The organism is Pseudozobellia sp. WGM2, from assembly GCF_017810075.1.
Taxonomy (GTDB): Bacteria; Bacteroidota; Bacteroidia; order Flavobacteriales; family Flavobacteriaceae; genus JADNYK01.
In genome coordinates this window covers 1-57,671 of record NZ_JADNYK010000002.1, presented here as the reverse complement: position 1 = coordinate 57,671, position 57,671 = coordinate 1, and the positions used below count along the sequence as shown (strand labels likewise).

General features: G+C 39.2%; 46 protein-coding genes and 1 tRNA gene (1 of these 47 running past the window's edge). 21 read left to right on the top strand and 26 right to left on the bottom strand.

Features of this window, described 5'->3' with window-relative positions; translation table 11 throughout:
- Positions 1-348, top strand: the 3' portion of a protein-coding gene (nadD, locus tag IV512_RS03860) for a nicotinate (nicotinamide) nucleotide adenylyltransferase (protein WP_209400812.1). Its footprint begins 237 nt before the window's first position; only the last 348 of its 585 coding nucleotides appear in the window; its start codon lies off the left edge, out of view; its stop codon occupies positions 346-348.
- A gap of 13 nt (positions 349-361) precedes the next feature.
- Here the strand turns inward: nadD and IV512_RS03855 are convergent, their stop codons facing one another.
- Positions 362-1,309 carry a CAP domain-containing protein gene (locus IV512_RS03855; protein ID WP_209400810.1) on the bottom strand — a complete coding sequence of 316 codons (948 nt, stop codon included), beginning with the start codon at positions 1,307-1,309 and terminating at the stop codon, positions 362-364.
- Between the two features lie 112 nt (positions 1,310-1,421).
- Complete coding sequence (locus IV512_RS03850; RefSeq protein ID WP_209400808.1) at positions 1,422-3,671, bottom strand: inorganic phosphate transporter; 2,250 nt, start codon at positions 3,669-3,671, stop codon at positions 1,422-1,424.
- A 362-nt stretch (positions 3,672-4,033) separates the two neighbouring features.
- On the opposite strand from IV512_RS03850, the gene IV512_RS03845 reads away from it, so the two are divergent.
- Complete coding sequence (locus IV512_RS03845; protein ID WP_209400806.1) at positions 4,034-4,393, top strand: toxin-antitoxin system YwqK family antitoxin; 360 nt, start codon at positions 4,034-4,036, stop codon at positions 4,391-4,393.
- A 76-nt stretch (positions 4,394-4,469) separates the two neighbouring features.
- On the opposite strand, the gene IV512_RS03840 is transcribed toward IV512_RS03845, so the two are convergent.
- Positions 4,470-4,865, bottom strand: coding sequence for a carboxypeptidase-like regulatory domain-containing protein (locus IV512_RS03840; protein WP_209400804.1), 396 nt, complete (start codon positions 4,863-4,865; stop codon positions 4,470-4,472).
- Positions 4,866-5,025: 160 nt separating this feature from the next.
- On the opposite strand from IV512_RS03840, the gene dgt reads away from it, so the two are divergent.
- The gene (gene dgt / locus IV512_RS03835) at positions 5,026-6,369 is read left to right on the top strand and encodes a dGTP triphosphohydrolase (protein WP_209400802.1); all 1,344 of its coding nucleotides are present in this window, start codon (positions 5,026-5,028) and stop codon (positions 6,367-6,369) included.
- An 18-nt stretch (positions 6,370-6,387) separates the two neighbouring features.
- On the opposite strand, the gene IV512_RS03830 is transcribed toward dgt, so the two are convergent.
- Both IV512_RS03830 and IV512_RS03825 read right to left on the bottom strand, forming a co-directional pair.
- Positions 6,388-7,521 carry a DUF3078 domain-containing protein gene (locus IV512_RS03830; RefSeq protein ID WP_209400800.1) on the bottom strand — a complete coding sequence of 378 codons (1,134 nt, stop codon included), beginning with the start codon at positions 7,519-7,521 and terminating at the stop codon, positions 6,388-6,390.
- Entirely contained in the window at positions 7,499-9,283 is a 1,785-nt protein-coding gene (locus IV512_RS03825) for a 1-deoxy-D-xylulose-5-phosphate synthase (protein ID WP_209400798.1), read from the bottom strand. Before IV512_RS03825 ends, IV512_RS03830 begins: the two co-directional genes overlap by 23 nt.
- Before the next feature lie 144 nt (positions 9,284-9,427).
- Here IV512_RS03825 and IV512_RS03820 point away from each other — a divergent pair, with 144 nt between their 5' ends.
- The 3 genes from IV512_RS03820 (at position 9,428) to IV512_RS03810 (ending at position 11,923) form a co-directional block, all read left to right on the top strand.
- Entirely contained in the window at positions 9,428-10,237 is an 810-nt protein-coding gene (locus IV512_RS03820; protein WP_209400796.1) for an alpha/beta fold hydrolase, read from the top strand.
- Entirely contained in the window at positions 10,218-10,967 is a 750-nt protein-coding gene (locus IV512_RS03815) for a LuxR C-terminal-related transcriptional regulator (protein WP_209400793.1), read from the top strand. The genes IV512_RS03820 and IV512_RS03815 overlap by 20 nt, the downstream gene beginning before the upstream one ends.
- A gap of 191 nt (positions 10,968-11,158) precedes the next feature.
- Complete coding sequence (locus tag IV512_RS03810) at positions 11,159-11,923, top strand: LuxR C-terminal-related transcriptional regulator (protein ID WP_209400791.1); 765 nt, start codon at positions 11,159-11,161, stop codon at positions 11,921-11,923.
- Positions 11,924-12,056: 133 nt separating this feature from the next.
- Here the strand turns inward: IV512_RS03810 and IV512_RS03805 are convergent, their stop codons facing one another.
- On the bottom strand, positions 12,057-12,200 hold the full coding sequence (locus IV512_RS03805; protein WP_209400788.1) for a hypothetical protein: 144 nt from the start codon (positions 12,198-12,200) through the stop codon (positions 12,057-12,059).
- Between the two features lie 31 nt (positions 12,201-12,231).
- Between IV512_RS03805 and IV512_RS03800 the strand changes: the two genes are divergently transcribed.
- The 4 genes from IV512_RS03800 to IV512_RS03785 all read left to right on the top strand — a co-directional run bounded on the left by IV512_RS03800 (position 12,232) and on the right by IV512_RS03785 (position 16,641).
- The gene (locus tag IV512_RS03800) at positions 12,232-13,608 is read left to right on the top strand and encodes a DUF5723 family protein (RefSeq protein ID WP_209400786.1); all 1,377 of its coding nucleotides are present in this window, start codon (positions 12,232-12,234) and stop codon (positions 13,606-13,608) included.
- Positions 13,609-13,638: 30 nt separating this feature from the next.
- Complete coding sequence (locus IV512_RS03795) at positions 13,639-14,850, top strand: hypothetical protein (RefSeq protein WP_209400784.1); 1,212 nt, start codon at positions 13,639-13,641, stop codon at positions 14,848-14,850.
- A 78-nt stretch (positions 14,851-14,928) separates the two neighbouring features.
- Complete coding sequence (locus IV512_RS03790) at positions 14,929-16,053, top strand: hypothetical protein (RefSeq protein ID WP_209400782.1); 1,125 nt, start codon at positions 14,929-14,931, stop codon at positions 16,051-16,053.
- A 138-nt stretch (positions 16,054-16,191) separates the two neighbouring features.
- The gene (locus IV512_RS03785; protein WP_209400780.1) at positions 16,192-16,641 is read left to right on the top strand and encodes a nucleoside deaminase; all 450 of its coding nucleotides are present in this window, start codon (positions 16,192-16,194) and stop codon (positions 16,639-16,641) included.
- Positions 16,642-16,709: 68 nt separating this feature from the next.
- On the opposite strand, the gene IV512_RS03780 is transcribed toward IV512_RS03785, so the two are convergent.
- The 4 genes from IV512_RS03780 to aspS all read right to left on the bottom strand — a co-directional run bounded on the left by IV512_RS03780 (position 16,710) and on the right by aspS (position 20,912).
- Complete coding sequence (locus IV512_RS03780; protein ID WP_209400778.1) at positions 16,710-16,904, bottom strand: cold-shock protein; 195 nt, start codon at positions 16,902-16,904, stop codon at positions 16,710-16,712.
- A 91-nt stretch (positions 16,905-16,995) separates the two neighbouring features.
- Positions 16,996-17,253 (bottom strand): hypothetical protein, encoded by a 258-nt coding sequence (locus tag IV512_RS03775; RefSeq protein WP_209400776.1) that lies wholly within the window; start codon positions 17,251-17,253, stop codon positions 16,996-16,998.
- Positions 17,254-17,312: 59 nt separating this feature from the next.
- On the bottom strand, positions 17,313-19,097 hold the full coding sequence (locus IV512_RS03770; protein WP_209400774.1) for a chloride channel protein: 1,785 nt from the start codon (positions 19,095-19,097) through the stop codon (positions 17,313-17,315).
- Between the two features lie 60 nt (positions 19,098-19,157).
- On the bottom strand, positions 19,158-20,912 hold the full coding sequence (gene aspS / locus IV512_RS03765; protein ID WP_209400771.1) for an aspartate--tRNA ligase: 1,755 nt from the start codon (positions 20,910-20,912) through the stop codon (positions 19,158-19,160).
- Between the two features lie 189 nt (positions 20,913-21,101).
- On the opposite strand from aspS, the gene IV512_RS03760 reads away from it, so the two are divergent.
- The 3 genes from IV512_RS03760 (at position 21,102) to IV512_RS03750 (ending at position 26,358) form a co-directional block, all read left to right on the top strand.
- Positions 21,102-24,083 carry a SusC/RagA family TonB-linked outer membrane protein gene (locus tag IV512_RS03760; RefSeq protein WP_209400769.1) on the top strand — a complete coding sequence of 994 codons (2,982 nt, stop codon included), beginning with the start codon at positions 21,102-21,104 and terminating at the stop codon, positions 24,081-24,083.
- 10 nt (positions 24,084-24,093) lie between these two features.
- The gene (locus IV512_RS03755; protein WP_245224670.1) at positions 24,094-25,407 is read left to right on the top strand and encodes a RagB/SusD family nutrient uptake outer membrane protein; all 1,314 of its coding nucleotides are present in this window, start codon (positions 24,094-24,096) and stop codon (positions 25,405-25,407) included.
- 192 nt (positions 25,408-25,599) lie between these two features.
- Positions 25,600-26,358, top strand: coding sequence for a DUF4184 family protein (locus IV512_RS03750; protein ID WP_209400764.1), 759 nt, complete (start codon positions 25,600-25,602; stop codon positions 26,356-26,358).
- Positions 26,359-26,438: 80 nt separating this feature from the next.
- On the opposite strand, the gene IV512_RS03745 is transcribed toward IV512_RS03750, so the two are convergent.
- The 6 genes from IV512_RS03745 to IV512_RS03720 form a co-directional block, all read right to left on the bottom strand.
- Positions 26,439-29,933 (bottom strand): efflux RND transporter permease subunit, encoded by a 3,495-nt coding sequence (locus IV512_RS03745; RefSeq protein WP_209400761.1) that lies wholly within the window; start codon positions 29,931-29,933, stop codon positions 26,439-26,441.
- Between the two features lie 6 nt (positions 29,934-29,939).
- Positions 29,940-31,106, bottom strand: a complete 1,167-nt coding sequence (locus IV512_RS03740) for an efflux RND transporter periplasmic adaptor subunit (RefSeq protein WP_209400759.1) — start codon at positions 31,104-31,106, stop codon at positions 29,940-29,942.
- A gap of 23 nt (positions 31,107-31,129) precedes the next feature.
- Positions 31,130-32,488 carry a TolC family protein gene (locus tag IV512_RS03735; protein WP_209400757.1) on the bottom strand — a complete coding sequence of 453 codons (1,359 nt, stop codon included), beginning with the start codon at positions 32,486-32,488 and terminating at the stop codon, positions 31,130-31,132.
- A 1-nt stretch (position 32,489) separates the two neighbouring features.
- Complete coding sequence (locus tag IV512_RS03730) at positions 32,490-33,095, bottom strand: TetR/AcrR family transcriptional regulator (protein ID WP_209400755.1); 606 nt, start codon at positions 33,093-33,095, stop codon at positions 32,490-32,492.
- Positions 33,096-33,179: 84 nt separating this feature from the next.
- Positions 33,180-33,590: a hypothetical protein gene (locus IV512_RS03725; RefSeq protein WP_209400753.1), complete on the bottom strand. Its 411-nt coding sequence runs from the start codon at positions 33,588-33,590 to the stop codon at positions 33,180-33,182.
- A 14-nt stretch (positions 33,591-33,604) separates the two neighbouring features.
- Positions 33,605-34,147 (bottom strand): RNA polymerase sigma factor, encoded by a 543-nt coding sequence (locus IV512_RS03720; protein WP_209400751.1) that lies wholly within the window; start codon positions 34,145-34,147, stop codon positions 33,605-33,607.
- A 141-nt stretch (positions 34,148-34,288) separates the two neighbouring features.
- Here IV512_RS03720 and IV512_RS03715 point away from each other — a divergent pair, with 141 nt between their 5' ends.
- Positions 34,289-35,263, top strand: coding sequence for a polyprenyl synthetase family protein (locus IV512_RS03715; RefSeq protein ID WP_209400748.1), 975 nt, complete (start codon positions 34,289-34,291; stop codon positions 35,261-35,263).
- Positions 35,264-35,265: 2 nt separating this feature from the next.
- Here IV512_RS03715 and IV512_RS03710 read toward each other — a convergent pair whose 3' ends face one another.
- Together IV512_RS03710 and IV512_RS03705 are read right to left on the bottom strand one after the other, a co-directional pair.
- Entirely contained in the window at positions 35,266-36,420 is a 1,155-nt protein-coding gene (locus IV512_RS03710) for a lycopene cyclase family protein (RefSeq protein ID WP_245224669.1), read from the bottom strand.
- Between the two features lie 51 nt (positions 36,421-36,471).
- The gene (locus tag IV512_RS03705) at positions 36,472-38,685 is read right to left on the bottom strand and encodes a TonB-dependent receptor (RefSeq protein ID WP_209400746.1); all 2,214 of its coding nucleotides are present in this window, start codon (positions 38,683-38,685) and stop codon (positions 36,472-36,474) included.
- Between the two features lie 152 nt (positions 38,686-38,837).
- Here IV512_RS03705 and IV512_RS03700 point away from each other — a divergent pair, with 152 nt between their 5' ends.
- Positions 38,838-39,494 (top strand): metal-dependent transcriptional regulator, encoded by a 657-nt coding sequence (locus tag IV512_RS03700; RefSeq protein WP_209400744.1) that lies wholly within the window; start codon positions 38,838-38,840, stop codon positions 39,492-39,494.
- 2 nt (positions 39,495-39,496) lie between these two features.
- Positions 39,497-40,318, top strand: coding sequence for a ZIP family metal transporter (locus tag IV512_RS03695; RefSeq protein WP_209400742.1), 822 nt, complete (start codon positions 39,497-39,499; stop codon positions 40,316-40,318).
- A 9-nt stretch (positions 40,319-40,327) separates the two neighbouring features.
- Here IV512_RS03695 and IV512_RS03690 read toward each other — a convergent pair whose 3' ends face one another.
- From IV512_RS03690 to IV512_RS03675, 4 genes are all read right to left on the bottom strand, one after another.
- Positions 40,328-41,485 (bottom strand): efflux RND transporter periplasmic adaptor subunit, encoded by a 1,158-nt coding sequence (locus IV512_RS03690; protein WP_209400740.1) that lies wholly within the window; start codon positions 41,483-41,485, stop codon positions 40,328-40,330.
- A 39-nt stretch (positions 41,486-41,524) separates the two neighbouring features.
- Entirely contained in the window at positions 41,525-45,862 is a 4,338-nt protein-coding gene (locus IV512_RS03685) for a CusA/CzcA family heavy metal efflux RND transporter (RefSeq protein ID WP_209400738.1), read from the bottom strand.
- 74 nt (positions 45,863-45,936) lie between these two features.
- On the bottom strand, positions 45,937-46,335 hold the full coding sequence (locus tag IV512_RS03680; protein ID WP_100870525.1) for a hypothetical protein: 399 nt from the start codon (positions 46,333-46,335) through the stop codon (positions 45,937-45,939).
- A gap of 107 nt (positions 46,336-46,442) precedes the next feature.
- A complete protein-coding gene (locus IV512_RS03675; RefSeq protein ID WP_209400736.1) occupies positions 46,443-49,076 on the bottom strand; it encodes a glucosidase in 2,634 nt (877 codons plus the stop codon).
- Between the two features lie 197 nt (positions 49,077-49,273).
- On the opposite strand from IV512_RS03675, the gene IV512_RS03670 reads away from it, so the two are divergent.
- From IV512_RS03670 to IV512_RS03660, 3 genes are all read left to right on the top strand, one after another.
- A complete protein-coding gene (locus IV512_RS03670) occupies positions 49,274-49,705 on the top strand; it encodes a hypothetical protein (RefSeq protein ID WP_209400734.1) in 432 nt (143 codons plus the stop codon).
- A gap of 122 nt (positions 49,706-49,827) precedes the next feature.
- Positions 49,828-50,193 (top strand): nuclear transport factor 2 family protein, encoded by a 366-nt coding sequence (locus tag IV512_RS03665; RefSeq protein ID WP_100870527.1) that lies wholly within the window; start codon positions 49,828-49,830, stop codon positions 50,191-50,193.
- Between the two features lie 80 nt (positions 50,194-50,273).
- Positions 50,274-50,660: a DUF423 domain-containing protein gene (locus IV512_RS03660; RefSeq protein WP_209400732.1), complete on the top strand. Its 387-nt coding sequence runs from the start codon at positions 50,274-50,276 to the stop codon at positions 50,658-50,660.
- On the opposite strand, the gene IV512_RS03655 is transcribed toward IV512_RS03660, so the two are convergent.
- From IV512_RS03655 to IV512_RS03640, 4 genes are all read right to left on the bottom strand, one after another.
- Positions 50,657-52,183 (bottom strand): carboxypeptidase-like regulatory domain-containing protein, encoded by a 1,527-nt coding sequence (locus IV512_RS03655; protein WP_209400730.1) that lies wholly within the window; start codon positions 52,181-52,183, stop codon positions 50,657-50,659. The genes IV512_RS03660 and IV512_RS03655 overlap by 4 nt on opposite strands.
- 318 nt (positions 52,184-52,501) lie before the next feature.
- Positions 52,502-54,733: a ferrous iron transport protein B gene (gene feoB, locus IV512_RS03650; protein WP_209400727.1), complete on the bottom strand. Its 2,232-nt coding sequence runs from the start codon at positions 54,731-54,733 to the stop codon at positions 52,502-52,504.
- Positions 54,730-54,975 carry a FeoA family protein gene (locus IV512_RS03645; protein ID WP_100870531.1) on the bottom strand — a complete coding sequence of 82 codons (246 nt, stop codon included), beginning with the start codon at positions 54,973-54,975 and terminating at the stop codon, positions 54,730-54,732. Before IV512_RS03645 ends, feoB begins: the two co-directional genes overlap by 4 nt.
- A gap of 146 nt (positions 54,976-55,121) precedes the next feature.
- Entirely contained in the window at positions 55,122-55,796 is a 675-nt protein-coding gene (locus IV512_RS03640; RefSeq protein WP_209400725.1) for an SCO family protein, read from the bottom strand.
- Positions 55,797-55,955: 159 nt separating this feature from the next.
- Between IV512_RS03640 and rseP the strand changes: the two genes are divergently transcribed.
- Positions 55,956-57,314, top strand: coding sequence for an RIP metalloprotease RseP (gene rseP / locus IV512_RS03635; RefSeq protein ID WP_209400722.1), 1,359 nt, complete (start codon positions 55,956-55,958; stop codon positions 57,312-57,314).
- Positions 57,315-57,391: 77 nt separating this feature from the next.
- Positions 57,392-57,465 (top strand) — tRNA-Asn (locus tag IV512_RS03630).
- Positions 57,466-57,671 lie beyond the last annotated feature (206 nt).

The window sequence follows — 57,671 nt, the reverse complement described above, 5'->3', positions numbered from 1 at the left end:
CCACAACCCAATTATACGGTAAATACATTGGCTCATCTCGGTGAGAAGTATGGCAATCGATACCATTTTAGTTTGATAATGGGAGAGGATAACCTCAAATCACTTCACAGGTGGAAAAACTATGAAGTGATTTTAGAAAACCATGATATTTTTGTCTACCCTAGAATTTCTGAGGGAAGGGTAGAAAATATTTTTAGTGAACACCCTAGAATAAAACCGGTGATGGCGCCGATCATGGAAATCTCATCGACATTTATTCGTAAAAACCATCACGAAGGTAAAAATGTTAGACCCTTGCTACCCGAAGCCGTCTGGGTCTATATGGATGAAATGAACTTTTATCGATAAAATCATTTATTTTCTAATTATCGTCGGAACCATCGAATACAACAACTTCGTATTCAAAGTCGGTTTCTTCACCGTTGATTACTACCGATTTTAATGTGACCACAAAGGTAGTATCTGATTTAATGGTGTTCAAGTTGAGGTCGGGTTGCCAAACAATGGTGTTGTCGGCAAAAGCTTCACTTAAGTCTTCAGTTTGTAAACTGACTGTACCACCATTTTTGTATTTCATTCTGACTGTAGTAGTACTAAAATCCGCATTAGCTATTGAAAATGACCAACGTGGATACACTACTTGCTTTGGTATAAAACCTTCAGGAGGCCAAGCAATAAAATCGGGAGCATCTGCAGGTGCTGTTCCGGCGTTGCCAATCACCCAAAGTGCATTATATCGATTAGTGTTGCCTATACCCATTTCTTGTAGTCTCGGCCAGAGAAGCCACCTTCTGTGACCGACAGGTCCGTTTTCTGCACCCTGGTCACGAATATAAGAGTCGATGGCAGCTGCCCCGCTAATCGATGTCAATAAAGAATTTGCAGCGGCTTCTTTTCCTGCATCGGAGAAACATTTCCAACTATTTGGTGGAAAATGGTTCAGGCTTCCGTTAGTATGCATCATTAAAGCGGCATCTTGAGACTTGGTGCTTTTTAAACTGTTCTCGGTTAAGGTATTATTGAGTCCAACAGCCTTTCTGTAATAATCAAGGCGAAGAAAAATTTTGTCTTTAATCGTTTGAGGTGTTGTGCCGGGGTTGCAAGAAGCTTCATCGCCTGTCCATAATTCCGTTGATGTCGATGTTGATGAAGCCAGATAAAAATCTTGATACAGATTTAGGGCTTCTACTCTTGCGCTATTGTTTAGGTCGATAGATAACTCTTCATTTTCAAGAGTGGGCTCATCTTTACTGCAGCTGAGAAATAGAAAACTACCCACAGCAAAGCTTATGAAAATTGAAGAACGCATAATACTAAATGTTTGAAGTTTAGCACATAACGGTTTTCATGGTCGAAAAGGTATATTTTTTCGACAAACGGTATTTTGAGATGATTTAAAAAAAGTTACAATTGAACGCTGCCTAAACCTTTACATTGGCATGCCCGTCATAAGTTTCTAATAGATTCATGGTGGCCACCAGTAAATCTTTAGTTTCTAATAATAGACTAAAATATAGCGCAGTGTTCTTAGGGCTCGATTCATCGGTACGGGTACGTTCTACCTGCTTTTGAATTTTGAGATCAAGTTTTTGAAAAAGCTCTTGTTTGTTGACTATCAATTCCGTCAATTTCAAGAAATCTTGTGTTTCGAAAATTAACTTTATTTCACTGAACAAGTCATCAATATACCCATCGGTTTCTTTAAGGTCTTTTATTTGATTGAATCTTAATTTTTTGTGGTTGTTATGTACATGCTTATAACCGGCTTTAGCTATATACTCCAATGATTGGGTCATGTCTTGAAGATAGCTTAGTATCGTGAGGTAGAAATTACTTGTGCCAACACTCGATTCATCAAGATTTTTGATAAAATAGAAAATGTTATCTCTGAGGCCTTCCACTTCTTTATTTAATTTGGAGATGCCTTTTTTACTTTTTCTAAGCGTGTCTATATCATGTTTGGCCAGCCCATCGATACTTTGAGTGTAAATTTTATTGGCTCTATTAATCGCGAGCGATATATTCGCCGAGCTCTCTTCAATAACACCAATAATTGAGTTGCTTTCGGCTTTCTCAAGCTTTTCTTCTAGCTTGGTCTCTTTGACTTTTTTCGAATGTGACAAATAGTTCTTTCCGATAAGCAAGAATGCGATGATAAGCAACGTTGCTATCGCCCAAATACCACCTAAATGGATGATATAAGCAATAATCGCTGCGGCCGTAAAAGCGCTTAAGGCGGTAAAGAACCAACCCCCGATTACATTTAAAACACCTGCCACACGATATACCGCGCTTTCAGGCCCCCAAGCACGATCGGCCAGAGACGAACCCATGGCCACCATAAAGGTTACGTAGGTGGTAGAGAGCGGTAGTTTCATTGATGTAGCCAAAGAAATAAGAACACTCGCGACCATCAGGTTTACCGCCGCTCTTACAAAGTCAAAAGCGGGTAAGTCTTGTATACGGCTCTTAGGAATATAAACATAGGGCTTTTCAAACTGTGTGTCGATTCTTTTTGACCAAGCACCAGGTAAAATACCTCCAAGATTTTCGGAAGCGCTTATGCTGAATTTGACGATTTGCCTAGATAAAAAATTTGGCTGAAACCGTTCATCACCTTCATCTTGTCTAGACAAGTCTACACTTGTTTTTACAACGTTCTTTGCTTTAGATGAGAACCAAAGGGTGATTACCATAATTATACCTGAAAGTAGCAGCAAGTGGGTAGGTGTTTGTACAGCGGTAGAAAGCCCCTCCATGGTATACTGATCGGCAGCAATGGTAGATTGACTCCATGCTTCATAGGAAGCTAAGGCCGCAAGGGGAACGCCAATAAAATTGACCAAGTCATTTCCGGCGAAGGCCATGGCCAAGGCAAAGGTTCCTAATATGATTACTATTACGTAAATATTCCATTTAAAAAGAGTGGATGCTAAAAGTGAAAGAATAGTCCAAGTAACAAAATTCAGTAAAAGAAATATTTCAGGATTACTACCAATAAATTCCATTACAGACGGACTGAAAAGCGCGGCGCTCTTTAAACCTTTTACAATAATGAAGTAAATAATCGATGTAATAGCGAACCCGCCAAATATTGCCCCGACCCACTTTGGCTTCTGATCGAACTTAAATGAAATTAAGAGACGCGATATAAATTGAACAATGGCGCCCACCGAAAAGGCCACAACTACCGAGAGTAATATGCCGATGATAATTTCAGTAGCTTTCTCAGTATTTATATAAGACCCAAGAGCCGATAATGAATCGTTATTGTTGAAAATTTTGACAATTGATACGGCAACTGCGGCTCCCAAGAGTTCAAAAACAATAGAGACCGTAGTGGAAGTCGGCATACCCAACGTATTGAAAAAATCCAACAGAAGTATATCGGTAATCATTACCGCCATGAAGATGATCATGATTTCGGAAAAGACGAATTCTGAAGGATTGAAAATACCTTTTCGGGCTACCTCCATCATGCCGTTAGACGACATGGCCCCAAGTGCTATGCCTACGCTGGCAACTATCATTATGGTTCGGAAAGAAATTGCCTTCGAGCCAATGGCCGAATTCAAGAAATTCACCGCATCATTACTTACTCCAACGACTAAGTCCGTTATGGCTAGCACAGCTAGTGCTATAATCATAAATAGATAAAGATTCTCGCCCATCAAATTTCAAATAAGCACAAAAATGCTACTATAATTTATGAAGTAGGTTAAAAAAAGGTTATGAAGTAATTATTTACTCCTGAGATGTACTCGTATTTAGCAGGTTGAAATTTAACTTTGGTCTTAACTGAATATATCTGACAAGTCTAATCCAAATAATGATATTCATAAAGCAAATTTCTTAAAATGTTATATAACAAGGGGATGAACATCGGCCATAGTTATAAATTTAATATTTCAAATATGATGAAATCAATACAATAAAAAGGATTATACGACGTTTTCAATGTAAATTTAATGTTAAGCCATAGTGTTTTTAACGTAAATTTTTTGTAAATTTGTTTCAACAAAATATAGATTTTATGAAAAACATAGCCATATTAGCCGTAATGATGATGACTTTATCGGTAGGGTTCGGTCAAAAAGAAAAAGAAGTAAAATTAAATGAAGAAACTAATCTTATAGAAGCTACATATTTTCACGACAATGGTGAGATAAGTCAAAAGGGAACTTTTGATTTAGATGGAAAACTTCATGGGGATTGGAGCAAGTTCAATGAAGAGGGTGATAAGATATCTGAAGGAACCTATACTAAAGGAATACGCACAGGAAAGTGGATGTTCGTTAGCAATGGAGTAGTGAAGGAGGTTGAATTTGACAATAATATTATCGCTAGTGTAGTTGACAAAAAGAATAAATCTTCTGTGGTTTCTAAAGATTAGAACCTAGTAAGTATCAAAAACAAAAAGGCAGCACTGTTTAAGTACTGCCTTTTTGTTTTTGACGAAAATACATGACTTATTGCCCGGCATAAGCAGCAGATTTGATAAAATCATTGCTTGTATTTTTTTCTAAGGCAGAAACTTCTTCCATAGAAATAGATTTTGCACTAAGCCCTTGTTGCATTTGAATTGAATCATTGGCCAAGACTTCAATGGCCACTAATTGTGTTTCGTACCCTAGAGAACTAATTTCTAAATTATAAGAACCAGGTTTTAGCCCCGTAAATTCAAAATTTCCGTTGAAATTGGTTTCCGTATAAAGGTCAGTACCTTCAACTGAGACACTCGCAAACATTAATGGTTCTCCAGCCATTTCAAGGTCTATAATGTTGCCCTTGATAGATCCTTCGCTTTGTGCGACTATAGCACCACTACATATTGTAAGGATAACAAATACTAACAGCGTTTTCATATTTTTTCTTTGCTGCAAAGAAAAAAACTAAATGTAAAGTTGTGGTTAAGTTGATATTAAAACAAGATGTTTTTAAGGTTAAATAACGGGGTCGGTTTGAGAAAGGTTTGAAGTTTTTGCAGGCTAAAAGATGTATCTTTCGACTTTTTAAAATACTAATATGAATTGGGAAAGCCTACTTTCTTTAAAACGACATGGTGACACGCTAAAAAGACTAAGAAAAGAACAAGATGAGACTCGTTTGGGTTTCGAGGTCGATTATGATCGAATAATCTTTTCAAGTGCATTTAGAAGCTTACAAGATAAAACTCAAGTTATACCCTTATCAAATACCGATTTTGTACATACAAGGTTGACCCATAGTTTAGAAGTGTCGGTCGTTGGTAGAAGTTTGGGCAGGATAGCGGGTAGAAAAATTCTTGAAAAGCACCCTTATTTGAAAGAAGTACACGGGTATCGATTCAATGATTTTGGAGCTATCGTAGCTGCCGCCGCTCTCGCCCACGATATTGGTAATCCACCTTTTGGTCATAGTGGTGAGAAAGCTATTGGTGAGTACTTTACAAACGGAATGGGAAGTAAGTACCAATCGGTTTTATCTTCAAAGGAGTTTCAAGATTTAATTGATTTTGAAGGAAACGCAAACGGATTTCGACTCTTATCCAAATCAAGGGCCGGTGTAGACGGAGGGCTAAGATTAAGTTATGCAACGCTGGGAGCTTTTATGAAATACCCTAAGGAATCTTTACCTAAGAAGCCGACGAAACATATCGCAGATAAAAAGTTCGGTTTTTTTCAATCTGATTTGCCGGGTTTTGCTGAAATAGCACAAGAACTTGGCCTAAAACAAACCAGAAGTGGTGCAGATGTCTCTTATTCGAGACATCCATTAACATTTTTGGTAGAGGCTGCCGATGATATTTGTTATACGATTATCGATTTCGAAGATGGTATCAACCTTGGTCTTATATCTGAAGATTTTGCTCTTGAATATTTAATAAAATTGGTCAAGGATAATATTAATACCAAAAAGTATAATTCTTTGGCTTTCAAAGAAGACCGGCTTAGTTATTTAAGGGCATTAGCCATAAATACACTGATTACCGACGCAGTGAACGTTTTTATAGAGAACGAAGATTCGATATTAAATGGTGATTTTCAAGTATCATTACTTGATAAAAGTAAATATGAAGCACAGATAAGTGATATTATATCCTTAAGTGTTAAGAAGGTATATCGCTCTCAAGAGGTAGTCGAAAAAGAGATTGCAGGTTATAAGATTATCTCCGACATCTTAGATGTATATACTACTGCCTTAATTCGACAAAGTGAAGGTAAAGCCTCTAACTACGATAGGTTAATGATACAAACATTACCAGAACTGTATCAACCTACCGATTGTTCTACCTATGATATTTTGCTGAGTACTTGTTGCTATGTTGCCAGTCTCTCCGATAGTGCGGCAGTACATATTCATAATAAAATTATGGGGAAACAACTCTAATTTTCTATAGCATAAGCACTAGAAAACATACGATACGCCAACACCCAATAGTTGTTTGAACTGAATACGAGGTTCGCCCTCGTCAATTACAATTCCTTCGGCGTTCTTTTGTTCGTTGAAAAGTATATCATCATCGTAGATAATATGGGTGCCGATAGAGGTTAAAATATATTTGTTTACACGTAGGTCTATATTTAGTTCCCAGTCCACATCTACATTTCCGAATTTTCGTAGATAATCGGTATACAAACTGAGCCGATGCTTCAAAATTGTGTTTTTCATGACTTCCGTCTCGTATTGATTGGTCACCAAAAAACCAAATTCTAAAAAGAAATTTTTTCCATCTTCAATAACATTTCCTTCAGCGTCTAAAACAGCCTTTTGTACCCCAAAAGCTCCCCTGTCCGCCAAATCTTGATCGAGTACAAAAGTCACTTTTTGTGTTATAGGAGATATATATAAATTGAATTTTTGGTCTTTGGTAATGTACGAGGTTCCCGCACCTAAAAACGAATAACCCGGGGCCATAAAGCGAGAAATAGGGGTTTCTCTATCTGGATATTTATAACCATTTGAAAACTGCGTATTAAAATTCGCCCTTGCCGAATAGTACCAGTTACTTATAGTGTCTCTTTGAAAACCGAAAGTCGAACTTACGCGAAAAGCATCATCGGTTTTACGAAGTTTTTGATTTTCTTGAACGTTCAAACCATAGTTCATTTCCATGTAATTGTCCCACTGAATATATCTGAACTTGTAATTACGTTCAAAACGTGCTTTGCCCAATGCAGCTATCGAATTATTACCACCTGCATTCCAATTCACAAAAGCAACCTCGCTGAAATTAACACCTAGTTTGTTTACGTTGGTCCAGAAAGAGGGTACCTTGAACCTGTTCGGTTTTTCACCCAGTGCGTTGGTACGTTTGAAAGAAACAACAGGGTTCATCAAGTCTACACTACGCGGAATGTTCTTAATTTTCTCTTGGATCTTTCTAATAACTACTGTATCAACAACGGTGGTGTCGATAACTATCGAATCAATTGGCTGTTCAGGAGGAATGGAGTCTGTTACCTGCCCAGACAAGTCGATTATGGATATACAAAATACTAACGCGGCTAGAATAAATTTAATACGGCGATTGCTGCACATGAAGAAGTTTTTTTATTTGGTTTTTAATGGCTGTTACATCAATTTCTGCTTGGTGCTGAAGATTTTTTAAGGGCCCGTGTTCGATAATACGATCTTCTATACCCATTATACTAATGCCTACTTTGCTTTCTATTTCATTGGCAAATTCTAAAATAGCGGACCCAAAACCGCCAGCGCTACAACCATCTTCAATGGTTATGACGCTCGTATAGGTCTTAAATATGCTCCGTAGCATATCTTTATCTAGAGGTTTTATAAACCGCATGTTAAAATGGCCAATTTTAGAATTATCATCAATTTGTGAGAGGGCCTCTGTGACCAAATTACCTATATGACCGATAGAAAGAACCGCAATTTCCGTACCTTTTTTAAGTTCTTGTGCTGTACCGATTTCAATAGTTTCGAACGGTTTTCTCCAATTGATTTGAACACCCCTTCCCCTAGGATATCTAATTACTATTGGGTGCTCGAGACCTAGCTGTGCCGTGTACAAGATGTTTCGTAGCTCGGTTTCATTCAGTGGCGAAAAAATGACGAGATTGGGTATACATCTAAGGTATGCCAAATCGTAGATGCCATGGTGGGTTGCGCCATCTTCGCCAACAAGCCCTGCACGATCTAAGCAAAAAATAACAGGTAAGTTTTGTAAAGCGACATCATGAATAACCTGGTCATAGGCCCTTTGCAAAAAAGTGGAATAAATATTACAGAAAACCAACAGCCCTTCTGCGGCCATACCTGCCGCCATCGTTACGGCATGCTGCTCGGCAATACCTACGTCAAAAGCTCGATCAGGAATTTGCTCCATCATAAATTTTAAAGAGCTGCCGGTAGGCATCGCCGGGGTAATACCTACAATTTTTGGGTTCTTTTGGGCCAATTCTACTAGGGTATGCCCGAAAACATCTTGGTATTTAGCCGGTAGGCCATCATTTGATTTTTTCTCTCGCTCTCCTGTCAACCTGTCAAACTTTCCCGGGGCGTGATAGGTGACCTGGTCTTCCTCAGCTTTTTTGAGCCCCTTACCCTTGGTGGTAATAACATGCAATAATTTCGGCCCGTCTACCGATTTTAATCGCTCAAGTTCATTAACCAATTTTTGCACATTATGACCGTCGATAGGCCCAGAGTAATTAAAGTTCAAACATTCAAATATGTTTTCATCTTTGGCGATACCCTTTTTAACGTTTGTCAAATATTTTTTAAGCGCCCCTACACTTGGGTCTATGCCTATGGCATTATCGTTGAGAATTATCAAAACATTGGCATTGGTAACACCCATATGGTTCAGGCCTTCAAAGGCCATTCCGCTGGCAATCGAAGCATCACCGATTACAGCAATATGGTTTCTGTGGTGTTCACCTCGCAATTTAGCGGCCAAGGCCATACCTAAAATTGCAGATATAGATGTTGAGCTATGGCCGGTTCCAAAGGCGTCGTACTCACTTTCTTTTCGTTTGGGAAAACCGCTGATGCCCCCAAATTGACGATTGGTTTCGAAAATATTTTTTCTACCGGTAAGTATCTTATGCCCGTATGCCTGATGGCCCACGTCCCATATCAATCTATCTTGGGGAGTGTTAAAAACATAGTGTAGCGCAATCGTAAGTTCAACAACTCCTAAACTGGCACCTAAATGCCCCTCTTTGGTAGATACAATATCTATAATGAACTCTCGCAGTTCTAGGGCAAGAGCCGACAGGTCGCCTAACTTTAATTTGCGAAGGTCTTCAGGATACTCGATTTGCTGCAACATCGTCATTAAGGTTACAAATGTAATTGCTATTTAGAATTAATGACAGTTGCCAAAGCTAAATCATCACAGTATGGTGCGTTAAATAAAGTCTAAATTTTGTTTTTAACTAAAAATTAACGATTTTGTAATTGCACTAACCCCGAGTATTAAATGAATATCGTTCTTCACAAGGTTTTTAACACCTTGGCTGAAAATAAAACGGACGACGAGACCGTAGTTGTTTTTCTGCATGGCAATTCTGCCAATAGTCTAATCTGGCGGAATCAATTCAAATGTGAATTACTGCAAAATTTTCGTATGATGGCCTTGGATCTTCCCGGCCACGGGGCTTCGCCCAAACTGGAGGAATATTCACTTACTCGGTTGGTCGACATACTCGTAGATAGCTGTCAAAATTTTCCCAAGATGGTACTGGTGGGTCATTCTTTAGGAGGTCATTTGGCCATTGAAGCATTGCCAAAACTACCTAACTGTATTGGTCTACTGATTTTTGGTACGCCTCCTGTTAAGAGTCCTCTTAATCTTCATGAAGCCTTTCTAGCTGATGAGCGTATTTCTCTTCTGTTCAAAGGCCAATTGAATGCTACGGAGAGGGTTTCTTTTGTTTCGGGTATCTGCAGCGATACATCACCCGAACGCAGTAAATTGATTGAAAGTTTATTAAGCACCGACGCGAAATTTAGAGAAGGCATGGGGGTTTCCGCGGCTAATGATGAATTTTCAGATGAGGCTGAAATTTTACGAACTGCGAGGCTACCGATTGCAGTTATGCACGGTTCAAACGATGCTTTGGTAAATGCCGATTATATTGAAAAACTGAAAATTCCGTATTTATGGAAACAGAAGGTACATTATGTCGAGTCTAGTACCCATAGCCCGCATATCGAAAACCCATCTTATTTCAATCAGCTACTATTTCAATTCTTAGAAGATATTCAAAATGAAGAAGTTGAATCATAAGGCTGACATGCACAAATTTCGATTAGAAGTTCAAAAGAAAATTGGAGAATATCAGTTTAGACCAAAAACATACAGTTCGTTTCAGAACTTTCCATTGAACAATAAGCAATGTTTGTACGTGGCCCACTGGAATAAAGAAGGAATTATTTTCGAAAGAGGATTAGAGGCCCTAACAGGTTATACTTTAGAAGAGTTCAATACAGAAGATCTTGTGCATTACATACATCCTGAAGAACGAGAGCTTGTCAACAAGCTTACGCAAGAAGTAGTGAAATATGTAATTGATGTTGACCTTAGAAAAGGCCCTGCCCACTTGTTTCTCTCTTTTCGTTTTCGGAAGAAAGATGGCACTTATATAAAGATTCTTAGGCAATCGTCTTCATTTGAACTTGATGAGAAGGGAAGAATGGTAAGCAACTTTAGTTTATTGACCGATATTTCATTCTTGGATACCGGTAATCGCGTTGAATGGGATTTCAAAGCAAACGGATTGGATGTTTCGGGGTTTAAGAGGATTATTTATAAGGTGTATCAAAACTATTTTACCTCACGTGAAAAAGAGATAATCGAACTTATTGATAAAGGGCAAACCAACTTATTAATTTCTGAAAATCTATTTATCAGTAAGCATACCGTTGCAACCCATAGAAAAAATATTCTTAAAAAAGCTGGTGTCAGCAATACCGTTGATTTGATTGAATTTTGTAAGAAAAACGGAATTATTGATTAAAATCAACTCTACATATATCACAAAATACCTTCTGGAGGGTATTTTTTAATTGTGAATGAAATGTTAATATTGTTCTTCGAACTATTAAATATCAGCAATTTATAGTTTCAATCGTATGGCCTTGTTGTTTTGAGACTTGTTGCATGGTGATTTAAATTTAGGTAATCCGTTGACAATATACTTTATATAAAATGAATTTAGAATCGTACGAGAGAACATTCAGTACAAATGATAAAATTGATCATTTAGCCGTAAAAAAACATATTAGAAAACTAGAAGAATTAGACCAATACCTGCCTAAGTTACAATCATTTATTCTAGTTCAAAACACGGTAACCCAAAAATACGACTACGTCTGTGACAATTATGAGACCTTATTAGGGTATGAAAAAAAAGAGGTTCGAGAACAAGGTATGCCTTATCATTTTTCAAAAATTCATCCTCAAGATGTACCTAACTGGCTAAAAATTTTAGACGACCTAATGGTCTATACAATGAATAATGTACCTCAAAAGGAACGAGTTAAGTGTGTGTATTATTGGAATTACAGACTAAAGAATAAACAAGGAATTTATGTTAATATTCAAGTTCATCAAACCCCTTTATATTTTGATTCTAAGGGTAAGCCAATTCTAGGTTTTTCTCAAAATACCATAATGGGTAATACCAAGAGGCAGCCTATGGTCGGGGTGTGCAAAAAGTTAAATGCAAATAATGAGTATGAGACCCTGTTTTACAAGAATTATTCAAAGAGCTTGATCATCGATAATTTAAGCAATCGTGAATTAGACATCGTAAGACTTTTGTCAAAAGGTCATACCACTAAAGAGATATCTAACAAATTGAATATTAGCACTCATACCACGGCCACACACCGAAAGAATATTTTATCGAAATTGAATTTTAAGAATTCCCTTGAAATCGTAAATTACTGTAATGAAAACCATTTATTTTAACGATATGTATAAAAGAATGGTAGAAATAGAGTAAAAATACCCACTATTGGGTATTTCTTATCCTTTGCTATTGAACTATTTTAGCCATGGTTATATTATTGACCGCGCCCCATCTTCACCTATATTATCTGCTTTAATGTTTGGCAACCAAGTGTTTCTTGGTTAGGTTTTTATTTTCAATACTTCCCCCTAAGAAAATATTGACCTGATTGAAATTAGCATCATTTTCTACTCTCTGAAATTTGCCCGAGAGCATATATGATGGTGAATTTTCCATGAATATTGATTAAGTAAATCAACTGACCAATATGAAATTTACCAAAAGTTTATTGCATAAGACAGCGTGTTATTACCTTTTTCTACTCTCGTGTTTATTTCCTATAAATGCCATTGGTCAAAGTTACATAGGTCATGCAATTGATAATTATGCAGGTGTACACGGCGTAATATATAACCCCGCAAATGTAGTGGGCTCACCAATGAGTGCCGATATCAATTTATTTTCTGTAAGTGCTTTTGGGGGGAGTGATTATTTCGGAATTTCACTGAAAGACCTTTTAAATAGTGATGAAGGGTTTGATTTTGAAGATAATGCCCAGCGATTTCCAACAAATGAAAATCATTTCTTTGCCAATGCAGATGTACTCGGGCCGTCTTTTATGTTCAATATGGGTCAAAGGCATAGTATTGCAATTACCACAAGAGCACGAGGTTACTTAAACCTAGATAATATTAGCGGCAATCTTTATGAGAGTATTTCCGATGGTTTTGATGTCAACAACGATTTTGAATTTGATATGAAAGACCTAAGCGGTACCGTGCATGTTTTTGGTGAAATCGGTCTGAGCTATGGTCGCATTTTAATGGATAAAAAGACCAGCTTTCTAAAAGCTGGGTTTACGGCAAAATATCTTTTTGGTGCCGGGGGCTTATTTGCCAATTCTCCCCAACTGACAGGCAATTATACCGGATTCAATAATTCTCTAGCCACAACGGGGAGCCTTCAATATGGGTTTTCACAAGATTTTGACAGCGATGATATAAATTTTGATAGCCTTGAGGGCGGCTTTGGCTTCGATTTAGGAATGGTATATGAATATAGGCCACGAATTCTAGATGGTGACATATCGGGCAGAAGGCAGCAGCAGTATAAATTAAAGGTTGGCCTTGCGTTGACCGATTTAGGGGCGATAAATTATAGTCAGGCCGAGACCACCTCATACAATCTTGACGGAGACGTTATGGCTTCAGAATTCGATACAAAAGATATTGAACAAGTACTTGATGACAACTATACGGGATCTGTTGATTTGGGCCCCTCGAAATTGAATTTGCCCACTACCTTACACCTTTCGGCCGATTATTACTTGAAAAGCATTTTTTATGTAGGCCTTCATGGCACGGTCTCGGCAATTAAATCAGGAAAGGCGAACGCCTACGGAACCCTAAATACGCTTACATTGGCACCAAGAATCGAAACAAAAATTTTCAGTCTGTACACCCCGCTAAGTATTCGACAATACGGAGAATTTGCTTGGGGTTTCGGTTTTAGGTTGGGTCCGTTGACGATAGGGTCAGGGTCATTGCTGACCAACCTCTTGTCTAACAGCAGTAAGACTTCTGATGTTTACTTAGGATTAAAAATTCCATTATATAAAAAAATAGACTTCCAAAATCGTTCATAATAAATTACTAAACCAATACAGCCTGTTGTCATGAAAAATTTATCAAAGTCTCTATTATTGTTTGTCGTATTCGTTTTAATGCTTGTAATTGCTTCGTGTAGCAAAGACGATGGTCCTGAAACGAAACAGGAAGCCGTAGTTGAACAGCCCGAGCCCGAACCGGAAGAAGAACCAGAGGAAGTTGAAGAGCCTGTAGAAGAGGTTACTGCAGAAGAATCAAACCTATTTCTTGATAATGTCACCATTAAAGGCGGTACTAAGGTTGAAGGGGCATTACCTGTTTCTACTGCTGCCATTTCCTTCGATATTGAGACCTATGGCGGAAGCGCGTTCGTAGATGAAGGTTTTAATGCCGAATTAACATCTAGTGAAGATTTTATTGGGGCTTACATTCAATTTAAAGTAAATGATGCCTTAGTTTCCGATAATTATTATGATGTTGATTTAGCATCGAATAGTCCGTTTGCAAAGACAGATAAACTTAAGAGTTTTGGTTATTCACGAAACTTCGGTGCCAAGTCTCGGATTGGTTCGGTCAAGTATTCATATTATAACCTTAATGTTGTTTTTACCCCAGACATAGTTGCTGGAGGTGAATTTTGCTATCTCATTGCTGTGTACGATGCAAATGGAAATATAAGTGAACCACAAGAAGTTTGTTTAGAAGTCAAAGGATGGGGCGGTTATGATGATTTGATAGGGGAGTGGCATTACAGTAAAAATGAAGTTTATTTCCCCAACGGTGATATTACAACCCAATTAGTGGGTGAAGAAGGATGCTTTATGTATTCGTTTGTTTGTGAAAATGGAAATTCTTTCGATTATGAAACATGCACCACAAAAGAAGAAGAGATTTTCGATTTTAAAGCAGACGGCACTTATACCCATACGTACAAATCAGTAAGAACTCGATTTGATTTTGAAGCTTCTGAAGCCTCCTGTGAGGCAGTAATAATAGACGACTTTTTAAATTATACAATTACTGGTAATTGGTCTTTTAATGAAACGGATAGAGATATTATTCTGGTAGAATACAATCAACTCTTCGAAGACCAAGAGGGTACCTATGAATACATTAATCCTGTCGGTGAGGGTGATATCTTCCCTTTTGGCCCCGCCACTATTCATTCAGATAATTTTACGGTTGGCTTCGGAACCGAAAATTTAGGAGAAGATCTTAATGCCGACGGACAAGTGGATAACAATGATACTGGCTATCTCAGTTTTTATGTCAAACAGTAAGGCTTTAACAGTCAACAAGTAAAAATAGGTAATCGCCATACTCGACCTAAATATGCGATATAATTTAAATACTATCTTATGAAAAATCACAAAAAAATTTCCCTTTCCCTGATGCTCTTAATAGTTTTTCTTCAATTTACCTCATGCGGTAAAGATGACGGACCCGAAACAAAACAAGAAGTAATAGAAGAGCCGGTTGTAGAACAGGAGGAGGAAGAGGAAGAAGAAATTGTGGAGGAGCAAGAAGAAGAGCTTTCTTCCGAAGAATCGAATACCATTTCTGATAATATCGTAATTGTAGGGGGTACAAAAATAGAGGGTGCACCACCAGTTCCCAATGAGGCCATTGACCTAACTCTTCCTAATGTGTCGAATACAGGTGTTTTAGACGAGGGATTTTCAATTCCTATCTCTTCGGATGCCGATATTACAGGGGCATATATTCAATTTAAGGCAGTTGATGGCGAGGTTTCAGATAGTTATTACGATGTAGATATTATTGCAAATCAAGAAGGACCTGAAGTTAGCGGTAAATTACGTAAGGACCGCAGATCAAGATTCGGAAAAAATTTAGTTCAAACCGCTAAAATGACCGAAACAGAACTTGATATAGATTTGAGTTCGAATATACAACCAGGAGAGTTTTGTTATATCATATGTGTTTATGATGATGCCGGCAATATAAGTGCTCCGCAAGAAGTCTGCGTAACTATCCAAGCCTGGGGTGGTAATGCAGATTTGGTAGGCACTTGGGGTTTAACCAGATGGGAAGAAACGTACCAAGGCATGACCGAAACTGAGATTGTTGGTGAAGAAAACTGCTATGAATATGGCTGTGATACCACTGAGTTTGAAAAGTTGGTCTTTAATGCCGATGGCACATTTGAATATTCGGGTAGATACATATTTCGTGATCTCGATGGTCAATACGGTGAAGAATTCTTAGATTTTATTGAGACCGGCAAATGGTCTTATCCTGAAGGCTCTGAAAATTTGATTATCGTCTACTATTCTATTTCTGAGACCGATGAAGATGGAACTTACGAAGAAGTTTATGAAGCAGGTGGTAGTGACGATATAATCACAACACCTAGTGGGTTCTTAGAAATAACCGATAGCGCTATGGTTATTACCGAAAGCTATGATGATGATGGCGACGGTAATTTTGAAGAAGTTTATAAAGCTTTTTACGAAAAGGACTAAAAGTAAAAACACTTGTTGTTTGGCCTTGGCATTCATTCGGGGGAAGATGTCAAGGCTTTTTTATTTTAATTTAAGATATAGAGTCGACTCTTTTATACCAGAGCTTAAATTAGTATTATTGTCTGCTAAACCAGATTCATGCTTCAACCCTTCGACGATAATTACTTTATGAAAAAGGCGCTTCAAGAGGCTGAAACTGCATATGATATGGGCGAGGTACCTGTTGGTGCGATAGTCGTGGTTCAGAACAGAATTATTGCCCGCGCGCACAATCTTACAGAACAGTTGAAAGATGTCACAGCTCATGCTGAAATGCAAGCTATTACCGCAGCCGCTAATTTTATAGGGGGTAAATATTTAAAAGGTTGTACACTTTATGTCACATTAGAGCCATGTCAAATGTGCGCTGGTGCACTATACTGGAGCCAAATCTCAAAAGTGGTCTATGGGGCAGCGGATTCTCAAAGGGGTTTTATGGCCATGGGTACTCAAATGCATCCTAAAACCGAAATTTTGGCAGGAATAATGGAAAATGAAGCTAGCGATCTGTTAAAACGCTTTTTTGTTCAAAAAAGAAACCTGAATTGAATTCCATTAAAAAAACCCTTACGTTTTAGTAAGGGCTCTCAGTTCTCAAAAAGGGTAACGCTAAATAGTTATCCTATCACCTGTACTTGTGCGGCAACTATGCCCTTTCTACCTTCTTCTTCAACATACTCCACTTTATCGCCCTCGTTTAGTTCAATACCTTTGAGAGCGGTAGCATGTACAAAGATGTCTTTTCCCGTATCGTCGTTAGTAATAAATCCGTAACCTTTAGACCCATTAAAAAACTTTACTGTACCAGTCATGCCAATAAAAAATTAGTTGATAAATTGTTCGTTTCTCTAAAATTAGCGATTTTTTGAATAGGTTATTTTACAAAAGTGATAATAATTCAATCTAACTTGATTGATTTTCAGGCTTTTCAGATGATTTTTGTCGCATTTTTTTGATGTTTTCCTCAGTCAGCATATAGTCTTTCATTTTCTTGCCCTTACTATGTTTAATAAGAAACAAAGGCATGGCAACCAAAAAAATACCGACCGTGCCAAAACCAATTAGTTTATTAGATGCCACTGGTGCTTCTGATTGAATCGTAAATCCGTAGACAATGGATGTGAATGATGCTATGATGATGAGTGTAATTAGATATTTCATAATGAAAAAAAATTAAAATATTCTATGGTAATGATTCCGAGAGTATCTATATCATGAACCTAGCGGGTAAAGTTAATCAACTCTCTGCGGTAAGCAGTAAGTAGTTTCGACTTCGAGATAAAACCGATGTATTTACCATTCTTTATAACCGGAAGGTTCCACGCACCGCTATCTTGAAATTTTTTCATCACTTTTTTCATACTATCTTTTTCATAGAAGATATGCTCAGGTGCATTATGCATGAAGGTCTCTACTTTAGTACTCTCATATAAAGAAGTATCGAACATAAATTCGCGAATATCATCCAATAGAACAATACCGACCAATGCTTTTTCTTCATTGACTACCGGAAATATATTTCTTGCAGATTTAGCTACCGAACGATGTAACATATCGCCAAGACTCATTGATGGATGCACGGTTTTAAAATTTGTTTCTAACACATCATCTAGTTGCATCAGCGTCAATACCGATTGGTCTTTATTATGGGTTAGAAGCGCACCGCTTTTGGCGAGCTCTCGAGTATAGATGGTGTAGTCGATCGCATTTCGAGTTATTAAATAAGATATTGAAGCTGTGATCATTAACGGTACAAATAGTTCGTACCCCCCAGTAATCTCTGCAATCAAGAAGATGGCCGTTAGTGGTGCGTGAAGTACACCCGCGATAAGACCTGCCATACCGATAAGTGTAAAATTGCTTTCTGATACTCCAAAACCAAGACCGGAATTATTGATGACCTTGGCCATAACATTACCCAAAGCACTGCCCATAACCATCGTGGGAATAAAAATTCCCCCGGCCCCACCAGCAGCTAAGGTGGTGGTCATTGCTACAGCTTTAAAAATAGTAATTCCGAATAGCAATGCTATAACAACCCAAATGTTCGATGTGTAATTATCGAAAGGAGTTTTGCCTAATGCCTTAATATGGTCGCCATCCAAAAGGTCGTTAATGAATCCGAACCCTTCACCATAGAGCGGAGGTATGAAATAAAGCATAATACCAATTGCCGCACCGCCTACCAAGAGTTTGTATTTCGGACTTTTTAACGGTTCAAAAAGTTTAAGAATGCCAAAATACATACGTGTAAAGTATATCGAGGCGAACGCAGTTCCTACACCTAGTATGATATAGAACAGGGTGTCTTTGACTTCAAAATTTTGGGTAATGGTAAACTTGAACAGCACCTCGTTCCCTAGAAAAAAATAAGAAGTTAGAACTCCAGATATTGAAGCCAATAATAGAGGCAGCATAGAAAGCATTGTAAAATCTAAACTAAAGACCTCTACGGCAAAAATAATGGCAGCAATCGGTGATTGAAAAATAGAGGCGATTGCACCTGCCGAAGCACAGGCAATCAACAATGATCTTGTTTTTGAATTGATGTGAAAAAATCGTCCCAGATTAGAACTAATTGCCGCACCGGTCGAAACTGCCGGGCCTAAAAGTCCTGTAGAACCACCGAAACCAATCGTCAATGGTGCCGTTATCAATTGTGTATAAATATGCTTGGGAGGAATGACGCCTTTTTTCTTTGATAAGGAAAAAAGTATCGATGAAACCGCATGGCCCAATTTTTCTTTATGAATGAATTTTACATAGAGGAAAACCAAGGTGAGACCAATAATCGGCAAGATGAAATAGATGCTATTATTGGAAATAAGGATGCCCTTCTCTAAAGAAGCTTCTATAAAATAAACGATATTCTTGAGCGTCACTGACGCAAGACCCGCCAATAGCCCTACCAAAACGCTCATTAAGTGCGTAAAAGTTTTGCTGGAGATATTTTTATATCGCCACTTAAGAAATTGGGTAGATAAATGTTTTAGTCGGTTGGGCATCTAATATAGAACCTATTTAAAGGTATTAAAAAACTTGAAACCCTTTATCTCATAATTAATCTAAGAAGGTAGGTTTAGTTTTAAGCTCAACTCTTTCAATTGCTCGTCGTCAATCGCTGCCGGCGCATCGATCATTACGTCTCGACCGCTATTGTTTTTCGGGAATGCAATGAAATCGCGTATAGTTTCTTGACCACCAAGTATGGCTACTAATCGGTCTAAGCCGAAAGCAATACCCCCATGCGGTGGCGCCCCATATTGAAAGGCATCCATAAGAAACCCAAACTGCGCTTTGGCCTCTTCTGGTGTAAAGCCCAAGTGTTTGAACATGGTACTTTGAACCTCTTTATCATGAATTCGAATGGATCCACCACCTATTTCATTACCGTTAAGCACTAAATCATAAGCATTTGCCCTAACAGCGCCCGGGTCACTTTCTAAAAGCTCTAGTTGACCCGGCTTAGGTGATGTGAACGGGTGGTGCATCGCGTGATAGTTACCGGTTTCTTCATCTAGCTCCAATAACGGAAAATCAATAACCCAAAGTGGGGCAAATTCATCCGCTTTTCTCAAGCCTAACCGAGTTGCCATTTCCATGCGTAAAGCACTCAATTGAGTCCGGGTTTTGTTCTTATCGCCAGAAAGTACACATATAAGGTCGCCCGGTTCGGCTTCGGTAGCTTCTGCCCATTTGGCCAAATCTTCTTGGTCATAAAATTTATCTACAGAAGACTTAAAAGAACCATCTTCGTTGCATTTGACATATACCATGCCCTTCGCCCCGATTTGAGGTCTCTTTACCCAATCAACAAGACCGTCGATTTCTTTTCTGGTGTAACTGGCAGCCTTAGGCACTGCTATGGCCACTACTAGTTCTGCAGAGTTAAATACATTAAAATCTTTATGTTGTGCAATGTCGTTCAATTCGGCAAACTCCATACCGAACCTAATATCAGGTTTATCGTTCCCGTAAATGCGCATGGCATCGTCATAGGTAATTCTCGGGAATGCCGATATTTCTACTCCGTTTATTTCTTTCAGCAAGTATTTGGTCAATCCTTCAAAAACATCAAGAATATCTTCTTGTTCGACGAAAGCCATTTCGCAGTCGATTTGTGTAAATTCAGGTTGTCTATCTGCTCGTAAATCTTCATCTCGAAAGCATTTTACTATCTGAAAATACTTATCCATACCGCCGACCATCAAGAGTTGCTTAAAGGTCTGGGGAGATTGTGGCAGGGCATAAAATTGACCTTCGTTCATACGGCTAGGTACTACAAAATCACGAGCACCCTCTGGGGTCGATTTGATAAGATAAGGTGTTTCTACTTCGATAAAACCTTTATCGGCCAAATATTTGCGAACCTCCATGGTTACCTTACTTCTAAAAATAAGGTTGTTTTTTACTGGGCTTCTGCGAATGTCTAAGTACCTATATTTCATTCGCAGGTCTTCGCCGCCATCGGTTTCATTTTCTATGGTAAAGGGTGGTGTTTTCGATTCATTGAGAACTGTCAACTCCTCAACTAAAACCTCTATGTTTCCCGTAGATAAATTTGGGTTTTTTGAGCTTCTTTCGATGACTTCACCTTCTACTTGAACCACAAATTCACGACCGAGGTTTCTTGCTTGTTCGAGAAGTTTAGAAGAGGTTCTGTCTTCGTCGAACACCAATTGGGTTATGCCATAACGATCACGTAAATCTACCCAAACTACAAATCCTTTATCTCTTGTTTTTTGTACCCAACCAGAGAGGGTTACTTTTGTTTCAATGTGTGATTCACGGAGCTCTCCGCAGGTATGACTTCTGTACATCTGATTTGTAATTTTAAAGGGCAAATGTAAGAAGATAACCCCGTAACGTCTAACTATTTGGGTAAATCTGTAATTGTGAATTTTACCTTAATATGATTAGCTACTAAATGAAAATTTAACAATAAATTTAGGTTTGTGATATTTATTGTATAAATTGCCTCACAAATAGCTAATTCAATACTTATGAAAATGAAACACTCTTTACTTAGAGGGGCATATCTTCTTGTGTTCCTTTTGGTCCCGATTGTCACCATGTCACAAGAAACGGTTCAAGGTAACATATCGGACAACAACAGTCTGCCCGTTCCGGGCGCTAATGTTGTTGTAAAAGGAACAACAAACGGGGCAACCTCCGATTTTGATGGTAATTATGAGATTACTATCAACGAACTTCCTGCGACATTGGTATTTTCCTCCTTGGGGTACAGCACTAAAGAAATACAGGTAACAAGCGGAGCAACTTTAGACGTAGTCTTAGAAGAATCTGTAACAGGGCTTGATGAGGTAGTGGTAACTGGTCTGGGCACAAGCATAAAAAGAAGTAACCTTGCAAATGCCGTGGCTACGGTATCATCAGAAGAATTGGTGGGCACAACAGGGCAAAGTACGGTTGATGGTGCGCTTTATGGTAAGGTTACCGGGGTAAATATAACCTCATCCTCAGGTGCTCCGGGTGGTGGTTTTGCACTTCGTCTACGTGGGGTTTCTTCTATTAACGGTAACAATCAGCCTTTGATTATCGTAGATGGGGTTTATGTTAACAATGTCGAAATACCATCAGGTCTTCGTTTTGCTTCGGGAGCAAACCAAGGTAACGAAGAAAATGCTGGTAACCGATTGGCCGATTTAGACCCGAACGATATTGAAAATATTGAAATCTTAAAAGGTTCCTCTGCCGCGGCCATCTATGGTCAGCGAGGTAATGCAGGGGTAGTAATTATCACGACTAAAAGAGGTAAGGGCGGTAAGACTAGAATAAGTTTTAAACAAGATCTTGGCTTTAATGAAATTGCCAACCCCTTGGGTGTAAGACCATGGACAGCAGACAGCGTATTTGATGCATTCTATACGCCCAGTGATGAACCTGAAGTTGATGCTGCTCGTAGAGCATCTGCGCAAGCTGAGGTCGATAAGTTTAATAGGACTATTGCATCAAATGGTTCTTTATACGATTATGAAGATGCCGTATATGGAGAGACAGGACTAATTACCGAAACCAGTCTAAGCGCTACAGGAGGTGGCGACAAAACAAAATTTTATGTAGGGGGCTCATTTAGAGATGAAGAAGGTATCGTGAGAAATACCGGTTTTGATCGGTTCTCTTTACGAGCCAATATTGATCATAGAATTTCTGATATTTTTGATTTTACCTCTACCACCAATTATGTAAGAAGTAATTCAAGTAGAAGTTTTACAGGTAATGAGAATGAAGGAGGTCTGAGTTATGGGTATACCTTAGCATTTACGAGACCATGGAATGGACTATACCCTGATCAGAACGGTAACTACCCAAACAACCCGAACTTCTCGGGTAATCCAATTTTTGTTAGGGATAAGGCAGTAAACGAAGATAGCAATGATCGTATCATTCAAGGTTTGACCTTGAACACCAAGCTTTTGACCAATGATGTTAATCGACTAAGATTCACAAATAGCGTGGGCGTCGATTATTTGGCAAATCAAACCTTTGTTTACGTGCCTGAAACACATCAAGCACAACAGGGCTTAGGTGCTGCTGCGGGGTTCGTGGCTCAAGGTAAAAACAACTTTACACAATTTAATACGCTTTCTAGTTTGGTATGGAACCATGATGCTATGGATGGTGATTTAGGCCTGACAACACAGGCAGGTGTGGCATATTTGTTTCAAGACGCGAACTTGATCAACGCCCGAGGTACTGGTTTGGCTGCGGGGCAGACAAGTGTAGATCAATCGGCCAACCAGGTTACCGATCAAACAAGAAGGGAGGAAAAAGAACTGGGCTATTTTGCACAGGTCGAAGCCAATTATAAAGATTTGGTCATAGGTACCCTCGGCTATCGTATCGATAAATCGACCAGAAACGGAGATCCAAATAAGTTTTATGGTTTTCCTAAAGCTTCATTGGCAGTAAATATGGCCAATTTTGATTTTTGGGGCTTAGAGGCGGTCAACCAATTCAAATTCCGTATAGCTTATGGTGAAACGGGTAACCCCGCAAGCTTTGGCTCTACCTTTACTAGTTTGGCAGCAAACAATATTGGGGGCGTGATTGGCCAATCAGTTGATGGTGTCAAAGGTGATGCAGATGTTGAGCCTGAAACAGCTAGTGAGTTTGAAGTTGGTTTCGACATGGGCTTTTTAGATAGCAGGGTTTCTTTAGAAGCTACTTATTATAATAAAAATGTAAAAGATTTAATCTTGACCAGACAGTTGCCCCCAGCATCTGGTTTTACACAAGAGACTACGAATTTGGCCGATATGAAGAATGAAGGGGTTGAGCTTGCCGTAAGGGGAGATGTAGTTAGAGGCGATGATTTTACGTGGAATACCGGGATTCAATTTTACCTGAATCGTTCTGAGATTACTCGATTAGATGTTCCTGCTTTTGCTCAGCCCGGCGCTGGTTTTGGTACTGGATTAGGAACTATATTCATTGAGGAAGGAAAACCGGTTACGCAATTAGTGGGTAATATTGATGGCACATTGACACAGGTGGGTAATACAGAGCCTGATTTTCAAATGGCATTCAACAATAACTTAACCTTGTTCAAAAATATAGATATATCGTTCTTGTTGCAATTAAAGGCAGGAGGCGAAAACTTGAATCTGTCAGAATATTTGAACGATTTAGGACAAACTAGTGTGGATTTAGAGACAGTTGCAGGTCAGGCCCGTTTGGGGATGCCTGCAAATGCTATTCGATTTGTTGAACCAGCGGGGTATCTTAGGCTTCGTGAAGCGGCAGTTTACTATAGATTTTCTCCCGAATTCGTAGAAAGTATATTTGGTGAAATTGTTGATGGCGTTAAGTTAGGTGCCTCTGGTAGAAATTTGTTTACAATAACCGATTATAGTAGTTATGACCCTGAGGTTTCAGTGAATGGTGGCGCCGGTTTGTCAACAGGTATTGAGGTAACACCTTTTCCGAGTTCAAGGCAAGTGTACTTTCACTTAAATGTTAACTTCTAAAAAAATTACAATGAAAAATACATTAACAACGTTTTTAAAACTTTCGGCATTTGCTCTGTTTGTCATGACTGCTTCATGTTCTTTTGAAGAAGTTGTAGATCCAAATGGACCAAGTGTAGACGGGGTCTTATCGGGATCTTCTAAAGGGCAATTGAATGAATTGGTCGTAGGTATCGAATCAACATTAAGAAATGGAATTGCCACAGAGACCACCGCGAGCGGTACCATGGCAAGAGAATTATACCTCTTTGATGCCGACCCTAGAAATACGATAGACCTTTTAGGTAAAAATGGTATTAGTTTAGACAATAACTCCTTTTATAGCACTGCTCAATGGAGCGGTAGTTATCGTTGTATTAAGAATACTAATCTTTTGATTGAAGGAGCATCGAATACCGAAGCTGTAAATGCACAGGAGCTAGCGGGTTATTTAGGCTTTGCAAAGACGGTTATGGCTTATGAGTTGATTCAAATGGTCAAATCATATGGCAGGGCACGAATAGACATAGGCGACCCTGAAAATTTAGGCCCAATCGAAGATGGTGCTACCGTATTAACCTTCGCTAGAAATATGTTAGACGAGGCCAATGGAGATTTAGCAGGGGCTGGAGGTTCGTTTGCTTTTAATTTGAGCTCGGGTTTTTCGGGTTTTGATACCCCCTCAACATTTGCCCAATTCAATAGGGCCGTAGCCGGTATGGCCGCGGTTTATGATGGTGACGGAGGCGCAGCATTGACCGCTTTAAACAACTCATACCTTGATTTAGAAGGAGATTTAATGGTAGGTCCGCAACATATTTTTGGCCTTGGTGGAGGGGATCAATCCAATGGACTGTTTAAAGTCAATGGTGAGAACGGTGACCAAATTATCGTTCATGATAGTTGGTTAAACGACGCAGAGGTTGGTGATACCCGTGTTACTACTAAAACAAATGTACGGCCGAATCCTCAGGCTCAGGATAATCTTAATGGATTGAACGAAATAAACTTATACGCTACAAATACTGCGCCTATTGATATTATGAGAAATGAGGAATTAGTTCTCTTGTATGCAGAGGCGAGCATATTATCCAGTAGTTTTCAAGATGCGGTTGATGCCATTAATGTTGTCAGAAATGCGGCCGGATTATCGGATTATGCCGGGGCAATGACTGCAGATGCCTTAACGACAGAGATGTTAAATCAACGTAGGTATTCCCTTTGGGCCGAGAATCATAGGTTGTATGATTTACGACGCTATGGTTTGTCCAATTCTTTACCAATCGATAGGGCAGGCGATCAAATATTCAATGTTTTGCCGGTGCCGCTCGCGGAGAACGAGTAATATCGATTATTGAATTTAAGGGCCCGATGTTTATCGGGCTTTTTTTGTTTTGATATTTTTTATATGATTCGGGCCTGGGCGAAATAATTACCCGAAAAACTTAAATGTTATATAACAATTTTGGTACATCATGCGTTTTCATAAATAGTACTTTCGATTACACATTGATTTTGAAAGTTTTAAAAGCATATTATGCCATTTACCGGATCACATCCAGCCTTAGTCATTCCAATTTTGAAAAGCCGTTATTTTTCGGCTTCAGGACTAATTATGGGTAGTATGATACCTGATTTTGAATTCATTTTGTTGATGAAAACAAATGTGGTCTACGGTCATAGTCTTTCACCTATGTTTTGGTTGAACTTGCCACTGTCTTTAATTCTTTTGTTTGTATATCACAATGTGGTAAGAAAGAGCATGATTCAAAACTTGCCCGATTATTTCGAAAAAAGGCTACGTCCATTTCTATATTTTGATTGGAACCGTTTTTTTAAAGACAACTTTCTTAAAGTTATTATCTCTATACTCTTGGGTAATCTTGGACATTTGTTTTGGGATGCCTTTACGCATTCGCATGGTGTTTTCGTTGAGTGGATGTCGTTTTTGAAAAGCCCAGTCAATGGAGTGCCACTTTACCATGTTTTGCAATACGGTTTCAGTCTTTTGGGTGCAGTAGCATTATTACTGTTTTTTCATAGACAACCTTATAAAAGTTTAAGCTTCTACAATAAGAAAAAATTGACGTATTGGATAGTAGTATCCGTTGTTATGGCCATAGTGCTGTTACTTCGATTAGGCAATGCGGTAAAATTCTATTTTGAAGAGTGGATAATCTGTATACTGTGTGCTTTTATGATAGGTTTGGTAGTTGCCTCTATATTCGACGGTATGAATTACACCAATAAAAAGCGGTCAGATCAGGTGAGTACATTAAAGGTAGAAACTGATTGATATTCAACATATACTCATTAAAAAGTAAAGTCCTGAACAGCATCATGTTCAGGACTTTTTTTTGGATTTGGAAATTATGTTTAGGCAGCTACCTTTTCAGAAGTCTCTTCCTGTTTTTTAGTGCTTCCTCTTAATGCAATCTTGATACGATACACTATTTTGAATAGTACAGGTACGATAATAAGGGTCAAGAAAGTTGCCACTAAAAGTCCGAAAATAACCGTCCAAGCAAGTGGTCCCCAGAAAACAACGTTATCTCCACCAACATATATTTTAGGGTTGAATTCAGAGAATAATGAGAAAAAATCGATGTTTAAGCCAATAGCCAACGGGATCAGACCCAATACCGTTGTAATTGCCGTTAAAATTACCGGACGTAATCTCGCTTTGCCGCCTAAAACTATAGAGTCGGTGGCATCTTCAAGTGTCAGTAAATCGCTATCATCCATATCTAGCCTAACCTTTTTCCGGTCTATGAGAATTTGGGTGTAATCTAAAAGTACCACACCGTTATTCACTACGATACCAGCAAGAGAGATAATGCCCATCATGGTCATCATGATTACAAAAGACCAACCGGTAAGCATTAATCCTCCGAACACTCCAATAAAGCTCAAGAAAATGGCAATCATAATGATCAGAGGTTTAGAGATGCCCCCAAATTGAAAAATTAAAATGAGCATAATCAACCCCAAACCAGAGAAAAAGGCACCGACCAAAAAGGCTTGCTGTTTGTTCTGCTCTTCCAATTGACCGGTATAATCGATCTTAATGGAATCGGGCACACCATCATAGCTTTGCATTTCTTTCTGTATCTCGGCGACGATAGCGCCCGCATCGGTAAAGCCTGGTTTAAGGCCCGAATATACCGTAACCACTCTTTTACCATCCCTATGCTTGATTGCACTGAAAGCTGAAGTGTTTTTTTCTTTAGCTACTGCAGAAATAGGCACCTCTTTAATTTGACCCGTGGCGGCATCTCGAAAAATGATATTCTGATTAAAGAGAGCACTCTTGTTGTACCTCAAATCTTCATTGAACCTTATATTGATATCATAATCTTCACCATCTTCTTTATAAACACCTGCTTTTTCACCGAACAAAGAACGCCTTAACTGGCTACCCACTTGGCCAACGGCCACCCCGAGCTCACCTGCTTTTTCTCTATCGACCTCAACAAGCATTGAAGGTTTGCCTTTGTTCACATCAATTTTTAGTTCTTCGATACCAGCTATATTCTTGGTGTTGACATAGTTCTTAATATCTTCTGCAGTATTGATCAGTTCATCATAATCTTTACCTTCTAATTCAATATTTATCGGATACCCCGCCGGTGGACCATTGGCATCTTTTTCTACGGAAATGGCGACCCCAGGATAAATACCTTCTAAAGACGATTGAACCTTTGCCCTTATATCTTCGGTGTTGAGACCATTTCTATATTTGTACTCACTGAAATTAACGGTCAGTTTTCCTTTATGGGGCATTTCTGCAGATGAACCGCCATCCGTCAAAGGATTTCCGGCACCTTCACCAACCACAGAAACAGCTGATGCAACCATAAAATTTTCACCATTCTCTTTGTAAGTAGGGTCGTCTAATACATCATAAACCCTATTTTCAATCTCTTTGGTAATTTCGTTGGTCTTTTCAATCGAGGTACCTTCAGGGTATTCTATATAGACATAGATTTCGTTGGGCTTATTATCTGGAAAAAACTCGACCTTTGTACGACCGCTGCCAAGAGATGCGCCGAATAACATGAAGACACCTATAAGCATTAAAAAGGTTAGGCCAAAATACCAATACACATTCTTGCCCCTAAGCGCATGCTTGAGCCGTTTCTCATACCAATTCTCAAAACGAGTCATGGTATTCTTCTGAAAATTTTGTGCAGCTCCTTTGATTAGGTATTTGTAGACCCAGAACATTATTCCAGTAACGATTAAGACCGTTCCTAAGCCGCGCAAGGCACCTCCGAAGACCAATATCAAAATTCCTAGAACACCTAATATTATACTCATACGAATGAGCTGTTTTAAGGTAAGTTCTTTTTCGTCAGTGCTCATAAATTGAGAAACGAGCATAGAGTTCATGAAAATCGCAACGAATAGTGAAGACCCAAGAACAACAGATAATGTTATCGGAAAATAAATCATAAACTGACCAAAAATACCGGGCCAAAGGCCAAGAGGTACAAATGCTGCTACTGTAGTTGCCGTAGATATAATAATAGGAAATGCAATTTCACCGATACCTTTTTTGGCCGCTTCTGTACGTGACATGCCCTCGTCCATCAAACGATAAACATTTTCAACCACAACGATACCATTATCAACCAACATGCCCAGCCCCATAATCATTCCGAACAAAATCATGGTATTCAAGGTATAGCCCAGCCACGAAAGAATAACAAAAGACATGAACATTGACATGGGTATAGCAAAACCGACGAACAGTGCATTTCTAAACCCTAGAAAGAACATGAGAACGGTAACAACTAGAATAATCCCAAAAATGATATTGTTGACCAAGTCATCAACTTGGTTCAGGGTTCTGGTCGAAGAATCGTTCGCTATCGAAATATGTAAATCAGGTGGAAAATAGTTCGCCTGTTCCTTCTTTACGATTTCCTTGATCTGATCAGCGGCCGATATCGCATTTCTGCCTGCTCTTTTTTTCACATCGAGCATAACCACATTGCTACCGAACTCTCGTGCATATGTGGTCTTATCTTGTTCTTCAAAACTAACAGTGGCAATGTCTTTTAGGTAAACCGCACCGTTATCAGATTTTACCACAAAATTGTTTAATTGGCTCGGCTCATCGATTTCACCAAGAATACGGATCGTTCTTCGTTGTCCGCTAGTTTTCAGGTTACCTGCAGACATGGTCATGTTGCCGTTACCAATAGCATTCAGTACATCTTGAAAGCTTACTTGGGCGGCCATCATTTTATAAATATCGACGGCAACTTCGACTTCTTTGTCTTGAGCACCACGTATGTCTGCTTGTTTAATTTCAGGTAAATCTTCAACCTCATCTTGAAGGTATTCTGCAAACTCCTTTAATTTATCAACAGGATAATCTCCAGTGAAATTGATGTTCATTATAGGAACCTCCTCTGAAAAATTCAGATCAAAGACATTAGGCTCGACCTTAGCCCCATTAAATGTTGGCCAATCTTCACTGGCCTTTTCGCTATCAACCTCATCTTTTACATTCTGCTTGGCTTGCTCTACTGTAATTTCCTCATCGAACTCAACAGTAATAATGGCATAATCTTCTTGAGAGGTAGAGACGACTTCGACCACGTTGCTAACATTCTTTAAACGATCTTCAAGAGGGTCGGTAATCAGCCTCTCGATATCTTCCGCAGTGTTACCAGGGTAGGGGGTGCTGATATAAATTTTCGTTTCAACGATTTCAGGAAAATCCTCTCTTGGCATAGCCATATATGCGGAGAAACCCAGCCAGAGGAAAATACCTATCATTACATAAATGACCGAGGGATTATCGACGGCCCAAGAAGATAGCTTAAATTCCTTATCGGCGTTTTTCTTAATTTTGCTCATCGATCTCTAGTTTTTGATTTTTACCTTTTGGCCGTCCTTTACACTTCGGGCACCTTCCATAATAATCTGGTTGCCATCTTCAATGCCCGTTAAAACTTCTACCTTACCACCTTGGGTTTTACCCGTGGTAATAATGGTTCTAGTAACGGTTGCCTCATTTTCAGATCCTGCAGCCTCAGCGACAAAAACGTATTGATCGCCCTCAGCGTTTTCACTGATTATACTTGACGGTATTAAAATTGCATTTTCGCTGGTATAATCGTTAAGATTTACCTTGGCCGTTAAATTGGGTTTGATTTTACCGTCTTTGTTCGGCACCGGAATCTCAACGCTAAAAGATCTGTTGGCCGGGTTGATAAAGTTGCCCGTTTGGCGAATTTTCGTAGTTATGCTATCACCAAGAATGGGAAAATATACAAGTGCTTCTTTACCTTCGGTAACAGCCCCTAAATAAGCTTCTGGCACATCTACTTCAATGTACATATTCGATAAATTCACTATTCTGAATACCTCAGAACCTGGCCCAGGGGATACCACCGTACCTTGATCTTTGATCACATCATCAATGATTCCGGAAAAGGGAGCCCTAATCGTAGATTTCCCTAGTTGGCTTTCAGACTGTTTGATGGCATCTTGCGTAGCTTCATACTCTGTCTTGGCCGCTAAATATTCTATTTCTGAACCAATTTTTTGATCCCAGAGCCTTTTTCTTCGTTCAAAGGTCGTTTTCGCTAATGCGGCCTGAGTCTTTAATTGCGATAATTGACTGCTCATGCCACCATCGTCAATACTGGCCAGAACCTGACCCTTAGAAACACGTTGGCCCTCTTTCACATAAACGCGTTGCAATGTGCCCGACATTTCTGGATACACGAGTACGTTCTGTTTAGTGCTCACGTCGCCCTGTAGTTCTAAAAAGTGATTAAATTTTTCGGGTGACGCTGCAATAGTGCTTACCAGTGACAGTTTTTCATTGACTGCTTTCGTTGCAATTGCAGAATCTAAAAGTCTGATTTGTGACTCGATCTGTTTCTGCTGTTCTGAAATTTCGCTCTTTTTTGCCCTAAGGGTCTCCAGGTCACCTTGAGCAATTATGCCTTCAACAGACTGTTCTTTACTGCCACATGAAGCGGCAACTAAAATAACGGTTGCGATGTATAGTATTTTTTTCATCTTTAAAGGTTTGTTGTGTTGTTTTAAAGTTTTGATTCTGGATTGTTCAATATGAGCTCCAATGTTGTTTTTTGATTGATTACTTCCACCATAGATTGTAAATAACCTTGCTGGGCGTCGTAAAGCTGAGTCTGTGCTTGTCGTAATTCAAAGCTGGTGGCCAATCCTTCGGAATACTTGATCTGATTTTTATTTTCTATTCTTTCCGCTAGGCGAAGGTTCTCTTTGGCGGTATTATACTCTTCTATGGCCAGAATATAATCGCTCTTGGCTTTTTCAAGTTGAAGTCTGATCTGTTCTTCTGCTTCTGAAAGTTGGGTCTCAGCCTTGGCAAGGGCAATCTTGGCCCTAGCTGTGCTTGCACTTCTTTTGCCTGAACTAAAAATAGGTATGTTCAAGTCTAGCCCCAAAACCGAAGAATCGAACCAATCTTGGTCACCTCCTAAAAAGTTAAACTTATCACTGAAAGATGAACTGCCATAGTTAATGAATGAATTCAGGGTTGGCAAAGCACGACTTTTGGCCAGTTTCAGCTCATAGAAGCGTTGCTCGGTAAGATTGATGGCAATTTTATAGTCTACATTATTCTCGATATTGAAGTCCGTCTCCATAAGTTGAAAGTCTATTTGTTCAACGGCAAGGTTGTCAAGGTTTTCTTCTAAACGCGTTGGGGCATCAATAGCAATACCCAAAACCAAATTCAACATTTGACGGGTAATGTTCTCTAATCTTATGGCATTTTTCAATTGGTTGTCAACCGATGAAAGGGTTATTTGTAATTGCTCGACACTCTCTTCGTCACCCAATCCATTTTCAAACAATTTTTCTGTTTCAAAAAGATTTTCTTCGAGGTTATTTTTATTCTTTTCGAAGATGGCGACACTTTCTTGTGCCAAAAGAACGTTTCCGTAAGATTCTACTACCGATTTTCTAACTTCTTGATCGGTCTTTTCTTCATTATTAACACTGTAGCTCAAGAACGATTTCGTAGCCTGTACCCCGACGATATATGAACCATCGAATATTTTTTGGGTCAAGGTGGCTGTAGCGGTCATTGTTTGGGGCTGACCAAACACTACAGGAATAAACTCTCCGGCTTGGCCACCGGCAAGTTCGGCGGGCAGAAGAGAAACGGGTTGCTTTAGTTGATTCTGGTAACTAACGGAACCGTTAACTTGTGGCAGACCTTCTGCTATAGTTTCCCATTTTTGCTTTCGGGCGTCAATTAGGTCTCGGTTGGCATTTATGGCACTATAGTTATTTTCAAGGGCAAACTGAATAGCTTCCTCTAAAGTAAAGCTGTAGGTTTTCTCAACTGTTTCTTGAGAAAATACGATCGCTGACGTGAACAAAGTGAGAAATGCGAGAATATATTTTTGCATTCTATTCTTGATTTGAATTGATAATTGTATTTAAGATTTTTCTTCCTTTGGGCGTAACTATACCGCGAAGGTGGTATTCAAGATAAAGATCCATTAAAGAGATATTGGTGAATTTATCGGGTGGGAACAAACTATGGTCCTTAATACTTGCTCCCCCTGCATAATAAATACGTGAAATAAATTCTACATTTAAGTTTTCTCTATAAATACCTTGTTCCAGCCCTCTTTTAATATTGTCTACTACACAATCTTTCATGACCTCATACTGCTTTTGTCGCATGGTCGAAAATATCTTCGGATAATATTTTTGCAATTGATAGTGAGGTGAAGACTTTTCATCTTTAAGGTATTGCATTATGAACTTTTTGATTTCGTAAAGTTCTTCAATGGGGTTTTTATTAAGACAGAGAATACTATCGATGCCCGATGAAATAATGCGGGCTAGCTGTAGAGTGCAATCTTTTACGAGTGCTGTCTTATTTTCAAAATGGGCGTATATGGTTTTTTTTGAGATGCCCATTTCTTGAGCAAGGTCATCCATCGTAATGCTCTTGAAACCATAGGTCAAAAACATATCTGCCGCTTTTTCTAAAATTTTTTCCTTCATAACGAGCGGCAAATATAAATCAGGAAACTTTAAAAACATTAAAAGTTTCTTGGGTTTTACATTTTGTTAACACAATTAGGGGGGTTAATGATTTTTTTCTTCCTGATTTCGCTTTACATAGTCTTCAAATGCATTTTCTCCCTCTTCTTTCCAGAAGGCATCATAAAACTCCCATTTTGAAAAATCACTCTTACAAGTATCCCATTTACGGGGCTTAGAAAACTGATGTGATTTTGATTTTTCTTTTTTATGCCCTTTTCCTTCGAAATTTCCGAAGAGTATTTTTGCCATCACGAGAATTCCGACTGCCTTCCAGTACGATAGTACGGGTAACCCGAAGGTATCTGGCATAAGCCAATTCCATAATAACATAAAACCATAACCAAATAACAATAGAAAGATTATTGCCGCTATTATCATAAATATTACCTTGAAAAATCCACGAAAGAATTTTTCTGCCTTTCCTTTTACTTTATGCTCTAGATGCTCTTCCATAATGTTGTATTTTTTTAAATTATATGTTGTTTTTTAGGTGCTAAGTCTTTTAGTAATATTGATAATGCGCGGTGTCGTCGAGACATTAGCGTACCAAGTGGTATATTCGTTTTTCTTGATAATTCACTATACGTGTGGCCTTCAAAATCTATTGACCATATTATATTTCGATACGCTGGTTTAAGATTTTGAATCGATTTTTTTAATTCGATAATCATTTCGTCAGAATATTCATTCGCAGATTTTATAGAGAGCATCTCGGTAAACTCGATAAAGCGATGCTCCATATCTTCTTCTAAACTGGTTTCGTTTTTTTTCTTACGCATAATATCGATAACCCTGTTGCGAATAGAGTTGTAAACAAAACCTGCTATATTATCGATTGGTGATAGACTATCGGCACGTGAGAATAATTTGAGTGCCACATCTTGAACAATATCTCCGGCATCACGATCAGCAGTGTCATCAATACGAGATTTGGCATACGATTTAAGCGCATGGTACTCATCATCGAAAAACGATTTTAGGTTTTTTTGATTTTCTGAATTCGTTGGCATTCAAAATTGTTTGCTGTGGCTTCATTTAAAAAGACGAAGCATTTGAAATCTATTGCGTTTTTGAAAGAATTTTTTTTAATAGGACGAACGTAGGGCAATTAAGTTTCATAAAATGAATGTATTTTTGGCAAAAACCGCCCGATGCAATCCATTGATTTTTACCGAAAAGAGTTTATTTCATATCTCGAAAGCAAGATTGTTGAGAGAGAGCCAAAGAATCTCTACGCCCCTATTTCTTATATTCTTGGTTTGGGGGGTAAAAGGCTACGGCCGGTTTTAACCTTGGTCGCGACCGATATTTTTGATGGGGGTTATACCAAATCTTTAGATGCTGCCTTGGCTATCGAGGTGTTTCATAATTTTTCGTTAGTTCATGATGATATTATGGATGACGCGCCCTTACGAAGGGGAAGAACAACCGTTCATGAAAAATGGGATGTAAATACTGGCATACTTTCTGGGGACGCCATGCTCATAACGGCATATCAATTATTTGAAAATTATTCTCCGGAAATATTTAAAAATTTGGCCAAATTGTTCAGCGAAACAGCACTAAAGGTTTGTGAAGGACAACAATATGATATCGACTTTGAAAATCGCGACGATGTGACCATACCTGAATATCTCAAGATGATAGAGTACAAAACCGCTGTTTTAGTGGCCGCCGCATTAAAAATGGGCGGTATAGTTGCTGAGGTTTCTGCAGAAGAACAAAATGATATTTATCAATTCGGACTCAATCTGGGTATAGCGTTTCAGCTACAGGATGATTATCTTGATGCTTTTGGAAACCCTGAAACATTTGGTAAACAGGTAGGTGGCGATATCATAGAGAATAAAAAGACGTATCTTTATTTAAATGTGCTAGCCCAAGGCACTTCGCAGCAAAAGAAAGAATTATTGGATTTATACTCTATTCAACCGAAAGACCCTTCGGCTAAAATTGAAACTATAAAAGATTTGTTCAAAGAAAGCGGTTCTGCGCAAATTACGAAAGATGCCATTCGAAATTATTCTAATCAAGCGTTTGAGATTTTAGAGGGTCTGAATATTTCATCTGATAAAAAAGCGCTGCTGCTGAGCTTCGGTGAAAGCTTGATGGTTAGGGAGGTTTGATACTAAGATAATCTATTGATTAGAGCTCTCAAAAAAAGCCATTTAGGGCAGCCCCATATGACACTTAATTCTTCTAAAACAGAACTTTCTTCATCTAAAAATTTTAGAATCGATTGTGGGGTTTTTTTCTTAAAAAGGGATTCAAAAACTTGATGTCCCATCTCATTATTTTGTGATAACACATCTAAGAGAAGTAGGTCATAGTACCAAAACCGGTTTTTGAATGTGAGGGAAGTAAGAGGTTTGCCCGCCTTCAAGTGGTCTATCAAAACAGGAATCTTTTTCGCTGTGCTCATAAAAGTATATCCTGTGCTGGGCTTGGCCCAACCACCGGCCGTACCTATATTCAAAATTCGTTTTGTATTGTGCTGCGCAAAATTATAACAGGTCATGGGTATGCTGCCCTGCTCTCTATCGGCAATTATGTAATTCGGGCAGTTCAATTTTGTTGTGATATAGGTATGAAGCGCCTCTTCATATTCTTCCCTATCGAGCAAATCTTTCGAAAAAAGAGTGTACTCTACCAGAGCTTCATTTTTCGACTGCGGAAGTACATACATAAAGCGGGTATTTCCTTTTTGAGGAACCGAAAAATCCATATAGGTAACCGTATCAGCATTAAATACCGGTCGGTCGGTTTCTATTTTCCAACCTACAAAATGTTGCTGAATGACCGGGTACGTACTCTGGCTATTTGCGGCTTCGTAACTGAAAATACTATTAAATACCGTTGTAGCGGTATAAGTATTGCTAGTCGTTTTGAGTGATACTTGAATATCGCTTTCACTGAAGTGAAGAACTTTCTCAAACTTAATAGTTACATTTTTTTTGTTCTTTAATTTTTCGAACCGCTTCTCGTAGAAATCCAATCCCCTGATCATTTTATATGAATAAGGTGTGATATCATATCGCTTAGCGAGTTCCTTGCCTTCAAAGTAAATATGATTCCAGCTTTTATGGACTATTTCATCAAATTGTCCGCTGCCTTTTTCCCAAAAACACCAAGTTCGGTCGTTGGTTTTCTTTTGGTCTTTATCTAGAATTAAAATCGAGGCTTCTGAAAAGTAATCATCATTGGTCATGGCATGGGCTAACATCAGGCCTGCCGCACCGGCACCTATGATGATGTAATCAAAATGAGAAGGGTAGTAATCCAAACTTTTAAGCGTCTTGACTTCAGTTTACCAAAAGTAGGGAATAAAACTCGTCTAATTTATCCGATACCGGAGTCCGAAGAAACCCCTGATTCCTTGATTTGGGCCATAAACATAAGAAGGGTCGAATGTTAGCGCATACGGATTATCGACCGTGGCTACAGCATCGCCGTTCGGGTCAAATGTAACATTCTTATCAAAAGGGTCATTTGCACGGGCAATTATGAATGGATTTCCTCTGTTCGGTGTCCAGTCTAAAAGGTTTTTTACCCCTCCATAGATTTCAAAATTTTTAAGCCCTTTAAACGTAAACTGAATGTTTTGAATACTCCAAGTTGGGGAGTATTCGCTTCTAGGATCATTTTCTCCCAATACTGGTAAAAGCATAGGTCCGTAGAGGTTTCCGGTATAATCAACGGAAAGCTGTATAGGTCGAAATTCGTAAGAGACGTTCCAAGTGCCGGTAAAACTCTCAGTGAGGATCTGCCGTTGTGAAATACCATTTTCAGTTTGACTAACATCTTGTAGAGTTGCCCCGAGCAAAAATTTAAACCCACTCGGGAAAACAACATCAATATTGGCGCTCACACCTTTCGAAACAGATTTTCCGTTAAGATTGTCGTAAATAATTTGATTGGGGTCGGTGTCATAATCCGGTAAGATAGCATTGCTAAAAGAGGTATAGAAAACCGAGGCGTCAAGCCCAACAAAAGTACCGTTGTCGGCGTATATTTTTTTCAAATAATTGAGATTGAAGTTTACAGAGCGCTCGGGTTTTAATTCTTCGGTAACCACCACCTCACGGGCTCCGGTCAGTGCAGCATGTTCTTCGGTAAAGAGGTTGACCACACGAAAACCGGTGCCGGCATTAAATCTCAAAATATCATTATCATTAACACGCCATCGATAGGCTGTTCTCGGGGTTAAAATATTGCCATGGCGCTTGTCATAATCGTATCGTAGCCCCAAGAGCAGCGAATGTTTTTTAGCCAGTTCAATTTCATCTTGCGCAAATAGACTGGGTATGACCACTTCGTCCGCTATTTCGGTCGCCGGGGTATTATCATCATAATAGTTATAACGAATAGAACTGCCGAAGAGAAGGTCATGGCGGTTTAAAACCTTGTCCCAAGTCAATTGCCCAAAACCGATACGCTGATCCGCTATGTAGGGCACGTCGCCATAGACTGAATTTTGGCTGTGGTCATTATAAGAAAAGGATAATAAAAGCTTTTCAGCTACAGGAAGTTGATATTTACCTAACACCTCCCAACGCGTGGTATAAATACTCTCACCGTATATCTCATCACCTCCTCTGAATTCGGGTGTCCATTGAAGTTCACCTCCCCATCGGTCTTCATAGAAAAATCGCCCAGCCAGTGAGAAGATTCGGGAATCATCACGACGGAAATTCCATTTTTGAAAAACTGAAACTCTATCCTGTAGGGTCAAATCGGTGAAGTTATCCCCATTGTTGTCAATAATTTCATCATAATTAAAGTAATTGACCCCTAGAAGCATATCTGTCTTTTCACCAAAATTTATTTTTGCTCCAACATCCAAATTGTATTCGCCCCAGCCGGTAGCAAAGGCATCGGCAAAAAAGTCTGGGGCTTCTAGCGTGTTTTTTGTAATAATGTTTATGAGTCCGCCAACGGCTTCACTTCCGTATAGGCTAGAAGCGGGACCTTTCACGATTTCAATTTGGTCGATAAGTGAGTTCGGTATTCCTGATAATCCGTAGACTGTTCCCAGACCGCTTACAATAGGCATACCATCGATTAACACCAAAGTATAGGGTCCTTCAAGACCGTTAATGTGAATGTCGCCGGTATTACATACATTACAATTAACTTGCGGGCGTACCCCGTTTACATTCTGTAAGGCCTCGAAAATGCTAGCTGTGGGGTTTTTTTTGAGGAAAGTAGGACTATAGACCTCCACCGCTACAGGACTTTCAGAACGGCTTACCGCTTTTAAGGTCCCGGTCACGACCGTTTCTTCTAGTTGTTCGCTAGTTTCGTTTAAGGTGATGTTTAGGTTTCTGTTTCCCTGTTCTCTTAAATCTAATTTTTTACTGAAAGGAAGGTATCCCAAAACCTTTACCTTCAATTTATATGGCCCTGATGGAATATTGCTTAAAGTAAAAAGACCATTTTCGTCAGTAGCTGTGCCAAAAGCTGTTCCTTCTAAATAGACATTTGCAAAAGCAACGGGAAATTCGCTATCGGTAACAGTACCATTTATTTCGACATTTTGTGCGGACATACAAGTATTTGCTAAGAATACTAGCCCAATCACAAAATATAAATAACGTATGGTCAAAATATTTATTTTAGTTCGGTTAAATTAATTTTTAGACAAAACTAAATATTTGTTTTTAGATATAAAAATGTATTTTTACGGTGTAAGAAATTTTTATGACACTTTCTGAAGAAGACTACATTAAGGCCATTTATCATTTGGGAAAGGGAGACAACGTTACGGTTTCCACAAATGCCGTAGCGGAGCAAATGGAAACAAAACCTTCGTCGGTGACCGATATGGTTAAAAAACTTGCGGAAAAGGGCTTGGTCAATTATAAGCCATACAAAGGTGTCAGTCTTACCGAATACGGTCAAAAAACGGCTTTGACTTTGGTGCGAAAACATCGATTATGGGAGGTTTTTTTGGTGGAGAAGCTTGATTTCTCTTGGGATGAGGTGCATGATGTGGCAGAGCAGTTAGAGCATATTAAAAGTGAAAAGCTTATCGATAGTTTAGATAAGCACCTTGGTTTTCCGCAAGTGGATCCGCATGGTGACCCGATACCTTCAAAAAAGGGAGAGTTTAAAAAGGCCATCAAGAAGCTGTTGAACGAGGTGCCCATTGGAACTAGTGGTATCTGTGTGGGAGTAAAAGATTCGTCACCTCCTTTCCTAAAATTCTTAGACAAGAATAAAATTGCTTTGGGTGATAGCATTCTTGTTTTAGATAAAGAGGAGTTTGATGGTTCGCTACATATTCAAATTAAAAATAATAAAATTCACATTTCAAGTCAGATTGCAACCAATCTGTACCTTAAAATTACCGAATAGCCATGGAACAAATCATTGAGTATTTTGAATCTATAGACCCCATCTTGGCGGCGTTCTATGCTACGCTTTTTACTTGGGGCCTAACTGCAGCTGGGGCGGCCTTGGTCTTTTTCTTTAAAAACCCCAATAGAGCTGTGATGGACGGCATGTTAGGTTTTACGGGCGGCGTAATGGTTGCCGCCAGTTTTTGGAGTCTCCTGGCGCCCGGTATTGAAATGAGTCCGGGCGAAGGCTTTGTAAAAGTGATTCCGGCGGCGGTCGGTTTTTTTCTCGGAGCGCTTTTTCTCTTCGGATTGGATAAGATTTTGCCTCACTTGCATTTAAATTTCAAGGAAGGTGATGCAGAGGGCGTGAAAACTCCTTGGCACCGAACCACCCTTTTAACTTTGGCCATAACACTTCATAATATTCCCGAAGGCCTTGCTGTAGGGGTGCTCTTTGGTGGGGTTGCCGCTGGCTTCGATGGGGCTACTATCGGTGGGGCCGTTGCTCTGGCTATGGGTATCGGATTGCAGAATTTCCCTGAAGGGTTCGCTGTTGCCATGCCCCTAAGAAGACAGGGGCTAACCAGAAAGAGAAGTTTCATGTACGGTCAGGCATCTGCATTGGTTGAACCTGTGGCCGCCGTTATTGGAGCATGGGCCGTATTGACTTTTCAACCTATTCTACCTTACGCGCTCTCCTTTGCCGCAGGCGCCATGATTTTTGTGGTAGTCGAAGAGGTAATACCGGAAACTCAACAAGATGAGCACTCCGATATAGCTGTAATGGGTTTTGTAGCAGGTTTTATCATTATGATGACTTTGGATGTGGGATTGGGGTAAACTGCAAAATCAATGACCATGACCCCCAGTTTTTTCGCCAACCATGTCAAATGCCCCTTTTGTGAGAAACTTGTCTGAAGTTGAAAATCGCTCCGGATTCGAGATTTCAGTAAAGCCATCGGAAATATTCTTGATCATAACCTCAATCTGTTCAAAGACATATTGTTTATCATTGTTTTCTATGGCCCTTAGCACAAAGAATTTATCGTTATCTTCTACAATGGCTGTTGAAGGTAAGCCCTTGCCATGGCTGTTTCCGGTAATAATGGCCGCATCGATAAACATACCTGTTAAAAAGTTATTTTGACTCTCTTCATGTAAATGACCGTGTACTTTGATTGTGCGGTTTTCGTCTATGGATGTGCCGATTAAATAAACCTCTGCTTCAAAAGTTTTATCGGAGGCTTCGGGAATTCGAAACCTAATGGATTGCCCCTTTTTAATTTTCATAATATCTTTTTCGAAAATGGAAAGTTCGAGATGAATATGATTGTTGTCGATGATTTCTAGAATAGGGGAAGCTGGCGATACAAAGGTGCCTTTTGTCACGTTCATTTTGGTAATGCTTCCGCTAATGGGGGCATAGATAGTTGTTGTCGAACTTATATTTCCCTTTTCAACTTGGGCAGAAGAGATATTTAGCATTGATAATTGTTTTTTAAGTCCGTTATACCGTGCATGGGCAGTTCTAAAATCGCTTTCCGCCTTTAGAAAACTTTTTTGAGAAGTTATATTTTCTTCCCTTAGGGTTTTCTGGCGATTATATTCCGATTCTAGAAAGGTCAGCTTTTGTTTGACTTCCATGTAGTCTTGTTGTAGGGTAACAAATTCAGGGTTTTCGATGATGACCAACATTTGTCCCTTCTTAACCGAATCTCCTATAAGTAAAGGTGTTTGTTTAATATAACCACCCATAGTGGCACTTACCACCGCCCTGTTTTCCGGTGGCACATCTATCATTCCGTTGGTCTTTATGGTTGTCGGAAAAGACTTTTCTTCAAGGCTTCCCAAGGTCATATCACCGGTATTGAATTGTTCTTTCGTAATTGTTATGCTTTCATCGCTATTTTCAGTTTCAGAAGCTAAATTCTCGACGTTCTGTCTCTCACCACAGCTATTTATAAGTATAACTTGGGAGATGATAACTATATAAATTGTTTTTCTCATTTTTTTATTTTTTAAACTTTTTTTGGGCTGTTTATGGTTTTATAAACTGAGATAATTGAGCTGAATTACCGTTTGGTTATACTCATTCAAATTCTCGAGTCTATTGAGTTGTATCTCATTGGCGTTTTCGATACTTTGTATGTATTGAAAAAAATCGATTTCCCCATTTTTAAAACTTAAATCGGCTGTTTTCAAAATCTCTTCAGAAAGCTCGGCGCCCTCAACTTCGTAATATTCCAAGGCCTTTGCCAGTTTTTCATATTGTGCCCTTAGCTCTTTATAACGAGCATTCATTTTTATTCTAAATGATTTAGATTTTTCGACCTTTATTTGCTCGGCAATTTTCGAGGCCTTTATTCGGGAAGTATTTCCTCCAAAAAATAATGGAATTTTTAGACCTGCTTGATATCCATAAAGATGGCCTTCAAAAGCCCTATTGGTACCTTGAAAATAGTTTAAGCTAATATCGGGTAACAGATGTTGAACTTCCATTTTTCGCTTGGCTTTTGCCAGGTCAATGGTATTTTGAACGTAAGTCATTTCTACAGTTTTCTCAATATTCACTTGGCTCAAGATTATTTTATCCATTAATACAGGGGCGATACGTAGACTATCTTTTATCTGTGTTTTTGCTGATAGATCGGTACTGGCAATGACGACATCTTGGTGTGCTTGTTCTAGGGCAATTTGCAGTTGTCGTTGTTTTGATGAGGCCATTATTTTCTCCAAATAATTTGTTTCGCCCAATTCGAAACGGCGTTTTGCCATATTCGCGAAGTTTTGGTACAAACTATCCAAACGCAAATAAATTGCTTTCTTTTCTTGGGCATATAGATATGCATAAAATGCAGAAGTCACCTCTCGTTTTAATTCTTTTTCTTGTACGGCGTAGCGGCTAGAACTCAGGTTTAAATTCGCTTTGTTCACTTTCTTCTTGGCGAAATACACTGTAGGAAATAAGAAATCTTGTTGTACCCCAAAAACATTGAGTGGTAGGTCGCCCACAGATAAATTGTTCTGATCGAGTTGATAATATACTGAAGTCTTATCGAAATCGAATGCCGAACCAATCAATGCCTCTGATTGTTTTATATTCAGATGTGCCGCTTTCAGATCTGCATTGTTTTGGATAGCCAAGGCAATGAGTTCTTCTAAGTTCTTCTGATTCTCTTGAGCCTTTCCAACAGAGGAAAAAGTTAGGGCAATAAATATGAGCCCTATGCTCACATTATTATTAAGAGCAGGTTTTTTCGCTTCAATCTTTCGCTTTTCGAATAGTATATAAAGTACCGGAAGTACTACCAAAGTTAGTATTGTTGCCGTAATAAGTCCGCCGATAACAACAGTGGCCAGAGGGCGTTGTACTTCGGCGCCTGCGTTGGTAGAAATGGCCATGGGTAAGAAGCCTAAGGCCGCCGCCGCCGCAGTTAACAATACGGCTCGTAAACGGTCTTTGGTTCCTTGCTTTATTAATGATTCCATATCTTCATAATGTTGTTTTTTGAGCTCTTTAAAATGTTCGATGAGCACAATACCGTTAAGCACCGCAATACCGAAAAGTGCTATAAAACCAACCCCGGCAGAAATACTAAAGGGCATATCACGAAACCATAGGAGCAAAACCCCACCAACGGCAGATAATGGTATCGCCGAATATATCAATAGGGCTTCCTTGACTGATTTAAATGCGAAATAGAGTAGTACAAAAATTAATAGTAGTGCAATGGGCACTGCTATTAGAAGCCGAGATTTGGCACTCTGCAAATTCTCGAACTGACCTCCGTAGGTTATGTAATAACCCTTAGGCAGCGTTATATTTCCGTTAATCAGTTGTTGTACATCATCTACTACCGACTGTAAATCACGGTCTCTTACATTAATACCGACAACAATCCGTCTTTGGGTGTTATCCCGCGCAATTTTGGCGGCGCCTTTTTGATAACTGACTTCAGCAAGTTCGCTCAGTGGAATCTTTCCTCCGTTTGGAATATCTACATACAGATTTTTAAGATTGTCTATATCTTTTCGCTTTTCTGAATTTAGGCGAACGACCAAATCAAAACGTTTCTCACCTTCAAAAACACTTCCAACAGTTCGACCTGCAAAGCCCATGGAAACCATACTATTCAAATCTTCAATATTGAGGCCATAACGGGCTATCTTGGCCCGATTATATTTGACATTCATTTGCGGAAGTCCTACAATCTTCTCTACAGAGATATCGGCGGCACCTACTACATTTTCGATGAGATTTTTGATTTCATTGCCCTTTTTACTCAATATATTGAGGTCTTCTCCAAAAATCTTTATGGCTATATCGGCACGAACGCCAGTGATAAGCTCGTTAAACCGCATTTCAATGGGCTGGGTGAATTCGACATTCATGCCGGGAATGATGGCCAAGGCTTCTTTGAACTTATTTGCCAATTCATCTTTGCTTTCTGCAGATACCCATTCGCTTTTTGGTTTGAGCACAATAATTACGTCACTTTCTTCCATCGACATAGGATCGGTAGGCACTTCTGCCGCCCCGATGCGGGTTACGACCTGGCGTACTTCTGGAAAGGTATTGATGAGAATTTTTTCGATTTTAGTGGTGATTTCAACAGTCTTGCCAAGAGATGTTCCTGTTTTGAGTACAGGTTGAATTACGAAGTCTCCTTCATCTAAAGTAGGTACGAATTCACCCCCCATTCTTGAAAATAGCACCACGGTTATTATCAAAAGTAGAGCTGCCAGACCTAATACCAGTTTTTTGCTGCGTAAGGCCCAATCAATAATCGGGTCGTAACGGGCATTCAACCATTTCATCAATCGAACAGAAATATTCTTATCGGAAGAAAGTGAAGGTTTTAGAAATAAAGAGGCCACCACGGGTACATAGGTGAAACACAATACCATTGCACCGATGAGGGCAAAACTAAAGGCCAATGCCATGGGTTTGAACATTTTTCCTTCAACCCCACTCAATGATAATATAGGAATGAAAACAATAAGAATAATCAACTGCCCAAAAATGGCAGAATTCATCATTTTCGAGGCACCTTTGAACGTAATAGTATCTTTTTCAGCTTGCATTTCTGCCGAATTTAGAGCTTGAAGTTCAGTGCTTTTAGCGGTAATCTGATAGGCTACAAACTCAACTATGATTACCGCTCCGTCAATTATGATTCCGAAATCGATAGCCCCTAAGCTCATGAGGTTGGCATCTACCCCAAAAATGTACATGAGAGATAGTGCAAATAACAAACATAACGGAATGACAGAAGCGACGACCAGGCCAGACCTGAAGTTTCCTAATAAGAGTACTACTACAAAAATAACAATCAAAAAACCTAAAATGAGGTTTTCAGAAATGGTAAAGGTCGTTTTGGCGATAAGTTCACTACGATCCAAAAACGGATTTATATAAACCCCTTTGGGCAGTAATGTTGAAATGGCCTGGACACGCTCGTTTACCGCGTCGATAACTTTTTTCGAGTTGGCATTTTTGAGCATCATCACTTGACCAAGTACTTTCTCGCCTTCACCATTTCCGGTAATCGCACCGAAACGGGTAGCGCTACCATAGCCTACCTCGGCTATGTCTTTAACGTAGACAGGAATATTGTTTTTTCGCGTGACCATAATGTTTTTGATGTCCTCGAGGGTTTCCACCAACCCCTCGCCACGTATAAAATAGGCCTGATCGACCTTTTCAATATAACCGCCGCCGGCAACGTTATTGTTTTTCTCCAATGCGGTAAAAACTTCTTGCGCCGTGATGTTCATGGCGTTCAGTTTTTCCGTTTTGATGGCAACTTCATATTGTTTCAGAAAGCCACCCCAGCTATTCACCTCTACCACCCCAGGAATACCAGAAAGTTGACGTTTTATGACCCAATCTTGAATAGTGCGTAATTCGGTAGGATTATATAAATCTTCATAACCGGGCTTTACATCTAGAACATATTGGTAGATTTCTCCCAAGCCGGTGGTTATAGGTCCCATCTCTGGCGTACCAAAACCCTCAGGAATTTTTTCGGAAGCCGATTTGATTTTCTCCGCAATCAATTGACGCGGTAAATAGGTGCCAAGGTCATCATCAAAAACAATGGTTACTACTGAGAGTCCGAACTTTGAAATTGAACGAATCTCTTGTACCCCCGGCAAATTTGCCATTTCAAGCTCTACGGGAAAGGTGATAAATTGCTCTATATCTTGAGTAGATAAGTTTCGAGAGGTAGTAATTACCTGCACTTGATTATTGGTAATATCAGGCACCGCACCAATAGGAATCTGGGTTAAAGAATAAATGCCAAAACCTGTAATAAGGCCGGTAAATAGAAATACGATAAACTTGTTACGTATACTGAAATTTATTAAAAATGAAAGCATAGTCCATAGGAATAATGATTACAGAATACACGAAACGTCAGAGCTTCGTGTAGTTAAAAAAGTAAAGAGTAGGACTATGCTTGTCGAGGTGGCTGAAAAAGGCCGTCTTGGGCCAAAGAGTGATAAGAAACTTGGTAAAAATAATTGGAATCGCGGTCTACGACCATTTCAATTTCCAATGGATAAGTATTAAATTGATTCAATACAAAAACTGAGATAGAAGCGGTATGGCATTGGTGTTGAAAAGGTAATTGTTCGTGTTCTTCCTTCTCTTCTTGATGTTTCGTACTGTGCTCAGCTTTGAGCGCACCATAGTGTTTCGAGATAAAAACGAAAAAATCATCTCCGTATTCTTTTGAGTGAAATTCGGCGTGTTCGATTAGGTCGTCGAAAACGAGTATATCATCCACATGAATACCAAAACTTTGAATCAAGATCAGCAGCGAAATCGATATGGAAAGTAGTTTTGTCATTTATTGCGCTAAAGATACAATTTTTGTAAATGATTTAACACGACTTAATAGTGCCTAAGTTTATGTTCAGCAGGATTTTCTTTGGCGGTACGATTATGAAAAACATATTATCGATTAATCTCTTCAATTAAATTGGCCACGAGGGCCGTCCATCCGGTCTGGTGAGAGGCACCCACGCCACGCCCGTTATTTCCATCAAAATATTCATAGAACAAAATCAATTCTTTAAAATACTTATCAGTATATTTTTCATGGTCAAGCGCGTTCACAGGTCGATTTCCTTCAGCATCTTCTTTGAAAATCGCAATAAGTCGTTTGCTGATTTCAAAAGCAATTTCCTTTAGATTTAAATAGTTGTCACTTCCTGACGGATAGGCGTATTTTAAATCGTCTTCAAAATAATTATGGTATTCTTTAAAGGTGCTAATGAAAATATAGTTCATGGGCATCCAAATTGGCCCACGCCAGTTTGAGTTTCCTCCGAAGAGATCGGTTCGCGATTCGGCACTTTCATAATTGATACTATAAGAACTACCGTCAATTTGAACCGTATAGGGGTTTTCATGTGCTTTTGATAATGACCGAATACCGTAATCGCTCAAAAATTCGGTCTCATCTAAAATGCTGTTGATTAAAACATTGAGCCGTTCTCTAGGTACTAGAGATAAGAGCACGTCTTTATCGGTTCGATATTCTTCGATTATTTGGTATTTGCTGTTCTCTAAACGGTATTTTCGGTACCATTCCATACTCGATTTGAATCGAGGTAGCTTATCTAAACGTTCTTTTCGAATATTGAGCACTGCCGCAAGTGACAACAGACCTGAAATTGACCGAACCTTGATGGGAATTCTTTCGGAATTCGGTAAAATCAACGTATCGTAGAAAAAGCCATCTTTTTCGTCCCACGAACCGGACGAATCAACTGAAATTTTGTTCAATGCTTCGGCAATGAAACAAAAGTGCCCAAAATATTTGATGCACATGTCTTCAAACGCAGGGTCATCAAGAGAAATTTCAATTGCCATTTCAAGCATGTTCAAACAATAAAGCGCCATCCAAGAGGTACCATCGACCTGTTCAAGCACCCCACCGCCCGGTATACCATTACTTCGGTCGAAGACCCCGATATTGTCCAAGCCTAAAAAACCTCCTTCAAAAACATTTTTGTTCAAACTATCTTCACGATTGACCCACCAAGTGAAATTCAGGGCCAGTTTATTGAACATTCGCTTTAAAAAATCAAGATCTCCCTTACCCGTCTTTCGCTGTTCCATCTGGTAGATCTGTATAGCCGCCCATGCTTGAACAGGTGGGTTAACATCACTGAAATTCCATTCGTAGGCCGGTATTTGACCGTTTGCGGCCATGTACCACTCTTTGGTGAACAATAGAAGCTGTTTTTTGGCGAATTCATGGTCGACCATGGAGAAGGTGACACAATGAAAAGCTGAATCCCAAGCGGCGAACCAAGGGTATTCCCAGGCATCTGGCATTGATAAAATGTCATGGTTTCGAAAGGTGGTCCAACCACTATTTCTGCCATGTAAACGTTCTTTTGGCGGAGATGTATCAGGGTCGCCCTTTAACCATTGTTCCACTTCATAATTATAGTATTGTTTCGTCCAAAGCAGACCTGCAAAGGCCTGTCTTTGAATTTCTCGTTGTTCGTCAGTGGAGTTTTCGGTAACCGATTCAAGAAACGACTGAGATTCTTTTGTGCGTTGTGAAAAAACAGCTTCAAATTTCTCATCGAGCGGAGCATCTATTTTTTCTTTTGACAACCGAAGTTTTATAGTTTTAGTTGACCCGGCCTCAATTTCAAGTTGATACAGTGGTGAAAATTTTGTACCCTCGGTTTTCTTTTCCGCCAACTCAAAATCGTTGTCGATTACAGCTTTATGAAAAAGGTCTTTTTTATAAGGATGTTCATTTTCACCATTAAAAATACGTTCGACATTAGTTTCGTTCTCGGTAAACAAAAACTTTGAAGGCTTCTCAAAATATAAATTGTACTTACCTACATATTCATGGTTTATAGAAACACTGGAAACTTCATTACTATCTTCCTTTTTGATGATGGGTTTCTCATTCATACCTAAAAAACTCCAATAATTACGGATCAAGAGAGTAGGTAACAGACTGATTTCAGCCTTTTTAGGGCCTCGGTTGGCAATTGAAATTTTGACGAGTATATCTTCCTCTTCATTTTTGGCATACTCCGTATATACATCGAAATATTCGTTCTTTTCAAAAATGCCGGTATCTAAAAGTTCATACTCGGTTTCGTGTTTGCCCCGTTTTTTATTTTCAGACACTAAATGTTCGTACGGAAATTCATTTTGAGGGTATTTGTACAAATGCTTCATGTACGAGTGGGTGGGGGTATTCTCGAGATAATAATAGAGTTCTTTCACATCTTCCCCATGATTGCCCTCTGGGCCGGTAAGACCGAACAAGCGTTCTTTTAAGATAGGGTCTTTTCCGTTCCAGAGCGCTACTGAAAAGCAAATGTTGCAATATCGATCAGATAGACCGGCGATACCATCTTCGCCCCATCTGTAGGTTCTACTGCGAGAATGATCATGCGGAAGATAATTCCAGGCATCACCATTGACACTATAATCTTCACGAACCGTACCCCATTGACGTTCACTTAGGTACGGCCCCCATTTCAGCCAATCTTTTTCTTTTGAATAATGCGCTTCAAGTCTCTTGGTCTCTAGGTTTACCTTGTTCATAATTGACGGGTCGAATTTTGGTTTGAAGATAGAAAATCTTGTTTGGCAAGTAGGTGTTTTTTGGGTTTAATAAATACTTCTATCGAATAATTAGACCATTCAATATCGGAAATAAAATTATTCGTTCGATTTAAAAAATTTTCTGCGCTTTTGTACGTTTGTATGGTAAGGTTCTTCTAATTGGAAGCAAGTGGAATATGGAAAAAAAACGACATGGTTTATGGAACTTTTTAATTGTATTGACACTAATCATCTGTCTTGCCGCTTTTGTTCTTCATTATAAAAATTGGACGTCGATAGATAACCAAAGCATGAAAATCGTGTCTGGCTTTTACTATCAGAATATTAACTTTTCAGAACTGGATAGCGTTGTATTATTGGATAAAATTCCACCAATGGAGCGCCTCAACGGCTTTTCTGCCCTTGAAAAGGAAAAGGGAGTGTTTCGTGAATTCAAAGATTCGTTGACCGATAAAAAGGTTTATGTGTTCGTAGATAATTATGCGAGCTCTAAAATCAAATTGGTGCATCACGATTCATTAAAACTCTTTTTGAACCTAAAAGACTCTACCGATACCGAACAGCTGTTCAAAACACTCTCCGAGAAAATAGCGGTTGAACCGAACTAACTTTTTCAATATTTCCATTCGGGGTTTTATCCAGTATTAAAATATCATTAAATATTTGCGCAAGGGGTTGTAAATAAGTGCGGTATGAAGTAAATTGTTTGGGTAACCAATTAAACAATACTATGGACACGAATGAAATTGCAACTAAACTGGTCTCTTGGTGTAAAGCCGGTGATTTTGAAAAACCTTATCAGGAATTGTATAGTGATAAAATTGTAAGCATCGAAAATGATGGCAGTGGCGAAGGTGCCTTTGTTGAGGGCTTTGAAGGCATAAAAAAGAAGGGTGAATGGTGGCAAGAAAACTTTGAGGTACATAGTAATACGGTGTCAGAACCTATTGTGGCCGACAATTGGTTTTCGGTAAAATTTGAGATGGATACCACGCACAAACCTTCTGGTCAACGCTCCAAAATGTCTGAAATTGCGGTTTATGAGGTTAAAGAAGGTAAGATTGTAAAAGAACAGTTCTTTTATGACGAAGAATAAAAAAATTTAAATTTTAAAAAAGGCCGATCAGTACTGATCGGCCTTTTTGGTACAAGATTATATCTTTACACAAAAAAAGTATGGTACTTATTACCCAATGTATCGGAGCGTTGTATGGCCTGTTGGCCGTAATTTTTGGTGCTTTCGGTGCACATGCATTGAAAAAGATTTATTCAGACGGGCAGCTGAGGAGCTTTGAGACAGGGGTAAAGTATCAAATGTACCATGCTCTACTGCTCATTATCTTAGGCTTTAATTTTAATCTTGACAATAGCCTTGAGAAATATATGGCCTACAGTTTCATGTTGGGTACCTTTTTGTTCTCTTTTAGTATTTATGGGTTGACCTTTAGTTCGGCCAAAGGCAAAAAGCTTCGATTTCTTGGTCCGATAACGCCTTTGGGCGGTTTGCTTCTGGTTATCGGTTGGGGGCTATTATTCTTTTCTTTTATTAGAAACTGGGTTTAATCGGTCAGTTCTACTTCTGAAGTGAATTCTTTTATGGCCCGATTGGGTTCTATGATATTATAACCTTCCCAAAAGTTAGGGTCGTAATTCGGCATGTACGTGGGCAGTACATCATTGCTCTCTTGATACGATTCGAATTGTGCAGCACTAATAGGGGCTTCATCAAAAACCACCAGTTCGTAGCGATTGATATTACCGAAGGCAGCATCTACTTTGAGTTTTAGTTCGTTCTGTTTTCGTCTGCCCTTAACATTTTTGTTCTTCTCGATTATAGCCAGTGGTCGTTTGAAGCCGGCCCTGACCCCTTTGATAATATTATAATATCTAAGATGGTATTTCTGATCGGCGCCCTTGGCGAATATGATACTGCCCTTTGCAAGGTATTCTTTGAACGACACCCCAAGTAATTTGAAGTCTCGAAGCGGTTCGACATTTTCAAAATCCATTCGAATGAGGGCGAAGTCATCAGCGTTGATGTAAAGTTTCCCCTTGAATTCCGGCGAGCCGTCGGGCTCATAACCAATTACGTAAACGGCTTGGTCACCGAGATAGGTAAAGGTTTCTAAATTGAGATGATAGCGCCTCGGTTTGAAAATTACATTATAGTCGGTATCATCAAAAATGGGCAGGTTCTCGAACAGATTGCCCAAAGTTTCCCGCTTGTATTTTGAGAAGAATTTTCGGCGTTCTTCCTTTCTTTCAAGTTCTTCCTCTAATTTTTTATTAACTGCGATAGCGTCGGTAGAGTCTATTTCCTCTTCAAAAATATCGCCCATCTCGTCAGCATCTATTTTGGTACCAAAGAGTCCTGATTTTACTTTAAAATAAGAATCGGTTTTAATATTTTTCTTGACAATTTGGTTGAATCTTTCCTCTAGATTTTCTAAATCTATATCCTTGTTTTTGTCGTAGAGTTCAGAGGCTTTAATCAAATTCAACTTTTGTTCGTCGGCATCGCCCGAACCATACAGGTCTCCCAACATTTCGGTATAGTAAGTGTTGGTTTTGGGTATGGTTGATATTACACTATCTAAAAAGCTTTTGTTGAAGGCGTTAATGGTGCTTTTCTTGATTTGATAATCGGTCTTTATGATTTCATTCTGATAGGTTTCCCTTAGAAAAAGCCGTTTTTTAGTGAACTCGGTGAAGTAGTTTTTTTCTATGTTGTCTTCTACAAATTCCAAAATTTCCTGAGGAGTGTATTCCTTATTGGAAACTATAACCTCTTTCAGTTCAATCGCTTTCGGACTTAGATATATCAGGCTGTCGGTAAATTGTTCCAAGGGTTTGCCTATACCATTGTAACCGATACATGAAATAAAAAGGGAGTCGGTCGGCTTAATATTTTCCGATATAGAGAATTTGAAGCGCCCCTCTTCGTTAGTAATCATTCCACGATTATTCAATTGAACCGTCGCGTAGGGTACCGGCTTTTTAGTGACCGAATCGATAATAAGTGAAGAGATTGATTGGCCATTGGCCAAACCTGAGACCAGAAAAAGAAGTAATAAGAGCTTTGGCACAAAAATCGAGTTAAGTTCTGCTTTTCAAAAAAAACAATAGCAATCGAACTTACGGGCTATTTTTTGATTTCGTTAGTATCTATTTATTCTTTTTTTAACTCAATGAGCGTTATTTTCAAAAGAGAAGGTCGAGTTTAATAGCTTTAAAGCAATTAGCTGCAACCACAGTCGTCTTGACCACAAGCTTTTGGGTTATTTTTTTTAGAAGAAAAGAGTGTTTTAGGCACTAAGAATTTTTGTGCTAGATAGCCCACAGAAATGGCAAGTATAATATAGACTAATATCGATTGAATCATTTTCTGTTTTTCTTTTTGAACACTAATTAAGTATTTGGTAGGCCACGAAAGCTACAATATAGGCAAAAGCGCTCATAAAAACCAATTGGGCGGTAGGCCATTTCCATGAATTGGTCTCTCTTTTTACAATGGCCAAGGTACTCATACATTGCATCGCAAAGGCATAGAACAAAAGCAGTGAGATACCCGAGGCTAGATTGAACAAGGGCTCTTTGGTCTCAGGATTCACTTCAGCGGCCATACGATTTTTAATGGTCTCTTCTTCGTCACTTCCGACACTGTAAATTGTCGCCAAGGTACCTACGAATACCTCTCTAGCGGCGAAGGATGTAAGTACGGCGATACCGATTTTCCAGTCATAGCCCAGGGGCCTAACGATGGGCTCTATCGCTTTCCCCATGTTTCCGATATATGAATTCTCGAGTTTATAACTTGAAATTTCTTGCTGTATGGCCTTTTCGGTCAATACCGCTCGCGCAAGCTGTAGCGAATCTTCAACTGCGGCGGCATTTATGGTGCTTGAAGCACTATTGTTCTTAAAGCTTTGCTCATAAATGGAAATGTCTTTAGCAATACTTTCTTGATTATATGCGGAAAGACCCTCTGACTCGATGCGTTGAGTTACTATTTCTTCTGCATTATTGAATTCTTCTGAGTATCCGTTAGAACCCAAAAACCAGAGAACCACCGATATGGCCAAAATTATTTTACCTGCACCAAGCACGAAACTTTTGGTCTTTTCCCAAACAGTATACACCACATTTTTAAAAAGTGGAAGTTTGTAATTCGGCATTTCTACCACAAAGAAAGTACGGCTTTGAATGTTGAGTATTTTATGCAATATCATGGCCGAAACTATGGCGGCCCCAAAACCTATAAGGTAGAGTAGCATTAGGGTGAGCGGCTTGTAGCCCAAGCCAAGAAAGCTTCCTTCGGGTATGATCAGCGCTATAATGATAAGGTAGATCGGTAACCTTGCCGAACAGGTAGTAAATGGGGTTACCAAAATGGTAATCAGCCTCTCCTTCCAACTTTCAATCGTTCGGGTGGCCATAATTGCGGGTATGGCGCAAGCGGTACCTGAAATTAAGGGCACCACACTTTTTCCGCTTAATCCGAACGGTCGCATCACACGGTCCATCAGAAAGACCACCCTGCTCATGTACCCCGTTTCTTCTAAGAGCGAGATAAAAAAGAAAAGAAATGCAATTTGCGGAATGAATATTACGATACCTCCGATTCCTGCGAGAATTCCTTCTGCCAAAAGATTGGTAAACACTCCGCCAGGCAGTGTGTTTTTTACCCATTCACTTGCCGAAGCGAACAGTTCGTCTATGAGGTCCATGGGATATTCGCTCCATGAATAAATGGCTTGAAAAATCAATAGAAGAATAAAAAAGAAAATTAGATAACCAAAAACACGGTGGGTCAACACCTTGTCGATTGTAGCCCTAAACCCTTTGGCAACGGCCATATCTACTTTATACGTCTCCTTTAAGATACCGTTGATGAATTGGTACCTTAGAATGGTCTCTTTTTGCTGCAGCCTTTTTAGCTCTGATTTCGATTTGGTCGAAAAGGAAGAACTATCATTGATCAGCTTCTTTTCAATCGGCATAAAATTGACATCTTGGGTAATGACAAGCCACAATTTGTAAAGATCTTGACGTGGGAAAGTTTCTTTCAGTTTGTTAAAGTACTCAGGCGAAATGACGGAAATATCTACATTTTTGGCCTTTGAAATACTTCTGTAATCGGCAATCAGTTCTTTTAGTTCTTCTATTCCTTGGCTTTTACGGGTACTTACCAAGGCTATTTTGGTATCGAGCTTTTCTTCAAGTAGAGGAATATCAACCGTAATGCCCTTTCGCGACATGCGGTCTGCCATATTAATGACTAAAATGGCAGGTATATTTAAATCTTTTATCTGGGTAAAAAGAAGCAGGTTTCGTTTCAGGTTTTCTACATCTGAGACTACTACTGCGACATCAGGGTGGTCTTTATCATTTTTATTCAATAACAACTCGACCGCTACACTTTCGTCTAAAGAAGTGGTGTTAAGGCTATACGTGCCCGGAAGATCAAGAATATGAGCTTTTACACCTCGGGGCAGTTTACAGATACCTTCTTTTTTCTCAACGGTAATACCGGGGTAGTTGCCCACTTTTTGGTTCAGGCCGGTAAGTTGGTTAAAGACCGAAGTTTTTCCCGTGTTGGGGTTACCTATGAGGGCAACGTTAATCTGTTTGCTCATAGGGTATGGGTGTCTTCGATAAGGTCTAATTCAATTAGATGTGCAGTTTCTCTTCTAATTGCGATGTGAGAACCGTTTACATTGATATATATAGGGTCGTTGAGCGGCGCAATCTGTATCATTTCTATCTGATTACCAGGTAAACAACCCAATTCTAAAAGTTTAATGGGTAACGAATCGTCAGAAAACTCTTTGATAATTCCCTTTTGCCCTCTCCGTAACTGTGCGACCGTTGCTGTCAATATTTATTTAGATTCATTATAAGTAAGAGCAAATTTAAAGTAAAATTCCCGAACAGAAAGGGGATTGTCAAAAAAAGGCAGGTACTCGGGTTGTACAAATGATGTTTTAGCTGTGTAGTAGTATTTCAGAAATCAAAAAATCAACTCTAGTCTCTGTAAGACTCCTTTAAAATTTCTAGGTCATTCATGAGCTGATCGACTTCCTCTTTTTTAGTGCCATCGTAAAATCCGCGAATGCGTCGTTCCTTATCCACCAAAATAAAATTTTCGGTATGTATCATATCGTAGGGTCCTCCATCGCCATCATCTTTCACTGCGAGGTACGATTTTCTGGCCAGCTCGTATATCTGTTTTTTATCGCCGGTAACTAAATTCCACCTGCGGTCATCGACTCCCTTTTCCAAAGCATACTTTTTTAATTGAGCGACCGAATCAATTTGCGGAGTTACCGAGTATGACAACAACATTACTTCAGCATCATTTTTGGTTCGATTTTGAATATCGACCATATTATTGGTCATAATTGGGCAGATGGTAGGGCAAGTTGTAAAGAAAAAGTCAGCAATATAAATTTTTTGGTCGTAATCTTTTTGGGTAACGGTCTCGCCATTTTGGTTGATCAATGAAAAATCGGCTACGGTATGGTATTTTTTCACATATTGAACCGTGCTATCGACCAGTTCGGGGTTGACCATTGAAGGTTGGTAAATAGCGAGCATTTCTTTGGGCTGAAGGGCATTGTAAAAGAGGTAGATAATGACTGCCGACAGACAGAACAGCACTAGCCCAAAAAGTTTGTACTTGCCGAAAAATGATCGCATAATCTTTTTTACAAAGATACGTTAGTACAGTGAAGCCGTCAAGGTTAACACGTTCGGGGTCGTACTAAAAGTTTCTTAAAAACAAATTCAGTATGAACTTTCCTTTTTTTAAGAGTAGTTAATAGCGTACTTTTGGGCGTTTAATTTTAGAAAACTCAGATGAGTCCATTATTGATCAAGACCATTCAATTTTTTTTAAGTCTTTCCCTGTTGATCGTACTTCATGAATTAGGTCATTTTATACCCGCAAAACTTTTTAAAACACGAGTAGAAAAGTTCTATCTGTTTTTTGACGTTAAGTTCTCACTTTTCAAGAAAAAGATAGGCGAAACCGTTTATGGTATAGGTTGGCTACCCCTGGGTGGTTATGTGAAGATTGCCGGTATGATTGATGAGAGTATGGATACCGAGGCCATGAAAGAAGAACCCAAAGAGTGGGAGTTTCGCAGCAAACCGGCCTGGCAGCGTTTGATTATAATGATCGGTGGTGTCACCGTGAACTTTATTCTGGCCTTGATTATTTATATCGGTATGGCCTATGCCTATGGCGAGCAGATTATACCTGGCGATAGTTTATCTGCCGGGGTTCATGTGGTCGAAGAGGAAATAGGGGATAAAATAGGCATTCAGACCGGCGATAAAATTTTAGCTATCGACGGGGAAGAAATCAGGGATTTTAATACCGTTTTCAATGACTTGGTAAGCGGAAGCAGCATTACGATAGAACGTGATGGGCAAGTAATTGAACAGGAAATACCTGTGGATTTTATTTCTACCCTTATCGATGATATGGATCGGGCAAGATTTTTCACCTTACGCATGCCTTTTATCGTTGGTAGTATTCCGTCAGAGTCACCTAATAAAGATTCTGGACTACAGGAAGCTGATGAAATAGTTGCTATCGGTGATCAAAAAGTAGAATTTTTTGACCAAGTAGGGCCAATTCTTGAAAATTATAAAGGTGCCAAGGTGAATTTGACCGTGGCTCGTGAAAATAATGTAAGAAAGGAGATACCTGTTGTAATCAGTGATTCGGCGAAAATCGGTGTTTTCCCGGGGCGACCGAGTATGAAAGACATGGAGGAGAGAGGTCTTTTACGATTGGAAACACTTAAATATTCGTTTACGGAGTCAATACCTGCGGGCTTCAATAAAGGGGTGAATACCTTAACGGGCTATTTGAAACAACTAAAGAAAATTTTTAATCCTGATACGGGGGCTTATAAAGGTGTGGGTGGATTTGCTGCCATTGGCGGACTTTTCCCGGATTCTTGGAACTGGGAAATCTTTTGGGCCACAACAGCCTTTCTATCGATTATGTTGGCCGTATTGAACCTGTTGCCTATACCGGCATTAGATGGTGGGCACGTGATGTTTCTGTTGTACGAAATTGTTACAGGTAGAAAGCCAAGTGATAAATTTTTAGAGTATGCGCAAATGGTAGGTTTCTTTTTATTGCTGGCACTTATACTGTTCGCCAACGGTAATGACCTTTATCGATGGATTACCAGTAAATAGAATTAAAATTTTGTTGGGCACAAATAAAAAAACATTTATATTTGCACCCGCTTTGAGCAATTAAAGCCTACATATCTTCCTCCTTAGCTCAGTTGGTTAGAGCATCTGACTGTTAATCAGAGGGTCCTTGGTTCGAGCCCAAGAGGGGGAGCAGAGTTAGAAAGCCGTTCAAGAAATTGAGCGGCTTTTTCTTTTTGATATAAGTTTATTGGTACGCAAAAAACGGATCAGGAACAATTGTTGTGTTTATGCAAAAATTGTTGTTAGTCTAAATAGGAAGAATTCTACATTTTTCACACCTCTGAACTGCGCCCTAAATGCTTTTATCTTGGCATTGAAAGATTCTGCCGAAGCGTT

Bases quoted from the DNA above. Each gene is read 5' to 3' on its own strand.
- IV512_RS03855 (WP_209400810.1), bottom strand. From the start codon at position 1,309: ATGCGTTCTTCAATTTTCATAAGCTTTGCTGTGGGTAGTTTTCTATTT.
- IV512_RS03850 (WP_209400808.1), bottom strand. From the start codon at position 3,671: ATGGGCGAGAATCTTTATCTATTTATGATTATAGCACTAGCTGTGCTA.
- IV512_RS03845 (WP_209400806.1), top strand. From the start codon at position 4,034: ATGAAAAACATAGCCATATTAGCCGTAATGATGATGACTTTATCGGTA.
- IV512_RS03840 (WP_209400804.1), bottom strand. From the start codon at position 4,865: ATGAAAACGCTGTTAGTATTTGTTATCCTTACAATATGTAGTGGTGCT.
- dgt (WP_209400802.1), top strand. From the start codon at position 5,026: ATGAATTGGGAAAGCCTACTTTCTTTAAAACGACATGGTGACACGCTA.
- IV512_RS03830 (WP_209400800.1), bottom strand. From the start codon at position 7,521: ATGTGCAGCAATCGCCGTATTAAATTTATTCTAGCCGCGTTAGTATTT.
- IV512_RS03825 (WP_209400798.1), bottom strand. From the start codon at position 9,283: ATGACGATGTTGCAGCAAATCGAGTATCCTGAAGACCTTCGCAAATTA.
- IV512_RS03820 (WP_209400796.1), top strand. From the start codon at position 9,428: ATGAATATCGTTCTTCACAAGGTTTTTAACACCTTGGCTGAAAATAAA.
- IV512_RS03815 (WP_209400793.1), top strand. From the start codon at position 10,218: ATGAAGAAGTTGAATCATAAGGCTGACATGCACAAATTTCGATTAGAA.
- IV512_RS03810 (WP_209400791.1), top strand. From the start codon at position 11,159: ATGAATTTAGAATCGTACGAGAGAACATTCAGTACAAATGATAAAATT.
- IV512_RS03805 (WP_209400788.1), bottom strand. From the start codon at position 12,200: ATGGAAAATTCACCATCATATATGCTCTCGGGCAAATTTCAGAGAGTA.
- IV512_RS03800 (WP_209400786.1), top strand. From the start codon at position 12,232: ATGAAATTTACCAAAAGTTTATTGCATAAGACAGCGTGTTATTACCTT.
- IV512_RS03795 (WP_209400784.1), top strand. From the start codon at position 13,639: ATGAAAAATTTATCAAAGTCTCTATTATTGTTTGTCGTATTCGTTTTA.
- IV512_RS03790 (WP_209400782.1), top strand. From the start codon at position 14,929: ATGAAAAATCACAAAAAAATTTCCCTTTCCCTGATGCTCTTAATAGTT.
- IV512_RS03785 (WP_209400780.1), top strand. From the start codon at position 16,192: ATGCTTCAACCCTTCGACGATAATTACTTTATGAAAAAGGCGCTTCAA.
- IV512_RS03780 (WP_209400778.1), bottom strand. From the start codon at position 16,904: ATGACTGGTACAGTAAAGTTTTTTAATGGGTCTAAAGGTTACGGATTT.
- IV512_RS03775 (WP_209400776.1), bottom strand. From the start codon at position 17,253: ATGAAATATCTAATTACACTCATCATCATAGCATCATTCACATCCATT.
- IV512_RS03770 (WP_209400774.1), bottom strand. From the start codon at position 19,097: ATGCCCAACCGACTAAAACATTTATCTACCCAATTTCTTAAGTGGCGA.
- aspS (WP_209400771.1), bottom strand. From the start codon at position 20,912: ATGTACAGAAGTCATACCTGCGGAGAGCTCCGTGAATCACACATTGAA.
- IV512_RS03760 (WP_209400769.1), top strand. From the start codon at position 21,102: ATGAAACACTCTTTACTTAGAGGGGCATATCTTCTTGTGTTCCTTTTG.
- IV512_RS03755 (WP_245224670.1), top strand. From the start codon at position 24,094: ATGAAAAATACATTAACAACGTTTTTAAAACTTTCGGCATTTGCTCTG.
- IV512_RS03750 (WP_209400764.1), top strand. From the start codon at position 25,600: ATGCCATTTACCGGATCACATCCAGCCTTAGTCATTCCAATTTTGAAA.
- IV512_RS03745 (WP_209400761.1), bottom strand. From the start codon at position 29,933: ATGAGCAAAATTAAGAAAAACGCCGATAAGGAATTTAAGCTATCTTCT.
- IV512_RS03740 (WP_209400759.1), bottom strand. From the start codon at position 31,106: ATGAAAAAAATACTATACATCGCAACCGTTATTTTAGTTGCCGCTTCA.
- IV512_RS03735 (WP_209400757.1), bottom strand. From the start codon at position 32,488: ATGCAAAAATATATTCTCGCATTTCTCACTTTGTTCACGTCAGCGATC.
- IV512_RS03730 (WP_209400755.1), bottom strand. From the start codon at position 33,095: ATGAAGGAAAAAATTTTAGAAAAAGCGGCAGATATGTTTTTGACCTAT.
- IV512_RS03725 (WP_209400753.1), bottom strand. From the start codon at position 33,590: ATGGAAGAGCATCTAGAGCATAAAGTAAAAGGAAAGGCAGAAAAATTC.
- IV512_RS03720 (WP_209400751.1), bottom strand. From the start codon at position 34,147: ATGCCAACGAATTCAGAAAATCAAAAAAACCTAAAATCGTTTTTCGAT.
- IV512_RS03715 (WP_209400748.1), top strand. From the start codon at position 34,289: ATGCAATCCATTGATTTTTACCGAAAAGAGTTTATTTCATATCTCGAA.
- IV512_RS03705 (WP_209400746.1), bottom strand. From the start codon at position 38,685: ATGTCCGCACAAAATGTCGAAATAAATGGTACTGTTACCGATAGCGAA.
- IV512_RS03700 (WP_209400744.1), top strand. From the start codon at position 38,838: ATGACACTTTCTGAAGAAGACTACATTAAGGCCATTTATCATTTGGGA.
- IV512_RS03695 (WP_209400742.1), top strand. From the start codon at position 39,497: ATGGAACAAATCATTGAGTATTTTGAATCTATAGACCCCATCTTGGCG.
- IV512_RS03690 (WP_209400740.1), bottom strand. From the start codon at position 41,485: ATGAGAAAAACAATTTATATAGTTATCATCTCCCAAGTTATACTTATA.
- IV512_RS03685 (WP_209400738.1), bottom strand. From the start codon at position 45,862: ATGCTTTCATTTTTAATAAATTTCAGTATACGTAACAAGTTTATCGTA.
- IV512_RS03680 (WP_100870525.1), bottom strand. From the start codon at position 46,335: ATGACAAAACTACTTTCCATATCGATTTCGCTGCTGATCTTGATTCAA.
- IV512_RS03675 (WP_209400736.1), bottom strand. From the start codon at position 49,076: ATGAACAAGGTAAACCTAGAGACCAAGAGACTTGAAGCGCATTATTCA.
- IV512_RS03670 (WP_209400734.1), top strand. From the start codon at position 49,274: ATGGAAAAAAAACGACATGGTTTATGGAACTTTTTAATTGTATTGACA.
- IV512_RS03665 (WP_100870527.1), top strand. From the start codon at position 49,828: ATGGACACGAATGAAATTGCAACTAAACTGGTCTCTTGGTGTAAAGCC.
- IV512_RS03660 (WP_209400732.1), top strand. From the start codon at position 50,274: ATGGTACTTATTACCCAATGTATCGGAGCGTTGTATGGCCTGTTGGCC.
- feoB (WP_209400727.1), bottom strand. From the start codon at position 54,733: ATGAGCAAACAGATTAACGTTGCCCTCATAGGTAACCCCAACACGGGA.
- IV512_RS03640 (WP_209400725.1), bottom strand. From the start codon at position 55,796: ATGCGATCATTTTTCGGCAAGTACAAACTTTTTGGGCTAGTGCTGTTC.
- rseP (WP_209400722.1), top strand. From the start codon at position 55,956: ATGAGTCCATTATTGATCAAGACCATTCAATTTTTTTTAAGTCTTTCC.